Source organism: Saccharopolyspora kobensis, assembly GCF_900108315.1.
GTDB classification, from domain to species: domain Bacteria; phylum Actinomycetota; class Actinomycetes; order Mycobacteriales; family Pseudonocardiaceae; genus Saccharopolyspora; species Saccharopolyspora kobensis.
On the sequence record NZ_FNVB01000003.1, the window covers coordinates 221,404 to 279,074 of the forward strand.

Sequence of the window (57,671 nt, forward strand, 5' to 3'; positions counted from 1 at the left end):
GCCGGTGTGCCCGGCATGACGCACCCCTTCGAGCTGACGATCCAGCGGATGAGCGGTGACGGCTCGATCTACCTCGAGGTCGCCGCCGGTGTCACGACCTTCATCCTCGCCGGGCGGTATTTCGAGGCGCGTTCCAAGCGGCGTGCCGGTGCGGCCCTGCGGGCGCTGCTGGACCTGGGTGCCAAGGACGTCGCCGTCCTGCGCGACGGCCGCGAGGTGCGCATCCCCACCGCCGAACTCGCCGTCGGCGACCGGTTCGTCGTGCGGCCCGGCGAGAAGATCGCCACCGACGGCGTGGTCGAGGAAGGTGTCTCGGCGGTCGACGCGAGCATGCTCACCGGCGAGTCCGTGCCGGTGGAGGTCGGCTCGGGAGACGGTGTCGTGGGCGCGACGGTGAACGCGGGCGGCCGCTTGGTGGTCCGCGCGACCCGGGTCGGCTCGGACACCCAGCTGGCGCAGATGGCCAAGCTGGTCGAGCAGGCCCAGACCGGCAAGGCCGCCGTGCAGCGCCTCGCGGACCGCATCTCGTCGGTGTTCGTACCCGTCGTCATCGCCCTGGCGGTCGCCACCCTGGCCTTCTGGCTGGCCTCGGGTGGTGGGGCTGCGGCGGCGTTCACCGCCGCGGTGGCGGTGCTGATCATCGCCTGCCCGTGCGCGCTGGGACTGGCCACGCCCACCGCGCTGCTGGTGGGCACCGGGCGCGGCGCCCAGCTGGGCATCCTGATCAAGGGACCCGAAGTCCTGGAATCCACCCGCCGCATCGACACCGTCGTGCTGGACAAGACCGGCACCGTCACCACCGGCCAGATGGAACTCATCGACGTCCACACCACCGACGACACCGACCACGACGAGGTCCTGCGCATCGCCGGCGCGCTGGAGAACGCCTCCGAGCACCCGATCGCCCAGGCCATCGCCCGCGGCGCCCAGCAGCGCATCGGCGAGCTGCCCGCCGTCGAAGGCTTCACCAACGTCGAAGGCCTCGGCGTTCAGGGCATCGTCGACGGCCACGCCGTGATCGCCGGCCGGACCGCCCTGCTGGAGCAGTGGAGCCAGCACCTCACCCCGGAACTGGCCGAAGCGAAGGCCGCGGCCGAGCAGCAGGGCAAGACCGCCATCGCGGTGGCGTGGGACGGGCAGGCGCGGGCGGTGCTGGTGGTGGCCGACACCATCAAACCCACCTCCGCCCAAGCCATCACCCAACTCCGCAACCTCGGACTCAACCCCATCCTGCTCACCGGCGACAACACCGCCGTCGCCCGCTCCGTAGCCGACGAAGTCGGCATCACCGACGTCATCGCCGAAGTCCTGCCCAAGGACAAAGCCGACACCATCACCCACCTGCAAAACCAAGGCCACACCGTCGCCATGATCGGCGACGGCATCAACGACGCCGCCGCCCTCGCCCAAGCCGACCTCGGCCTGGCCATGGGCACCGGCACCGACGTCGCCATCGAAGCCAGCGACATCACCCTCGTCCGCGGCGACCTGCGCACCGCAGCAGACGCCATCCGACTCTCCCGCCACACCCTCCGCACCATCAAAGGCAACCTCTTCTGGGCCTTCGCCTACAACATCGCCGCCCTCCCCCTCGCCGCCACCGGACTCCTCAACCCCATGATCGCCGGAGCCGCCATGGCCTTCAGCAGCATCTTCGTCGTCACCAACAGCCTCCGACTCCGCACCTTCCACACCACCGCGGGAACGTCCTGACAGAGCTGAACCGCAACCGGCAACGGGCCACCGCGCGATCGCGGTGGCCCGTTGCGCCGTACCGGCTCCGCAGCGGATGTTCAACGATCGCGCCGACATCTACCCAGAAGTGTCCACTGTAGATGTCGAAGTGCGCCGGGTTCGCCGGATTCGCTATGTTCGCGGTGACCCCCGCACCGCAGTGAGGAGACGCGATGAGCCGGCCTCGGGAACTCCCGATCCACATGCAGCGCAACGCATTCGACCCGCTCCCGGAACTGGGCGAGATCCGCCGGAACGACGGGATCGTGCGCACCACCAGTCCGTTCGGCTTGAACACCTGGCTGGTCACCCGCTACGAGGACGTGCGGTGGGTGCACTCCGACTGGGAGACCTTCAGCAACACCGTGCAGGCCGACGTCTGGGCGGGCCTGGAGAAGGCCAGCGCCGAGGAGAAGGCCAAGCGGCTGGCCGGGAACATGATCGTCGTCGACCCGCCCGATCACACCCGGCTGCGCAGGACGATCGCACCGGAGTTCACCGCCCGCCGGTTGCGCCGGCTGGAACCCCGGGTCGTCGCGCTCTGCGAGGAGCACCTGGACGGCCTGGAGCGCTCCGGGCCTCCCGCCGACCTCCTCCGGCAGTTCGCGATTCCCGTCCCGCTGCTGGTGATCTGCGAGCTCCTCGACGTCCCGTTCGCCGACCGCGACTACTTCCAGCGGCTCACCGCCGGGTTCCTCGACACCTCGCTGAGCAGCGAGGAACGCATGCAGGTGCAGGCCGAATCCCTGGAGTACATCGCGAAGTTCGTCGCCCGCAACCGCGTCGAGCCCGGCGACGGACTGCTGGGCCGCATGATCAGCGAGCACGGCGAGGAGATCAGCGACGCCGAGCTCGTCGGGGTGGCCAACCTGATCCTGCTGGCCGGTCACGAGACGACCGCGAACATGCTGGTGCTGAGCGTGCTCGCCCTGCTCCGGCACCCCGACCAGCTCGACCGGCTGCGGCGGGACCCCGAGCTCGCCGACACCGCGGTGGAGGAACTGCTGCGCTGGCTGTCGATCGTGCACAACACGACGGCGAAGGTCGTCAGGCGACCGGTGCAGATCGCCGGGCAGCAGGTCGAGGCCGGTGACCTGGTGATCTGCTCGCTGCCCGCCGCCAACCGCGACCCGGAGCTCGTGGAACGCCCGGACGAGCTCGACATCTCCCGCCCGGCCCCGCGGCACGTCGCATTCGGCCACGGGCCGCACCACTGCGTCGGCGCGCCGCTGGCCCGCCTCCAGCTCCGGATCGCCCTGCGCCTGCTGTTCGACAGGTTCCCGGGGCTGCGACTGGCCGCCGAGCCCGAGTTCCGCAACGGGTTCCTCACCTACGGCCTGGAATCGCTGCCGGTCGAGTGGTAGCGGGCCCCGGGAGGCCCGTCACGGCATCATCGCGCTGGTGCGCTCGGTTTCACCGGGCCACCGCGCGGTGCCGGGGCCTACCGGGATCACCAGGTGGGTCGGGGCGGGGGCGGTGTCGTCGATGCTCGCGGTGAACTCCTTGCCGTCGTCGCGGCAGACGAACTGCATCACCTGCCTGCCCGCGGCGGCGGCCCGGATGAGGCCGCCCGTGGTCGCCCACACCCCGGACAGGTAGAAGTCGCGCAGCCCCGGCAGCCGCGGTCCGTGCTTCTTGATCACCTTCTCCATCGTCTCGCCGCCGTCGACGAAGGGCTGCCAGCCCAGCACCGTGCCGTTGTAGTTGCCGGTGTAGCGGACCTGGGTGAGCGGGGTGGAGATGTCCCGGACGACGACGGCGTCCTTCAGCCCCGGGTAGCGCTCGTCGAGGAACTCCACGATCACGTCCTTGACCCGGCGCTTGGCGGCGTAGTACTCGGCACCGCGCCGCACCGAGAGGGTGTGCCGGGGCTCGCCCTTGCGGATGCGGGTCGCCTGCTCCGGCCCGGTGGCCAGCTCGCGCCACGGCGCGATGTCGCAGAAGTAGGTGGCGTAGACGATGGTCTTGCCCGCCGGCGCCAGCTCCGGGTAGTGCGAGCTGCGGAACTGGACGTTGATGCTGGGGTGGCGGATGCCGGTCAGCTGCGCGGCCACCTGCTCGTCGAGCAGGTGCGTGGTGCACGGTTCGCCGTCCGGGAACGGCCGGTCCAGGCCCAGGAACAGCGCGAAGTAGCCGGGGAAGATGTTGCCGGGCTCGTCGATCGTGCTGGTGTAGAGCTCGCGGTGGGTGTCGGTGAGGTAGCGGCCGCCGAGCAGCTTCATCGTCGTGGTGTGCCCGTCGCAGGCCGACACCACGATGTCGGCGCGGAACTCGCGCCCGTCGCTGAGCCGCACGCCGACCGCGCGGTCGTCCTCGACCAGCACCTCCTCGACCTTGGCGTTGTAGTCGATCTGGCCGCCGAGCCGCCGGTAGCGGCGCTCGATCGACTCGGCCAGGCCGAGCGAGCCGCCCTCCGGAACCCCGGCGGAGCCGTTCGCGTGCGCGGCCAGCTGGAAGTAGAACGGCAGCACCGGGAACGCCGCGTGCTTCTCGTAGAGGATGAAGTTGAACGCCTCGCGCAGCAGCGGATCGCGGAACCTGGCCGAGTAGTCCGTCATCAGCGTGCCGATCGACTTGCGGATGAGGTTGAAGTACGGCGCGAAGGAGGCCAGCATCCGCCAGCGCTCCAAGGTGCCCATCAGTCCGACCGGCTTGAGGAACGGGTACACCGACAGCAGCTTGCGGAACCTCCGCAGCCCGTTGCAGAAGTCCCGGATCAGCCGGGCGTCGGCCGGCGAGATCTCCAGCAGGTGCGCCTGCAGCCGGTCCGGGTCGGAGTAGAAGTACACCGCCCGGCCGTCCCGGGCGCGCACGATGTTGAACACGTCGAAGTGGCGCATCTCCTTGCCCTGCAGGGCGCCGAGCTCCAGCCAGATCTGGTGCATCTCGTTGCCGGGGCCGTTGCCGAGCAGCCAGCTCACGCAGCAGTCGAAGGTGAAGCTGCCCTTGTCCCAGGCGGTGCAGCAGCCGCCGGGGATCTCGTGCATCTCGAAGATCCGGCTGCGGTAGCCGTTCATCTGGGCGTAGCAGCCGGTGGACAGGCCACCCAGCCCGCCACCGATGATGATCATGCTCTGCCGCGACATGTTCAGGCCTCCTCGGTGAGTTGCATCGGACGGACGTCCAGTTGCGGCAGGTGGCCGAGTATCTCCGGCCGCCAGCGCACGTCGTCGGGGCTTTCCCAGGCCCGGAACGGGATGCCGAGCTCCTCGCACAGGAACTGGACGGCGTACCGGCCGCTGGAAGCCGCCCTGATCAGCCCGCCGCCGACGACCCACTGCCCCGCCATGGAGAACCCGTCCAGCCCGGGCAGCCGCATCCGCTGCCGGTTCACCAGCTGGGTCACCAGGTCCTCGGCCTCGGTGAAGCCCATCCAGGCGAGGATGCTGCCGTTGTGGTTGCCGGTGTAGCGGTGGTTGGTCGTCGGCGTGGCCACGTCGACGACCTCGATTCGCCCGTCGACACCGGGATAGCGCTCCGCCAGGAAGCGCTGGACGAAGTCGGCGACCTTCTTCTTCTGCGCCCAGTACTCCCGCCGGTTGCGGGTGCGCAGCTCGCGCCAGTGGCCGAACTCGCTGAAGTAGGTGCAGTGGAACAGCGACTTGCCCGGCGGCGCGCAGCCCTGCCAGTAGTGCGACCGCAGCTGGACCACGATGCTGTTCTGCGCCACCTCCGGCAGGCTCGACCTGTCCTCTTCGGACAGCAGGAAGGTGGTGCTGTGCGGGGTGTCCGGCGGTAGCTCGCCGTCGACTCCGACGAACGCCGACACCACGCCGGGGTACAGCGCCCCGGACTGGTGCAGCAGCTCGCCGTACAGCTTGTCCAGGGTCGGGCTGGTGTACTCGCCGCCCAGCAGGCGGTAGATGGTGGTGTACCCGTCGCAGGCCGAGATGACGTGGTCGGCGTAGTGGCGGCTGCCGTCCTTGAGCTCGACGCCGACTGCCCGGCCGTCCTCGACCAGGATCCGCCGCGCCCGCGCGCGGTAGCTGATCCGGCCGCCGAGCGCGGCGTAGCGGTCCTCGATGGAGCGCGCCAGCCCCAGCGAACCGCCCTCCGGGAAACCCGCGTTGCCGTGGTGGGCGCAGGCGATGTTGTAGAGGTAGGGCAGCAGCGGGAACCGCTCGTGGTCCTGGAAGAAGACGTTGGGCAGCGCCCGCCCGAGGAACCGGTCGGTGAACTTCGCGCTGAAGTCGGTCATCTGGGTCGCCGAGGTCCGCCAGAACAGCAGCAACGCAGGCAGCACCTCGCGCGCCATCGCCAGCTTCTCGGGAAGCGTCTTCAACGGCGGCGGTTTCAGGAACGGGAAGAGGTCGAGCTTGAGGAACCGCCGCAGGTCCCGGCAGAACGCCTTGATGCGGCGCGCGTCGTCCGGCGAGATGGCCCGCAGGTGCCGTTCCAGCCGGGCCGGGTCGTGGTAGAACCGGACCTCCCGGCCGTCCTCGCCGACGACCCGGTTGAAGGTGTCGAAGTTGGTGATCTCCTTGCCGTCGAGCGCGCCGAGCTCCCGCCAGATCTGGTTGGCCTCGTTGCCCGGCGCGGTCCCGATCAGCCACTCGATGCAGTAGTCGAAGATGTAGCCCTCGCGCGACCACGCGGTGCAGCACCCGCCCGGCAGCACGTGCTTCTCCAGGACGTGGCTGTCCATCCCGCTCATCTGGGCGTAGCAGCCGGCCGCCAGGCCCGCGATGCCGCCGCCGATGATGAGCACGCTCGGCTTGACCTCACGCATCGGTACCAGCGCCCTGCAGGATCCCGCGCACCAGGCCGGCGTTGGCCGGCAGGTGCATCTCGTCGAGCATCTCTGCGTGGCTGCCCGATCCGCGGTGCAGGTCGCTGCGCGTGGCGGAGCTGCCGTGCCAGCTGCCCGGCGCGCCGGTGGCGTACTGCTCGGCCTTGGCCTCGTCGGAGATCACGCTCACCGCGGCCCGGACCGTGCCGGTGTTCGGTGTCCGGCTGCTGTGGTCGAGGTAGTCGCGGGCTTGTTCCCGGGTCTCCGCGGCGACCACCTCGGAACCGGTGTGCCTGCGCAGGTGCTCGGCCAGTTCGCGCTCGAACGCTTCGAGGTGCTCCTCGCCGAGCTCGAAGGACTCGCCGATCCGGTAGGAGTCCATGATGATCACGTCGGAGACCTCCCGGCCGCGCCGCTCCAGCTCGCCGGCCACCTCGAAGGCGAGGTTCCCGCCCAGCGAGTAGCCGAGCAGGGCGCACCGGCCGGTGGGCTGGAGGTCCTCGACCAGGTCCGCGTAGCGGGCCACCTTGTCGTCCCCGGTCAGGTAGTTGAACGCCACCACCCGGTGATCGGGCAGGTGCTCGGCGAAGCGGCGGTAGACCAGGCCGTGCCCGCCTGCGGGCGGGAAGCAGAACAGCGGTGCACCGTGGTCGCTGAAGGTCAGGTACGGCTGGGCGCCGCCGATCCGGCCGGTGATGATGTGCTCCAGCGTGGTCGCCATGCCCTGCAGGGTGGTGACCTTGAACAGCTGGCTGACCGGGATGCTGATGTTGAACTCGTGCTGCAGGTGGTGGATCAGCTCGATCAGCCGGATGGAGTTGCCGCCGACCTCGAAGAAGTCCTCGCGCAGCGTCACCCGGTCCAGGCCGAGGACCGATCTCCAGTGCTCGGCCATGCGCTCCTCGAACAGGGTCACCGGCTGCTCGTCGGCCTCATCCCGGACGACCTCCGGGGCGGGCAGCGCGGTGAGGTCCACCTTGCCGTTGGTGGTCAGCGGCAGGCCGCCGACCTCGATGAGGTGGGCCGGGATCATGAACGTCGGCAGGTACTCCGCCAGGTGCCTGCGCAGCGCCCGCACGTCCAGCACCGCCCCGTCGGCGGGCACGCAGTAGGCGCACAGCGCGGTGTTGCCGTCAGCGCCCGCGCGGGCCGTGACGACCGCCTGGGCGAGTCCCGGCCAGGCCAGGAGCCGGGCTTCGATCTCACCGGTCTCGATGCGGTGACCGTGGACCTTCACCTGCGAGTCCGCGCGGCCGAGCAGGTGCGCGACGCCGTCGGCGTCCCAGCGGGCCAGGTCACCGGTCCGGTACAGCCGCACCGGCTCGCCGCCGAAGGTGCGGGTGACGAAGCGCTGCGCGGTCAGCTCCTCGTCGAGGTAGCCCAGCGACACCCCGGCACCGCCGACCCACAGCTCCCCCGGCACGCCCGGCGGCACCGGCCTGCCGTGCTCGTCGAGGATGTAGAGCGCGCTGTTGGGCAGCGGCCGGCCGATCGGCACCAGCTGGCCCGGTGCCAGGTGATCGGTCGGCCCCTCGAAGTAGGCGCTGTCGATGGTGGCCTCGCTGAGCCCGTAGGAGTTGACCACCCGGGTGTCCGGGCCGCACAGCGCGCGCAGCCGCTGGTACTCCTCGACCTTCCACGCGTCGGAGCCGACGACCAGCAGGCGCATGAAGTCCAGGCGCTGCCCGGCTCGCTCGCAGTGCTCCACCAGGCCGCGGACGACGGCGGGCACGAACTCGGCGCAGTCGACGCGCTCGGCGCGCATCGCGTCGTGCAGCCGGGCGGTGTTGAACAGCAGGTCGCGGTCGACCAGCACGAGGGTTCCGCCGGAGCACAGGGCCCGCACCAGGTCGCCGGTGAACACGTCGAATGCGGGGCTCGCCAGCTGCAGGTGCACGTGGACGTCCTCGCCGAGCCGGTACTCCGCGTGCCAGGAGTGGTAGGCCGAGGACAGGTTGCGGTGGCTGACCCGCACCGCCTTGGGGCGGCCGGTCGAACCCGAGGTGTAGATGACGTAGGCGGGCGATCCGGGATCGACCGGGCGGTCCGCCGCCTCCGGCCCGGCCGTGCTCAGCAGCTCGGCGGGTGTCAGCACCACGCCCACGCCGCCGAGCCGGTCGCGGTGGCTGTCGTCGACGACGGCCAGCACGGCACCGGCGTCGCGCACCATGTCGGAGAGCCGGTCCGCCGGGTAGCCGGGATCGAGCGGCAGGTAGGCGCCGCCCGCGTGCAGGACTGCCAGCAGCGCGACGATCAGATCCGGCGACTTCTCCATGCACAGCGCCACCACCGCGCCGTTGATGACGCCGAGCTCGCGCAGCCGGTGCGCCATCCGCCGGGACTCGCGGTCGAGCTCGCGGTAGCTGAGCCGCCGGGTCTCCCCCGCCTCCGACGGCATCGAAACGGCGATCGCGTCCGGGTTCTCGGCGGCCGCCCGGCCGATCAGGTGGTGCACCGGCACGTCGTCGGCCACCCGCCCGCGCACCCCGCTGAAGCCCTGCAGCAGCCGCTCGGTCTCGGCGGCGTCGAGCATCTGGAGCCGGGTGACGGGTTCGGCGGCGGGCGTCCTGGTCAGCGAGTCGAGCAGGTTGCGGTAGTGCCCGGCGAGCCTGCTGATGGTGCCGGCCCGGAACAGGTCGGAGTTGTACTTGAAGACGCAGTGGAACCGGCCGTCCGCCTCGTCCTCGTAGGCCGACAGCGTCAGGTCGAACTGCCCCTCCTCCTCGGGCAGCTCGATGTAGTCCAGCCGGTAGCCGTACTTCTCGGTGGCCACCTTGTGCACGAGCAGGATGAACATGGCCTGGAACAGCGCCGAGCGGCTCGGGTCGTGCGCCCCGCCGAGCTCGTCCACCAGCAGCACGAACGGGTACTCCTGGTGGTCCAGTCCGTTGAGGACGGTCTCGCGGGTGCGGGCCAGCAGCTCGCCGACCGTCGGGTCGCCGGTCATGTCCACGTACAGCGGCAGCGGGTTGATGAAGTAGCCGTACACCGAGGCGAACTCGTCCTGCGTGCGGCCGCTGACCGGGCTGCCGACGATCACGTCGTCCTGCCCGGAGTACCGGCTGAGCAGCAGCGAGTAGGCGGCGAGCAGCACCACGAACACGGTCACGTCGTGCTCGCGGGCCAGCGCGTGCACCCGGGCGGTGAGCTCCTCGTCGAGGACGAAGAACTCCGAGGCGCCGTTGTTGGTCTGCACCGGCGGGCGCGGGCTGTCGGTGGGCAGGTTCAGCACCGGTGGTTCGGCGGGCAGCGCCTGCCGCCAGTACTCCAGCATCCGGCGCGCGTCGTCGCTTGCCAGGAACCTGTTCTGCCAGTTGAGGAAGTCCAGGTAGGTGGCCGTCACCGGCGGGAGTTCGGCGCGGTGCCCGGCGCGCAGCGCCTCGTAGACCGCGAGCAGCTCCTCGATGAAGGTGAAGGTGGAGATCGCGTCGGAGACAATGTGGTGCACCGCCTTGGTGATCACCCACCGGTCCGGGCCGCGGCGGAACAGCCGGAACCGGACCAGCGGGTCGTTCTCCAGGTCGTAGGGCTTGCGGTACTCGTGGATGATCAGCTGGTAGACGTCCTCCCAGGGCTGGTCCTGGACGTCGAACAGCTCGACGTCGGGTTTGACCTCCTCGGAGATCCGCTGCACCGGCTCGCCGTCGACGAGCACGAAGTTGGCCCGCAGGCTGGGGTGGCGCGCCAGCATCGCGCGGAACGCCTCGAACATCAGGTCCGGGTCGAGCTCGGTGCGCACCTCCACCGCACCGCCGATGTTGTAGGCGAAGCCGTCGGGGTTGAGCTGCTTGAGGAACCACAGCGCCTGCTGGTTCTGCGTGAGCGGGTACTGCCGCTCGTCGCGGAACTCCTCGACCTCCGCCGCCGGTCCGGTGTCGGTCCCGGCCGCGTCGAGCTGTTCGTGCAACCGGCCGACGAGGTCGGCGACCGGTGAGCTGCCCAGCAGCGCCACCACCGGCAGCGCGACGCCGAGTTCGGCGTGGGTGCGGGCGCGGACCTCCATCGCCAGCAGCGAGTCCAGGCCGAGCGCGCCCAGCCCGGCGTTCTCGTCGATCTGGTCCGGCCGCACCCGCAGCACGCCGGCGACCAGTTCGGTGAAGTGCCGGGTCAGCAGTTCGCGCCGCTGTTCCGGTGCGGTGGCGCGGAATTCCTCCAGGAAGCCGCCCGCGGTCCCGCCGTCGTCGGCCGCTTCGGCGGCCAGCTCGGCCACCAGCGGCGGCGGTGTGGTGTACCAGGCGGTGAACAGCGGCCAGTCGACGATGGTGGCCACCAGCAGCTGCGGGTGGCCCTGGTCCATCACCCGCTCCAGCACCGCCATCCCGGCCTCCGGGGACAGCGAGCTCATGCCGCGGTTGTTGCGGTAGTGCTCGACCAGGCCGAGGTCGGCGATCATGCCCGTCGCCCACGGCCCCCAGTCGATGCTCAGCGCCGGGAGCCCGAGCGAGCGCCGGTGGTGGGCCAGCGCGTCGAGGAAGGCGTTGCCCGCCGCGTAGTTCGTCTGCCCGGCCGTGGTGAGCACCGAGGCGATGGAGGCGAAGAGCACGAAGTGGTCGAGCGGGTCGTCGCGCAGCTGCCGGTGCAGCACGGTGGCGCCGACGGTCTTGGGGTCGTGCGCGGCGTCGAAGGCCTGTCGGTCCATATCCGGCAGCAGCGTGTCCTCGACGCTGCCCGCGAGGTGGAAGACGCCGCGGATGGGCGGCAGGTCGTGCCGCCGGTAGCCGGCGAGCCACGCCGCGAACTCGCGCTCGTCGGTGATGTCCAGCGGCACCAGGAGCGACTGCGCGCCGAGCGCCTCCAATTCCTTGACCAGCGCCACCTTCCGGCCGGTGGAGCTGTCCGGGTCGATCTCGCGCCAGTGCTCGCGGGCGGGCAGTTCGGTGCGGCTCACCAGGATCAGCCGCCGGGCACCGCGCCGGGCCAGCGTCCGGCAGACCAGCTGCCCGAGAGCACCGAACGCGCCGGTGACCAGGTAGGCGCAGTCCGGGCGCAGCCGCAGCGGCAGCGGTTTCAGCAGGTCGTCGGGCCTGCGAAGCCGGCTGGTGTGGCGGCGGTCGCCGCGCAGCGCGATCTCCTGCTCGTCGTCGGCGCTGATCTCGCGCAGCAGCGCGGCGGCGTCGGCGGCCACGTCCGTGCCCGCCAGGTCCAGGTCGATCAGCTTGCCGCGGTTGGCGGTGAGCTCCTGCTGCCACAGCACGCGGCCGATGCCCCAGGCCGGGGCGCCCAGCGGTTCGACCTCGGCATCGGCGGTGACCGCCTGCGCGCCGCGGGTGACCACGTGCAGCCGGGCCGGGGACTGCTCGGCGACCAGGGCCTGGGCCAGCGCGATCACCGAGTAGGTGCCGTCGGTGTGCTGGCGTGCGAGCTCGGCGTCATCGGCGGTGCCGAACTCCGGCCGGTCCAGGTTCCACAGGTGCACCACCGCGTCGCACGGCTGCTCGGCGAGCAGCCGCCGCAGGTCCTCGGCGCTGTCCGGTGCCACCACCGATTCGCGTTCGCCGCGCCGGTAGCCGGCGCCCGGCCGCACCAGGTGGCAGCGGCCACCGCGGGCGGTGAGCTGCGCGGCGAGCTCCGCGCCGATGCCCTGCGAATCGGCCAGCACCAGCACATCGCCCGGTGGGTCGGGGTGTTCGGCGAGATCCGGTGCCGGTTCCCACACCGGTGCGAGCAGCCAGTTGTCGATGGTGGCGGTCGCGACGCCCGTTGAGGCCTGCTCGACGTCGGCGGCGCGGAAGCCGTCGATGTGGCCGAGCACCGAACCGTCGTCGGCGTGCACCGTGATGTCGCCGACGAGCTCGTCGCCGTCGCGGCGCACGACCCTGGCGTGCGCCCAGATCGGCTGCGAACCGATCGGCCCGGTCCGCACCTCGGCGATGGACAGCGGCAGCCGGATGCCGGTCTCCGGAGCGGCCTCGCCGATCAGGGGCGTCAGCAGGGTCTGGAAGCAGGAGTCCAGCAGCGCCGGGTGGAAGTGGTGGTCGCCGGTGCCGGTGAGCGCCTCGTTCGGCCGGATGCGGGCGAGCGCTTCGTCCGGCCCGATCCAGACCTGCTCGATGTTCTGGAACGCCGGGCCGTAGTGGTAGCCGAGCTCGGCCAGCGCCGCGTAGCAGGCGGGGCCGTCGAGGTGCTGCCTGCTGCGCGCGCGGATGGCCTCCGCGTCCAGCCTCGTGCTCCGCCCGTTCGGCCGTCCGGCGCGCAGAACGCCGGTGGCGTGCACCGAGCGCTGGTCGGCGCCGTTGACCGTGGCGATCGCGAACTCCGCGTCCGCGGTGCACGACAGCTGCACCCGCCGGGCCTCGTCCTCGGGCAGGAACAGCGCCTTGCGCAGCTCGATTTCTGCCATCGAGACCGTCGTGCCGCCGGTCATCGCGCGCACCGCCTGCGCGGCCATCTCCAGGTATCCGGCGGCGGGGAACACCACGTCGCCCTGGATCCGGTGGTCGCGCAGGTACGGTTCCCGCTCGACGTCGAGCGTCGCTTCCCAGGAGGGCTCGGCGGTGGTCAGGCGGCGGCCCAGCAGCGGGTGGTCGACCTGGCCGAGCCGGATCTGCGCGACCGACGCGGGCTCGACCCAGTAGCGGTCGCGGCGCCACGGGTAGGGCGGCAGCGACACCGCCCGGCCGCGCGGTTCGAGCACCGCCCAGTCGACGTCGACGCCGAGGTTGTGCAGGTCGGCCAGCGAGGCGGTGAACCGCTCGGCCTCGTCCTCCTCGCGGCGGATGGACGGCACCGCGGCGCCCTCGATCTGCTTGTCCAGCAAGCATTCCCGGATCGAGTGGGCCAGCACCGGGTGCGGCCCGATCTCCAGGAACAGCCGGTACCCGTCGTCGGCGATGCGGTCCACCGCCGCGCGGAAGCGGACGCTGTCGCGGACGTTGCGCCACCAGTAGTCCGCGTCCAGCTCCGGGCCGCGCGCGGTGCCCTCCTGGCCGGTCAGGTAGAGCGGCACCTGCGCCGGCCCGGGCCGCAGTCCGTCCAAAGAGGACAGCAGTTCGTCCTTGATCAACTCCATCCGGGGGCTGTGGTAGGGCACCCGGACGCTGAGGAACTTCGCGAACACCTGCTCGGCGGTCAGCTCCTCGGCGAGCGCGGCGAGCGCGTCCTCGTCGCCGGCCAGCGTGCAGGAGGCGGGTGCGTTGATCGCGGCCACCGAGACTCGGTCGGCGAAGCGCCGCACCCGCTGCTGCGCCTGGGCTTCGGACAGGCTCACCGCCAGCATCGTGCCGGTCCCGACGAGCTTCTGCTGGAGCCTGCTGCGGTGCACGATGATCCGCACCGCGTCCGCCAGGCTGTAGACCCCGGCCTCGTAGAACGCCGCGACCTCACCGGTGCTGTGCCCGACGATCGCGTCCGGCCGCACGCCGTGGTGCCGCCACAGCGCGGCCAGCGCGATCTGGACGGCGAAGTTGGCGGGCTGGGCCAGCCACGTCTCGGCCATCTGCGAGTCGGCCTCGTCGGCGGTGAGCTCGTCGAGCAGTGACCAGCCCGCGATCCGGGCGATCTCGCGGTCGCAGCGCTCGATCACCTCGCGGAAGACCGGTTCGCTCGCCAGCAGCTGCCTGCCCATCGCCCACCACTGCGGCCCCATCCCGGTGAACACCCACACCAGCCGGTTCTCCTCGCGCCGCTGACCGGCGCGGGCCAGCGGGTGCGCCTCGCCGCGCGCGCACTCGGCCAGCCGCTGCGCCAGCTCCTCCTGCGAGGAGTACACGATGGACAGCCGGTGGTCGTGGTGCTGGCGGCGGTGCGCCAGGGTGTGGCCGAGGTCGGCCGGGTCGATCTCGCCGAGCCGTTCGGCGATCCGCCCCGCCAGCTCCGGCAGCGCCGCGGGATCCCGTGCGGTGAGCGGGAGGATGCGGTGCGAGCGCTGCGCCGGCCGCCGGTCGGGTTCGGGCCGCGGGGGCGCCTCCTCCAGGACGACGTGGGCGTTGGTGCCGCCGAACCCGAAGGAGTTCACCCCGGCCCGGGCCGGCCCGTCGTGCTCGGGCCAGTCGGTGAGCCGGTCCGGGATCTCGTAGGGCTGGGCGGCCAGGTCGATGTCCGGGTTGATCCGGGACAGGTTGATGTGCGGCGGGATCTTGCGCTCCGCCAGCGACAGCGCGGTCTTGATCAGCCCGGCCATCCCGGCCGCCGACTCGGTGTGCCCGATGTTGGTCTTGACCGAGCCGATGTAGCAGCGCCGCCCGGGTTCGCGGCCGCTCGCCAGCGCCTGACCGAGCGCGTTGGCCTCGATCGGGTCGCCGACGGGCGTGGAGGTCCCGTGCGCTTCGACGTACTGCAGTTCGCCCGGTTCGATGCCCGCTTCCGCGCAGACCTGCTCGATCAGCTCGATCTGCGCCTGCGCGCTGGGCACCGTGATCCCGTTGGTGCGGCCGTCCTGGTTCACGCCGCTCGCGGTGATCACCGCGTGGATGGGGTCGCCGTCGCGCACCGCCTCGTCGAGGAGCTTCAGCGCGACCACCGCGACGCCTTCGGCCCGCACGTAACCGTTCGCGTCGGCGTCGAAGGTCCGGGACCGGCCGTCCGGGGAGAGGAATCCGCCCTTGGTCTCGGCGATCGTGTACTGCGGGGTCATGTGCAGCAGGGTGCCGCCGGCCAGCGCGAGGCTGCTCTCGCCGCGGCGCAGGCTCTGGCAGGCCAGGTGCACCGCCACCAGCGAGGAGCTGCAGGCGGTGTCGATCGAGACGCTCGGTCCGCGCAGGTCCAGGCAGTAGGAGATGCGGTTGGAGGTCATCGTCATCATGGTTCCGGTCGCGGTGTGCGCGGCCAGCGTCTCGAAGCCGAGATCGGCGAACTGGACGATCTTGTAGTCCAGGGTGAACGCGCCGACGAAGACGCCGACGTCGCGGCCGGCCAGCTCGTCCGGCCGCTGCCCGCCGTCCTCCAGCGCCTCCCACGCGACCTCCAGCAGCTTCCGCTGCTGCGGATCCATGTGCTCGGCCTCGCGCGGGCTGATCCCGAAGAAGGCCGGGTCGAACTCGTCGAAGCCGGTGATGTAGCCGCCGCGCCCGCCGACCAGCCGACCCGGTTTGGCCTTGTCCCGGCTGCCCAGCGTCGACACGTCATAGCGGTCGACCGGGGTCGGCACGATGCAGTCCTTGCCGTCGGCCAGGTTCCGCCAGAACGACCGGTGATCAGAGGCACCTCCGGGGAAGCGGCAGCCGATTCCGATGATCGCGACCTTGTTGCCGGAAGCAGGATTCTGCGAGTTCACCATCGTCCATTCCTCGAGTCGGGCGCGGTGGCGCGGACAGCAAAGAGCACTGGAACGTCTTCGTGCTGGGAGGGAGAAATCGAGCGGAGCAGAATGAGAAATGTTTTCACCGAACGGGAACGGACCCGAGAACCCGGACCGCGCGGGAAACCCGGCACCGGAGCGAACCCCGCATCCTCGCCGGACGACTGATCGAAAAACCAATTGCGGCAAGGAAAACCGGATTTCGGCACCGGCCGATCCGCATCGAATCCCCCGTCTCGTTCGGATGATCTCCGCACACATCAATACCGGGGAACCCGATCCCCCACCACTCGACTCCTACTACCAGGTGGCGCACTGGAATATGCCAGCGAAAACGAAGGAATCTTGCGATTTCTCCGGCTCGTCGAATCGCTCGGAGTCGGTACCGTGCCCGATGAGCGAAAGGATGCGAGATGGACGAAACGCCGGGGACCGGCCGCTTCACCGCACCCAACGACCGGGAACTCGTGGTGTTCCTGCTCGGCGCGAGGATCAACAAGCTCACCGCGGTGCGCAGCTGGGCTCCGGTGATCATCGGCTTCCGCCGGATGCTCGCCGAGCTCAGAGCCGATCCGGACAGCGGTCTGCTCGGGTTCCGGATCCTGCCGCGCCCGCCGCGGCTGCTGACGAGCGTGCAGTACTGGGAATCCGCCGAGAAGCTCTACTCCTACGCATCGGATCCCGCGCGCCGGCACCGTCCGGCGTGGACGGACTTCTACCGCCGCCGCGGGGAAGCGGGCGAGCACGTCGGCATCTGGCACGAGACGTACCTCGTTCCGGCTCGCTCGTACGAGAGCATCTACGTGGCCATGCCGGAGTCCGGGCTGGCCCGGGCGTTCGGCAGCGCACCGGTCGGCCGCGGCACCGACCGCGCGGCCGACCGGCTCCGCGGCGTCCGCCGCAGCGGGTGCGGGTAGGCGGTCAGTCCCAGTCGACCGGGAGGCTGCGCACGCTGTAGTTGAGCGAGTCGTCGCGCATCTGGACCTCCGCGGCCGGGATCGCCAGCCGCAGCCCGGGCAATTCCCGCAGCAGCCCGGCGAAACCGGTGCGCAGCACGATGCGCGCCAGCTGCGCACCGAAGCAGTGGTGCACGCCGTGGCCGAACGCCAGGTGCCCGCTGGCCGCGCGGGTGAGATCGAGCCGGTCCGGGTCGGGGAACTGGGCCGGGTCGCGGTTGGCGGCGGCGAGCGACAGCGTCATCAAGTCGCCGTAGCGGAGCGATTCGCCGTGGAACTCGAAGTCCGCCAAGGCGACCCGCGTGGAGCCGAACTGGTTGATCGTCAGGTAGCGCAGCAACTCCTCCACCGCGCTGTCGATCAGCGACGGAGCGGCGCGCAGCGCGTCGAGCTGATCCGGGTTGGCCAGCAACGCGTAGCTGCCCAGCGCGAACACGCTGGTGGTGGCGTCCTGGGCAGCGGTCACCAGGATCACGGCCATCGTCGTGATCTCCTCGGCGGACAGCTCGTCATCGGCGTTGAGCGCGCTGAGCAGATCATCGCCCGGCCGTTCCCGCTTCTCGTGCACGAACTCCGCCAGCACCGCGGACAACTCCGCCCAGCCCTCGCCCATCCGGTCACCGTCGCCGGCGAGCGTGAACATCTTCTCGGTGGACCGGCGGAACGCCTCCTCGTCGGCGATCCGGATGCCCAGCAGCTCGCCGATCACCTGGTGGGTGACCGGCTCCGCGAAGGCGGTCACCAGGTCGGCCGGACCACCGGCCCGCCGCATCGCGGTGAGCCGGTCGGCCACGATCCGCTCGATCAGGGACGTCATCGCCCGCATCCGGCGCGGGCCGAACCCGGCCGAGAGCTTGCGCCGGTACCAGGTGTGCTCCGGCGGGTCGAGCACGCTGAACAGTCCCGGCGGGGCGGGCTGCTCGGAGTCGGCGACGGTGATCGGGAACTTGAGCATCTCGTAGCTCGAGCCGAAGCGCGGATCGGTCAGCACCTCCCGGACGAGCGCGTGGCTGGTCACCAGCCAGCCGCGGCGCCCGCCGTCGCAGCGCATCGGAGCCAGCGGCCGTTCCTCGCGCAGCTCCCGCAGTCCGTCGTGCGGGTCGAACGGGCAGCTGCGGGTGGTCGGATGCACCACCGGTTCCGGTTGGGCCTTGGTCATCTCACGCTCCTGGAGCTCCGCCGGACTGGCCGGTTGGCATGATTCGCCAACCGGCTTCCGGCGGCACCGCGAGTCACCCGTTCCAGGTGCGCCCGGAGGCGTGAACTCCCCCGCGCTGCGGGAACGCCGACGTCGGTCTCAGCTCATCGCCGTCCTCCTCACCTCCGCCGCCGACGTCACGCGCAGCCTGCCGTCGAGCAGCATCCACCGGGTGATGCCGATCGATTCGAGGAACGGCACGTCGTGGCTGGCCACGATCAGCGCACCGGCGTAGGAGTCGAGTGCCGAGACCAGCTGGCGGACGCTGGCCATGTCCAGGTTGTTCGTCGGCTCGTCCAGCATGAGCAGCTGCGGCGCGGGTTCGGCGAGCACGAGCGCGGCCAGCGTCGCGCGGAATCGCTCACCTCCGGACAGCGTCGCCGCCGGCCGGTCGGCCCGGTCACCGGTGAACAGGAAGCGGGCGAGCCCGGCCCGGATCTGGTTGTTCGTCGATCCGGGCGCGAACCGCGCCACGTTCTCGGCGATGCTCGCGTTCTCCGCGAGGACGTCGAGGCGCTGGGGCAGGAAGCGCAGCGGAACGTGCCCGACGACCTCCCCGGCGAGCGGCGCCAGCTCACCGGCGATGGTGCGCAGCAACGTCGTCTTGCCGGAGCCGTTGCGCCCGACCAGCGCGATCCGCTCCGGCCCGTGCACGTCGAAATCGCCCGGCACTCGGGCTCCGTGGCGCAGGTGCAGGCCACGCGCCGTCAGCACGGTGCGTTCCGGCGGCACCGCGGTGCGCGGGAGGTCGACGCGGATCTCGTCGTCGTCGCGCACCGCATCGGATGCCTCGGCCAGCCGCTGCCGGGCTTCGGCGAGCTTCGTCTCGTGCATGATGCGGTGCTTGCCCGCCGACACCTGGGCCGCGCGCTTGCGCTGGGCCATCACCGCCTTGGGCTCGCGCTTGGTGTCCCACATCTTCTGGCCGTAGCGCTTGCGCCGGGCGAGCTTGACGTGGGCATCGGCGAGTTCCCGCTTCTGCTTGCGCAGATCGGTCTCCGCGACGCGCACCATCCGCTGCGCCGCCTCCTGCTCGACCGCGAGGGCTTCCTCGTAGGCGGCGAGGTTGCCGCCGTACCAGCTGATCTCGCCGTCGTGCAGGTCGGCGATCCGGTCCACCCGGGCCAGCAGCTCGCGGTCGTGGCTGACCACGACCAGCACTCCGGGCCACGCCTCGACCGCCGAGCACAGCCGCTGCCTGGCGGGCAGGTCGAGGTTGTTGGTGGGCTCGTCGAGCAGCAGGACGTCGGGCCGCTCCAGCAGCAGCGCCGCCAGCCGCAGCAGCACCGATTCGCCGCCGGAGACCTCGCCGATCGTCCGGTCCAGGCCGATGTGCCCCAGCCCGAGCTCTTCGAGCACCGCGACGGCCCGCTCCTCGACGTCCCAGTCCTCGCCGACCGCCGCGAAGTGCTCCTCGCGCACGTCACCGGCGTGGATGGCGCGCAGCGCGGCGCGGATCCCGGCGATGCCCAGCGCTTCGTCGACGCGCAGTCCGGTGTCGAGCGAGACGTTCTGCGGCAGGTAGCCGACCTCGCCGCAGACGCGGACCTCGCCACCGGTGGCCGTCAGCTCACCGGCCAGCAGCTTGAGCAACGTGGACTTGCCCGACCCGTTGAGCCCGATCAGCCCGGTGCGGCCGGGGCCGAACGACGCCTGCAGGCCGTCGAAGACGCGGCCGCCGTCGGGCCATTCGAAGCTGAGCTCGACGCAGCCGGCACTGGTGATGGTGGACGGGGATGCGGAAGATGACATGGAGGACTCCCGAGGTCCGGATCGAACGGTGTGCGCAACACGTTCGAGACGCCGCGAGCGACGAGCGGTGCAGGAGGTCCATGCCCGGACACGGGGAGGAGGACGGTTCGCATCGCAGAGGTCGCACACCGGATCGGGCTCAGCACGAGCCACGACACAACGGCATCTCAGACCTCAGATGACCAACGTCCTACTCCAAACCGGCGGCAACAGAAGCACGGTCAAGCTACCTCCGCGCCGGAACCGGCGTCAACGGAATTAACGCCGGACGATCTCGCGCGGTGGCTGGGCGCGGGAGGTCACGCCGCGCATTCCGGGGCGGAGTAGATGGAGCAGAGCTGCTGCCGCAAGGCTTGGACGGACACCGGGATCTGGATGGAGCTGTTCGATTCCACCAAGCCCGCGCGGTAGAGGGAAACGATCAGCGCCTCGCCGACGCGGCGGGCGGCGACGCGCTCGACATCGTCGGCACCCGCGTCCCGGAGCGGGTTGAAGTCGGAGGCGACCAGCCGACCGGTTTCCGCGTCGAACAGCTCGAACCCTCCCCCGGCACCGACCGCCAGGACCAGCGTCCCGCCGTCCACCGGTTGCGCGGTCACCAGCCGGGGCAGCCTGGTGACCAGCAGCAGCGTCCGGTTCCAGCGCTCGCCGGCGCGCCGGTGCAGCGACAGCGAGCGGGCGCCCGGGACGTAGGTCACCGCCGACTGCCCGCTCTCGTCGAAGGTCGTGGTGGCCTGGGGCGCCGGAAGACCCGGTCCGTCCACTGTGGTCGTTTCGGTTCCGGTGCCGCGGGACCAGGTGGTCAGCGTGATCCGGTCGCCCGAGCGCGCGACGATCCGCCCGGCGCCTGCACCGATGTCGTAGGACAGGATCTCCTGCCCCGGGACGCGGGGGACGGCCTGCCCGTCCCGGCAGTCGATGAGCTGCCCGCCATCGGTGCGGGCCACCGGGAGCTGCGCTTCGGCGTCAGCTCGTGAGCTGGTGAAAGCCGGGCCCGGCAGGTAAGTCACGTCGCGACCGGCGCAGGCGGCTGACGGCACCACCGCCGAACCGTCGACGAGCCACACCGGCCGCGCTGCGCCGGGTCCGACGTCACGCACGGCCGCCCCGGTGCCGTCGGGTTTCGCGGCCAGCAGGTCGGTGATCTCCGGCAGCGGCACCCGTGTCGTTCCACCGCTGCCGCCTACGATCAGAAGATCTTCATTGCGGGCGAATACCTCCCGCTCGCCCAGCGCGGTCACGGCGCCGCGCTGCTCGCCGCTGACGTCCCACGGCTTGAGGAGCGCATCACCGGATTCGGTGGAGAGGATCTCGATGGCGAATCCCGGCGTCAGCAACGCCACCCGCGTCGTTCCCGTGGCGGGCACGGCGGAGCCCGGCACGACGTGGTCGGTGACGAGCGTTTCCCGCAGGGTGATCGGCTCGCGGCCGAGATCCGGGAGCACCGTCAGCGAGCGACCGACCGCGAAGGCATCGCACGAGGCGCTGAACAGCCCCTGCCCGTCGACCGGCCAGGGCTCGGCATCGCTGCCGACCACCTGCGCCTCGCCCGGGAAGTCGGCGTCGAGCATGACCGCGCTGCGATCCCGGCAGCGGGCGACGACCGGATCGGAGCCCGCCGCCGGCGACCGGCCGATCTCACCCGGCAGCTCCTTGCCGCTCCACGCGACCTCCGCGTCCGGGAGCGCTGAGCCGAACGCCGGTCGGCCCGGCCCTGGCGGTCGCACCACGGTGGCGGTGACGCCGAGCACTGCGACGAAGTGCCCGCCCGCCAGCGGTTCCAGCCCGGTCCGGTACGGCGTCCGGTTGAGGTTCCGCCCGTGGGTGTCGGCGATCCTGGTCCGCCGGTCGTCCTGCGTCCAGCCGATGGTGCCGTCGGCGGTGATCCACGCGAGAACACCGGTCATCCGGTCGAAACCGTCCAGCAGCGGGGCGACGTCGGCGGCGTCGGCGGGAACGGTCAGCGTCCGCACCGCCGGGATGCCGCCGGGCAGCGTGAGCACGCCCCGTTCCGGCCCGCCGCCGCCGAGCAGGAAACCGCCCTGACCGTCGGCGAACCGCACCGCCCAACCCGGCGGGGCCGGAACCGGCAGCCGCCGCCCACCAGCGATCGCGGCAATGCCCGAAGTCCCGGAGACGGCGGCCGCTCTGGCCGAGGGATGCGCGGCGACGGTGTCGACGCCCTCCAAGACCACCGGTTCTCCGCTGCTGCCAACGAAACGCGCCACGCCCTGCGACCTGTCGAGCAGGATCACGCCCTCCGCGAACGGATGGACCTCGCACGACGCACCGCTGCTCAGCCGCGCGGTCTTCGCCTCGCCGATCCCGGTCATCACCGGCCCGGCCGCGCTGCACCCCACGAGGCGGTTGCCGACGAAGACGACGTCCCGGAGTTCGGCGGCATCCGCGGTGATCGACGCCACGAGCCGGCCGGTGGTGAGCTCCCACACCCGCAGTGCGGAGGTGCCCGGCACCCGGTCCGCGCCCCAGGCCGCCAGCATGGTGTTGTCGTCGGAGAAGACCGCTCCGCTGGCCGGGTGCCCGGTCTCGGCTTCCGGGTACACCAGCGCCCGCACCAGCCGACGCGCGGACTCCGACACCGCGAGCATCGCCGAGCGGACGGTCGAGCTGTCGCTGCGGTTCGCGGCAGCCAGTGCGCGTTGGATGGCCAGCGTCGGCGAACTCTGCGCGGTCAGCAGCGCTTCGGAGGCGTCGGCCTGCGCTTTGGCCAGCTCGGCCGCGCGCACCGCCGCGCGCTGACCGCTGACCGCCGCGACCGCACCGACGGCCGCGACGGCGAACAGCAGCACCATCACCGCCGCGACAGCGGTGATGGTGCGCCTCCGGCCGCGCTGGTAGCGCGCCTCCTCCAGCAGGTACTCGTTGGCGTCGATGTCCATCAGCGCCGCGCACAAACCGGCCAGGGCCTCGTGGTCCCGGCGCTGCGCCGGGCCGGTGAGGTCGATCCACTTCTGCTCGTCCGGGAACAGCTCGCGCAGCGGCTCGGGCAGCGCTTCGGCGTCGGCGAAGGTGCCGCGGTCGGCGTCCCAGGCCAGGTTCAGCTCCGGGTCCAGCCGGACCAGGAACAACCGCTGCGGGTGACCGCCACCGGCCAGCCACAGCTCGATCTCCTGCGCCACCCAGGAGGATCGGGCGGTCGTGCGGTCCAGCAGCACGATCAGGCACCGGGATTGCGCGAGCGCACTGCGGATCTCGCCGCCGAGCGAACCCGGCCGCAGATCGGAGGTGTCGAGGTAGACGGCGAAATCCGCGCCCGCGTCGTGCCGTTTGGCGATCGCGTGCAGAACGTGCTTGAGGCGCTTGGCCTCTCGCCGCGCGGGACTGTGGTAGCTGATGAACGCGTGGTAGCGGTGCCCGGTCATGACCCCGCACAAGCCGCCGAAGCGGGCGTTCCGAGGCTGATCCGGCTGTAATCGCCGAGGACGTGCCCGGATCCCCTGCGGAGCACGATGTCACCGTCGGGACTGCTGCCCTCCGGGTTGCTGGGGTTCACGGTCTGCACCACGTCGTCGCAGTCCGGGCCGACCTGGCGCGTCGAAATCGCCTGGTGCCCACCGGAATCCACCGGTGCTCCCGTCTCGGGGTCGATGGTGCGCTGCCAGACCTCCGGTTCCGGGTCGCAGACCTCGCCGGGATTGCGGACGACGTGCAGCTCGCCGGTGGCGAGCAGCGCCTCGCCCGCCCAGACCAGGTCCGTCAGCTCGAACCATGGGTCCGGGTCGTCGGGGCTGGTGCCCGGCACGGCGGGTTCGACCTCACGAACGCCCAGCGTCGATAGGTCGACGACCACCGGTTCGTACGGGTTGACGCAATAGCCGCCGGAACCACCGACTCCGACCGCGAGCAGCCGACCGTCCGGGGAGACCGCGGAGCGGCCGAGCAGCCCGTCGACCTTCGTGCTGCCCAGCAGCTCGCCGGCGTAGTCGTACTGCGCGATCACCGAGGGACCGCGCCGGTTGCCGCCGTCGCGGGCCAGGTAGCCCACCGTGATCTTGTCCTCGTCGGCGGCCAGCGTCACCGGGGACTCGGTGTTGTCCGCCAGGCCGGTGCTCGCGCGTTCCTGCAGCCGTTGCGCGGGGACGACGCGCTCCGCGGCCAGCTCGTGGTCGTAGAGCACCAGGTCGAACCCGTTGTCCGGGGCGTGGTTCGTCCTGGCCGTCACGATGTCGGTATCGGTGACCGCCACTCCGCTGCACTCCGCGCAGTCCCGCACGACCGGCTCCGAGCCGCGCGCCACCACGACCACGCGGTCGGCGTAGACCACGACGGCCCGTGCCGAGTCCAGCGGCGCCGCGATCTCGGCATCGCTGTTGTTGGGCGAGAAGAGCGAATTCTCGGCCGGGCCGAACCCGGGCACCTGCTGGGTCCAGTCGGCGCCCACCAGGGTGAGCCCGTCCGCACCGGTGGCCACCGCGAAGTCCGGTGCGGAACCGGCAGAACCGCAGGAAGCCAGCAGGGCGGCGCTCGAGATCAGACCGCCGACGACGCGTTTCCGGCCCATCGCAACCCGCGCTCCCGTCCGCCACCGGCGCGGGCCACCCGATCGGCTACCCCCGCGAGGCTGATCGAGATTACCGTGCGGAGGCGCCCCGGAACAGCAAGTCACGAACGACGACCGGCTGCGCGCTGCGCTGGTCGCCTCCCATCCCGGAGGCTGAAGCCGTTCGCGAGCCACGGGCCCGCGGACGGCCCGACGGGCACTGCTCCGCACACCGCAGCGCGGGTCTGCTGTTCAGACTAATCGCACCAGGTCGGGAGCCGACCGGTTACCGTGGGCGACATGCATCAGAACTCCCGGGACGCGGAGTTGGCGGCCAGGGTCTCGCACGCGGACCTGGACAACCCCAACATCGCACGCATGTACGACTACCTGCTCGGCGGATCGGCCAACTTCGCGATCGACCGGGAAACCGCGGAGCGGGCCCTGGAGTTCGCCCCGACCGAACGCGACTACTGCTACATCAACCGCGGCTTCCTCGGCCGCACGGTGCGCTTCCTGACCACCGAAGCCGGCATCGACCAGTTCATCGACCTGGGCTCCGGCGTGCCGACGGTCGGCAACGTGCACGAGATCGCCCACGCGCACAACCCGGAAGCGCGGGTCGCCTACGTGGACTGGGAGGCCGTCGCCTGCCACCACGCGCGGCACCTGCTCGGCGGTGACGAGCGGGTCACGGTCACCGAGGCCGACGTCTGCGATCCGGACTCGGTGCTCAACGCCCCGGGCGTGGCCGGCCTGCTGGACTTCTCCCGCCCGGTGGCCGTCCTGGCCTTCGGCATCCTCGACATCATTCCCAGCCCCGACGGCGCGTCGCTGGTGGCGCGCTACCGGGACGCCTGCGTGCCGGGCAGCGCGCTGGCGGTGTCCAACAACGCCCAGCTGAGCCGCACCGACGAGGAGATCGCCGAACTGCGCGCGCTGCTGGCCGAGACCTCGACCCCGCAGATGCACATCCGCAACGCCGACGAGGTCGCCGCGCTCTTCCCCGGCTACACCCTCGTCGAGCCCGGCGTGGTGCCCGCCGCCTACTGGCGTCCCGACCAGCCGGTGGACGACGCGGCGGCGCGCCGCGGCAACGTCCTGGGCGCCGTCGGCTTCCTCGACGCGAAGCCCACCGCCTGACCCCGCCCGGCGGGCCGGGCGAGCGACAAGGGGCCTCGTCGCTCGCCCGGTGCCTCAGCCCCGCTTCGCCAGCCCGCGCTCGACGGCGGCGATGATGTCCGGGCGCAGCCGCTCCGGCTGGACGATCGCGTCCACCGACCCGACCTCCACCGCGCGCTGGATGCTGTGCACCGAGTCGAACTCCGCGGCCACCGCGCCGAGCTTCTCGGCCCGCACCGACGAGCGCAGTTCCGCCAGCTCGGTGGCCAGCGTGGCGCGCTCGACGTCGGTGGCAGCGGCCACCCGGGCCTCCAGCTCCTGCACCCGCGGGTCCTTCGCGGTGCGCGCGTCGACCTCGCCCGCGAAGACCACGGCCGCCGCCGGCGCCCCGCCGATGACCGAGGCGAACGAGCCGTCCACGGCCAGCACCGTCATGTTCGGGTTGAGCGCCTTGGAGAACACCACGAACGCCCCGCCGTGGTAGCGCGAGATCACGCAGAACACGATCGGGCCCTCGAAGTTCACCACCGCGCGGCCGATCTCGGCGCCGTACTCCAGCTGCAGCGCGCGCATCGACTCCGGCGAGCCGTCGAAGCCGGACAGGTTGGCCAGCACCACCAGCGGCCGGTTCCCGCTCGCCGCGTTGATCGCCCGGGCGACCTTCTTCGACGAGCGCGGGAACAGCGTGCCGGAGGTGTAGGTGTCCGGGCCGTCGGTGGGCGGGAAGCCGCGGCGCGGCACCGACCGCGACTCGATCCCGACCAGGCAGACCGGCAGCCCGCCCAGGTGCGCGTCCTGGACCACCGCGGTCTCCGCGTCCGCCATGCCCGCCCAGCGCTCCAGCACCGGGTGGTCCTGGTCGGCGATGGCCCGCATCACCGTGCGGATGTCGAAGGGCTTCTTGCGGTCCGGGTTGGTCGCCGCGGAGAAGATCTCGCCCACCGTGGTGAAGTCGCTGCCGACCACCGCGTGCGGGAAGCCCGAGACGTCCCGGTCGACCGGGTCGGCCGTCCGCGCGCGGCGCGGCGCGGTCTCGCCGGGAACCACGTAGGTGTGGTCGTAGTGCGCCATCAGCACGCGCCGGGCGCCGGCGAGGTCGGCCGCCCAGTACTGGGCCTGGCCGTTCGGGCCCATCACGCGGTCGTAGCCGCCGATGCCGAAGTTGTCCTCCGCCGAGACGCCGCCGGAGAAGTCCAGCGACTGCTTGCCGGTGAGCACCATCGCCGAATCCGGTGTCATCACCAGGATTCCCTTGGTGTGCATCAGCATCGTGGCCTCGGCGTTCCAGTACGGCTGGGCGCCCACGTTGATGCCGGCCACCACGACGTTGATCTCACCGCCGTCCTGGGTGAAGTGCACGATCCGCTTCAGCGCGGCGGCCACCCAGTCCATGTTCTCGGTGCCGGAGTCCATCGAGATCCGGGCACCCGCCGACAGCGCGTACCACTCCACCGGAACGCCCTCGCGCTCGGCGAGGTCCAGGGCGGCGATCACCCGCGAGCACTCCGGTTCGGAGAGCGCGCCGAGCGCCTTGGTCGGGTCGCCCAGCAGCACCACGCGCTTGACGCCCTCCGGGTGGCGTTCGGTCGGCGAGCTGGCCACCCCGGCCACGATGCCCGACTTGTTGAGGCCCTTGGGCCGGTCGACCGGGACGAGCGCGCCGGTGTCGTCCAGGTCGTGCTCGACGAACGTCCCGTCGGCGCCTGCCACCACGTCGATCAGCTCGTAGGGGTAGACGTTCCCGCGACGCCGGGCGCGCAGGACCTTCTGGCCGTAGTCGTCCAGCGGCTGGATCGGCTCGGTCGGCGGCTCCGTCAGCTCGATGGTCAGCCCGGCGCCCGCCCCGTAGGCCAGCCGCAGCGCGACCTCGTCGAGCTCACCGGTGACCGGGTCCTGCTGCCTGCCGAGGTAGAGGACCTCCTCCAGCCCGGCGCCCGCGGTGCGCGGTGCGACCCGCGCGGCCACCGCGGTGAGGGCCTGCTCGTCGATGTCGCTCGACGGCCACACGTAGAGCACGATCCGGTTGGCGTCGAGCCGCTTCTTGGCCGGCCGCTGGGCCTGGACCCGGCGGATCGCGTCCAGGCAGGCGTCCAGCACCGCCTCGGCGGCGGGCAGCGCCACGACCCGGCCGTCGGAGTCGCGCAGCGGCGTCAGGTCGCGGATCTGGGCCATCGCGACGAGGCGCTCGTCGGCCGGGTTCTCCGGCGCGACGCAGCGGAGCAGGTGGACGTCCTCGTCGGCCGACGGCAGCCGGGTGATGTCGAAGTTCTCCAGCCGGTGCAGCTGCAGCCGCTGGGCGACGAGCGGGTGCAGGCCGCGGATGATGCGCTCCTCGACCAGCCCGTCCTCGCCCGGGCGGAAGGTGAAGTGGTGGTGCATCGTGGTGCCGCGCCGGCCCGCCACCGTGGTCGTCACCCGCCGCAGCCGCTGCGGCAGCGGCAGCCCGGCCAGCGCCTCGCGCAGCGCGGCGGCGGCCTCGTCCGGGTCCGCGGGCTGGTCGTTCCAGGCCAGGTAGATGTCGGCGACCAGCTCGGCCGACGGGGTGGCCGTCTCGGCGACCGCCCGCACGGCGTCGGCGAGGCCGGTGAACTCGGCGGCCGTGGCCACCAGCTGCAGGCGCTGGCCGTCCAGGTCGTACTCGGCGGTGATCAGCGAGCGGTCACCGGAGCGCAGGCACTGGAGGTCCTCCAGCGACCGGTCCCGGTAGTAGCGCCTGCTGAGCACCTCCAGCAGCGGCCCGTGGTCGAATCCGTCGCGGTCCATCCGCTGGCCGAGCAGCCGCACCAGCGGTTCCGGGCTGGCCACCATGGCGGCGATGCGCTCCGCGCGGTCCGGCGCGGCGGGGTTCTCGTCGAGGTGGCGCAGGTGCCTGCGCACGTCGGTGTAGACCTCGGCGCGGGTGCGCCGCAGCATCGGCTGGGCGAACCAGCGGAACACCAGGCTGCGCGCGAGGTCGCCGACGACCGGGAACCGCACCTGGGTGGCCACGATCAGGTGTTCCAGGGCGTGGCCCACGGTCTCGCGCACCGAGGCGGGCGGCACCGGTTCGGTGAGCCACTGCTTCAGCAGCGTGGTGACCACGGCAACGTCGGAGGCGGCGCGCTGCTGGGCCAGGAAGATGCGGAAGACCGCTTCCTCCAGGGCCGGCGTGCGGTCCAGGCCGTCGACGCCGTAGTGCCCGACGACGCGGGTGAGCCGGTTCTGGAAGGACTCCGGGAGCCCGGCGCGCTCGACGTCGAGGCTCTGCAGGTAGCTGTGGAAGTACTCGCGCGGGCTGTGCACCTGCACGTCGGCGGTGGAGTCCTGCGCGGCGGGCTTGTTCCGGCTGAGCTCCGAGAGGTCGGCGAAGACCCACAGCAGGTCGACCTCGCCGGTCAGCGGGCGGTCGCCGTCGGCGGTGACCTCGGCGCGGGCGGCCAGGTAGTCGGCCAGCACGCGCTGCTGGTCGTGCGGGTCGGCGTCGAAGCCGAGCAGGCGGCTGCGCAGGTCCTGCAGCCCGCGCTGCACCCGGTCCTGCGCCGAGACGCCGGTGGGCTCGTCGGGCAGCGCGACGTCGGCGGCCTGGCCGGAACCGGCCGCGGATTCCTCGCCGTCCTCCTCGACCGGTTCCAGGCGCAGCAGCGGAGCGCCGGTCTCCACCTGGCTGCCGATCGAGACCAGGCATTCGCGCACCTTGGCGCGGAACGGTGCGCGCAGCACCGTCTCCATCTTCATGGCCTCCAGGACGAGCACCGGTGCCCCGGCCTCGACCTCGTCGCCGACCTCCAGCGGCGTGGCGACCACCAGCGCGGGCGACTGCGAGCGGAGCACGCCGCCCTCGTCGCGGCTGATCCGGTGCGTCACGCCGTCCACCTCGACCAGGTGGATCGGGCCGTGCGTGCTGGTGACCAGCCGGAACCGCTGCCCGTTGACCACCAGCTGGCCGGTGGCGGCGTCGTAGCGCTCGAGCTCGGCGTCGACCATGCGCACGTCGTCGCCGTTGGCGAAGCCGACGCGGTAGCGCTGCGGGCCCACCTGGGCGACCAGCACCCGGTAGCTCGCGCCGCGCAGCTTGAGGTCGATCGCGCGGCCGCCCTCGTGCTGGACCTGCGGGCGTCCGCCGTGCGCGGTGGACAGCAGCCGCTGCAGCTCGACCTGCGCCTCGTCCTCGTAGGCCTCGATCGCGGCGGCGGCCAGCGCGACCCCGGAGCCGCTGTCGCACACCAGGCGGCCCTGTTCGCGGACCCGGTCGATCCAGCCGGTGTCGGCGCTGCCGTCGATCACCTCGGGTTCGCCGAGCAGGTCGAGCAGGAAGCTCTTGTTGGTGGTGCCGCCCTCGATGATCACCGTCGTCTGGGACAGCGCGCGGCGCAGCCTGCCCAGCGCCTCGTCCCGGTCGCGGCCGTAGGCGATGATCTTGGCGATCATCGAGTCGAAGTCGGCGGGGATGGTGTCGCCCTCGCTCACCCCGGTGTCGACGCGGATGCCGGGGCCCGCGGGCAGGTCGAGCAGCGCGATGCGGCCGGGTGCGGGCGCGAAGTCGCGGTCCGGGTCCTCGGCGTTGAGGCGGGCCTCGACCGCGTGGCCGATCTCGGCCGGGACCTCGCCCTCGAGCTTGCCGCCCGCGGCGACGTGCAGCTGGGCCTTGACCAGGTCCACGCCGGTGGTCGCCTCGGTGATCGGGTGCTCCACCTGCAGCCGGGTGTTGACCTCCAGGAAGGCGAACAGCTGCTCGGCGGGCTGGTAGAGGAACTCGACGGTCCCGGCGCCGCGGTAGTCCGCGGCCAGCGCCAGCCGCTCGGCGGCGGCCTTGAGCTCGCGCACCTGCTCGGCGCCGAGCACCGGCGACGCCGACTCCTCGATGACCTTCTGGTTGCGGCGCTGCACCGAGCAGTCCCGGACGCCGAGCGCCCAGGCCGTGCCCTGGCCGTCGGCGATCACCTGGACCTCGACGTGGCGGGCACCGGTGACCAGCCGCTCCAGGAACAGCACTCCGCTGCCGAAGGCGCGCTCGGCTTCGAGGCTGGTGCGTTCGTAGGCCTCCGCCAACTCGTCCTCGGAGTGGATGACGCGGATACCGCGCCCGCCGCCGCCCGCGGTGGCCTTGAGCATCAGCGGGTAGCCGATCTCCTTCGCGGCGCGCAGCGCGCCGTCGAGGTCGGCCACCGCGCCGCGGCTCCAGGGCGCCACCGGCACGCCCGCTTCCTCGGCGAGGAGCTTCGCGCCGATCTTGTCACCGAGCCTGCGCATGGCCTCGGGGCTCGGACCGATGAAGGTCACGCCGAGCTTCTCGCAGAGCTCGGCGAACGCCGGGTCCTCGGCCACGAAGCCCCAGCCGACCCACACCGCGTCGGCGCCGGTCTCGCGCAGGGCGCGCTCCAGCACGTCCAGGTCCAGGTAGGGGCGCGCGGACGCCGGGCCCAGCAGGTAGCCGATGTCCGCCTCTCGGACGAAGGTGGAGGTGGCGTCCACATCGGTGTGGAGCGCGATCGTCCGGATCGACGCCGTGCCCTCGGCGTTGACCTCCCGGACGGCGTGGATCAGCCGCACGGCGGCCTCTCCCCTGTTCACGATGGCGATACGACTGAACACCGAGCCTCACATCTTCGACAACACGAGAAAGGCGACGACCCGGAGCGGAACGTCGCCGAACTTGACCTCAACCCTGCCTGATGCCGACCCGATGCGAGAGGAGCAACGCGCCAGCATTCGCGACCAAGATTTGTAGGTTCCCGCCAAAAGCCCCGGCCCCGGGCCTGCCGCCGGCGGCGGCAGCACGAGCAGATCACTCGATCAAGCACCGGCTGCGAGCACCCGGCGACGCACCGCGCACGCGGGGGTGCGGGCACTCCTAAACTCGGCGGGGTGCTGCCCGACCTCGGCGAGATCACTTCGGACGAGTCCTATGCCGACCGCCGCAACGACCTCGGGTTCTGGGAGCCCTGGGTGCGGCGCGGCCTGGACTCGCTCGGCTTCCCGCAGCCGGGTGGGCTGCGGAGTCCGGGCGAGAGCACCAACCCGGTGTTCATCGGCGACAACGGACTCGTGGTGAAGCTCTACGGGGAGTTCTGGTGCGGGCCGAGCAGCCTCGAATGCGAGGCCGAAGCCTACCGGTTGCTCGCCGGGCACGAGCTGCCCGTTCCCGCGCTGCTCGGCCGCGGTGAGCTCCGGCCGGACGCCACCGGGTGGAGCTGGCCGTTCCTGGTGCTCTCGGCGGCCGACGGGCGGCCCTGGAGTCGCGCGACCGCCGGGATCGACCGGGACGCCGAACTGGCGCTGGCCTTCCGGGTGGGTGAACTGCTGGGACGGCTGCGGCGAATCCCGCTCACCGGCAGCGGGGTCCTGCGCCCGGCCGCGTTCGCCGACCTGCTGCGGGAGCGCGCGGCGGCGACCGCGGCCGATCACCGCGAGTGGAAGTACCTGTCCCCAGCGCTCGTCGACGCCATCGACGACTTCCTGCCCGAGGTGGCCGAGCTGCTGGGTGCGAGCGCCGAGTTCGTCCACGGCGACCTGCACGCGGGCAACCTCTTCGTCGCCCCGGAGCGCGGTGCGGTCACCGGGCTGATCGACTTCAACGACGTCCACGCCGGGGACTTCCGCTACGGACTCGTGCAGCTGCACCTCAACGCCTTCCGCGCCGATCGGGAGCTGCTCGCGGCGGCGCTGCGCGGCGCGGACTGGCCGGTCACGCCGGCCTTTCCGCAGGAGATGCTGGCCTTCACGTTCCTGCACGACTTCGACGTGTTCGAGCGGACGCCGCTCGACCTGACCGGCGTCACCGGCCTGACCGAGCTCGCCGAGCTGCTGTGGGGCGTCGACCGGTGAGCGCGCCGCCGGTCACGGGAGGCGCTGCTCCCGGTACCACGCGCCCCACTCCTCCAGCCGTTTGAGGATGTCCTCCAGGCTCTTGCCGATCGCGGTCAGGCTGTACTCGACCTTCGGCGGGACCTGCGCGTACACCGTGCGGAGCACGATGCCGTCGGCTTCGAGCTCGCGCAGCTGCCGGGTCAGCATCCGCTGGGTGATCGACGGCAGCGCCCGCTTGAGCTCGCCGAACCGCCGCGGTCCTTCGGTGAGGTAGTTGAGGATGGCCATCTTCCACTTGCCGCCGACCACCTCCATCGCCGCCTCGACGGTGCAGTACTCGGGCATCTCCGAAACGTTCTCCCGCACGAGCTCCGCTCCTCTTCGCCGTCTTCTTCCCGGTCGCCGACCGCAGCGCCACGCGGAACGAGCCTGGAACTCCATTAGTATACAAAATGACACTACGGCACTTAAAAGACCGTACTTGCCCTAGCGCATGCGTGGAGCACAGGATCATTCCGCGTCGCCGAGCACGGCCGCTGTTCACCGAAACGAGGAATGAGATGTCGATCCACCCTGCCCTGACCCCGGTTCGCCTCGGCGGGACCGAGCTGCCCAACCGCGCCGTCGTCGCCCCGATGTCCCGCGTCAGCACCGCCGGAGACGGGGTGCCCACCGAGCGGATGACCGACTACTACCGGGAGTTCGCGCTCGGCGGGTTCGGGCTGATCACCACCGAGGGCACCTACACCGACGAGCGGCACAGCCAGGCCTACCCGGACCAGCCGGGCCTGACGTCCGAAGCGCACGCGGCGGGCTGGCGCGAGGTCGTGCGCGCCGTGCACGACGCCGGAGGCCGGATCGCGCTGCAGCTCATGCACGCGGGAGCCCTCTCGCAGCTCGACCGGCCGACGATCGCGCCTTCGGCGGTCGCGCCCAAGGGCGCGAAGATGCCCGCGTACGGCGGCGGCGCCGGGCCGTTCCGGACTCCGGCGGAGGCCACCGAGGCTGAGATCGCCCAGGCCATCGCGGGCTTCGCCGCGACGGCGGCCCGGGCGCGCGAGGCCGGCTTCGACGCGGTGGAGGTGCACGGTGCGAACGGCTATCTCGTCGACCAGTTCATCACCGACTACACCAACCTCCGCTCCGACCGGTACGGCGGCTCGGTGGCGAACCGGGCGCACTTCGCCGCCGAGGTGCTCCGCGCGGTGCGCGCCGCCGTGGGCCCGGACTTCCCGGTGGGCATCCGGCTTTCGCAGACCAAGGTCAACGACTTCGAGCACCGCTGGCCGGGTGGCGTCGGCGAAGCGGAGGTGATCTTCGGCTCCGTCGCCGCCGCGGGCGCCGACTACCTCCACCTGGCCAGCGAGGGCCGGGACTGGGCCGAGAGCGCTCAGCTCGCCCCGGGCGTGACGATCACCCGGCTGGCCAAGGAGATCACCGGCCTGCCCGTGATCGCCAACGGCGGGATGCACGAGCCCGCGCGAGCGGAATCCCTGCTCTCCGGTGGCGAAGCCGACCTGGTCGCGCTGGGCCGCGGTGCGCTGGCCAACCCCGACTGGCCCCGGCTGCTGGCCGGTGGTGGCCCGCTCCGCGAGTTCGACCGCGCGATGCTCACCCCGGACGTCAAGCTCGGCGGTCAGCCAGCCCTGCGCTGATCACCGAATGGTCCGCCTCCCCGATCGCCGGGGAGGCGGACCATTCGCGCTACCGGTCGCGCAGCACGAACCAGGACGCCACGGCCACCACCAGCAACATCGCGCCGCCCAGGAGGGCAGCAGCGGTGAAGCCGTCGCCGAATGCCGTCACCGCCGCTGTTCGCAGCGCCGCGCCCACCTGCTCGTCCAGGCCGCCCGCGATCTGCACCGCCGCCCCGAGCGAGTTCTGCGCCTCCGCGTGCTGCGCGGAGGCCACGCCCGCGACCGGCTCCAGGGTGTTGCGGTAGATCACGCTCAACGTCGTGCCGAGCACGACGATGCCCAGGCCGGAGCCCAGTTCGAACGACGTCTCCTGGATGGCGCCCGCCGCACCGGCCCGGCTCGGGTCCGCCGCCGACATGATCACGTCCGAACCGAGCGTCGTCACCACGCCGACCCCCAGTCCGCTGCCCGCCAGCAGCGCGACGACGACGCCGTACCCGCTGCCGGGTCCGAGCAGGGCGAGGCCGAGCATCGAACCCGCGAAGAGCAGCAGGGCCAGGGTGATGGCGAGGCGATCGCTCAGCACCGCCACCACCTTGGGCGCGAAGACCGCACCGACGGCGTTCGCGGCGGCCATCGGCAGCAGCGCCGCGCCGGCCAGCAGCGGCGAGTAGCCCGAGACGAGCTGGAAGTGCTGCGTGGCGAAGAACATCAGCGCGATGTAGCCCGCGAAGGAGGCGAGGATCGCCCCGGTGGCGACCGAGAACTTCCGGTCGGCGAACAGCGACAGATCCAGCAGCGGCTCCGCGATCCGGCGCTGCCGCACGACGAACGCGATGAGCAGCGCCACCGCCACCACGCCGATCACGAGGTTCGGCGGGGAAACCGCGCTGTGCTCGCCGATCTGCTTCAGCGCGTACACCAGCCCGCCCAGCCCGAGGACGGACAGCACGGCGCTGAGCGCATCCCACCGGCGCCGCACCTCGTCCTTGGACTCCGGCACGACGACCGCGCCGACGACCAGCGCGACGAGCACGACCGGCACGTTGACCAGGAACACCGATCCCCACCAGTAGTGCTCCAGCAGGAATCCGGCCGCGATCGGCCCGACGGCCGCGCCCGCGCTGTGGCACGCCGACCACACGCCGATCGCGAACGCGCGCTCCCGGGCGTCGGGGAAGGTGATGCGGATGATGGCCACCGTGGCGGCCGCGATCATGGCCGCGCCGAACCCGAGCGCGGCGCGGAAGCAGATCAGCACCACCGGAGCGGTGGCGAAGGCCGCCCCTGCCGATGCCAGCCCGAACACCGCGAACCCGCCGAGCAGCACCTTCTTCCGCCCGATGCGATCGCTCAGCGTGCCGCAGGTGACGAGGAAGGCCGCGACCGTCAGCGGATAGCTGTCGACCATCCACAGCAGTTGCGATGCGCTGGGCAGGAGTTGCTGCGACAGCGTGGGAACCGCCACGTGCAGGATCGTGAGGTCCATGCCGACCAGCAGCAGGGTGGTGCACAGGATTCCGAGCACCAGCCACCTGCGCTGGGACACCTCGTTCCGGAGCGCCGATCCGGCGCCCGCGTCGTCATTCATCACTTCTTACCGCGAATTCCGTTCGAGTGGCGGAAAGGAGTCCGGTCACCGGCGTCCAGCAGCGTTGGAAACCGCGTCGACCCGGATCTCACCGGACGAGCGGCCTTCGAAGACCACCGGAGAAATCGTCGTCCGGATGATCAGGCCGCACAAGTACGGAATTCCTTGTGCCATAGGAACACCCCGTATACCGACGACGCGTTTTCCACCGTGGGCTCAATTCGCCACCTCGGCGCCGATGACGCAGTAGTCTGACGCGAACCGGGCCGCAGGGGCCCGCGAACGCACCGTGCTCGACGGGCGAGGGGAACCCCATGGGCGAGCGGCAGCCGAAGAACCGGGACGGTGAGCCCAGAATCGTCAACATCATCGAGGGAGTCGTGCTCGGTGATGTGGTGCAGGCCGGGCACATCGACGGCGACGTGCACATGAACCGCACCGGCGTAGGGCCGGTTCCCGTCGTGGCACCGGTCCTGCCGCCGGAGCAGGCAGCGCCGGAGGTGTTCGTGGGCCGGGCCGCCCAGGTCGAGCGCCTCCACGCGCAGTGGCGCCCGGAGGCCGGACGACCGGCGAACGTGGTGGTCGTGACCGGGATGGGCGGGATCGGGAAGACCGCGCTGGTGCGCAATGCCAGTGCTCTCGCGGTGCGGCACGGGTGGTTCTCCGGCGGCGCGGTCACCGTCGACATGCACGGCTACGAGCCCGCGGGCGACCGGATCGAGGAATCCGCGGTGTTCGCCCCGCTGCTGCGGGCGCTGGGCACCGATCCGGAGCAGATCCCGGACGCGCCGGCTGAGCAGGCGACCGGCTACCACCAGCTGCTCGGCCTGCTGGCCCGGCAGCAGCGGCGGGTGTTGCTGGTGCTCGACAACGTCTCGTCCGTCGACCAGGTCCGCGGTCTGCTGCCCCGCAACGCCGAGCACCACGTGGTCATCACCGGCCGGGACACCTTGCCGCTGCCCGGCGCGCTCGCCCTGGAACTCGACGTCCTGCCCGCTGCCGAAGCCCGTGATCTCCTGCGGAGCACGCTCGAGGACTCGCGCGTGAGCGACCCGGCCGCCGAACGCATCGTGGCGCTGTGCGGCGGGTTGCCGCTGGCGGTGACCATCGCCGCGGCCGTGCTGGCCGAGGACCCCGCGCTGACCGCGGCGGCGCTGGCCGCCGAACTCGAGGACGCCGAGACCCGGCTGACCACGCTGGAGCAGGGCGCGGCTGCGGTCGGCGCCGCGTTCGACGTCTCCTGGCGTCGGCTGACCAATCGCGATCCGCCCACCGCGCGGCTGTTGAAGCTGCTGACGCTCAACCCGGGCTCCGACATCAGCACCGAGGCGGCCGCCGCCCTGCTCGGCCAGCCGCTCGAAGCCACCCGCCCGCGGCTGCGGAACCTGCGCCGCACTCACCTTCTCCAGCTCTCGGATGGCCACTGGCAGCTGCACGACCTGATCCGGCTCTTCGTCCGCGACCGGCGGGCACCGCAGCACGGCGACGAGGTCGAAGATCCCGCGGTACCGATGAACCGCCTGCTGGAGCACTACCTCCGCGTCGCGCAGAACCACGCCCCGGGCACCGATCCGGGTTGGTTCGGGCGCGAGTACCCGAACCTGCTGGCGGCGGTCCCGCTCGCCACCGCGCTCGGTCGGCCCGACATCACCGTCGACCTCGTCTACGCCCTCGCCGAGTTGCCCGAGCTGAGGCGGCACGCCTCCGGGAACGCGTTCCTCGCCTTCATCCGGCAGGCCGTCGCCGCGGTCGAAGAGCTAGACGATCCGCCACGGCACGCCAAAACCCTTCGCTGGCTCGCATTTCAGCTCCATCTCAGGGGACGTTCCCCCGAAGCCGTCGAAGTCGCCCGCAAGGCCTGCGCCGTCGCCCGGTCGACGCAGGATCACCAGGTGCAGGTCGATGCCCTGCTCACGCTCGGCAAAGCGCTCCTCCAGGACCAGCAGCACGAGGCAGCGGCTTGCGCGTACCAGCAGGCGCTGGACCTGAGCCGGGCGGCAACCGATGCGAAAGCCGAATTCCTCGTCGTCGGCTACCTGAGCGACGTGCTGTCGTCGCGATTGCGCCGGCACCGCGAGTCGATCTCGGTGGTGAGACAGGCCGTCGTCAAGGCGCGCGAACTCGGCGATCGCGAAGAGGAAGGCATCCTCCTCACCCACCTCGGGGCGACGTTGGCGACCGCGGGCGATGCCGCGCAGGCGTTCGCGACGCTCGGATCGGCCGCCGCGCTCTGCCACGCCACCGGCAACCGGGAGCACGAGGCGCGAGCTCAGGCGAACCTCGCGCTCCTGTACGCCCAGATCGGCAAGCACGGCGAGATGAACGCCGCGCACCGCAGGGCGGCCGAGATCTGGCGGGAGGACGGCGAGCACACCAGGGAAACCGAACTCCTGGTGAACATCGGCGTGGTCCTCACCCAGATGAGCGGGCTCGACGAAGGTACTGCCGCGCTCCAGAGGGCGGTGGAGATGTGCCGGTCGGCCGGGGACGAGAACGCCGAAGGCGAGGCCCTCTTCCGGCTGGGGTCCTTCCTCGCCGACAGACTCCAGTTCAGCGCCGCGTGCACAGCGCACCAGCAGGCCGTCGAGATCTGGCGCGACATCGGCAACCGGCACCGGGAGGGCGTCGAACTGCAAGCGCTGGCCGAAGCGCTGCTGGCCGCGGGACGCCGGGCAGCAGCGCTCCGGTCGGCGGCGGAAGCGATCGAAGCGCTGCAGGACAGCGGCGACCCGGTGCGCGCCGCCAAGGTCCAGGAGTGGTCCGAGCGGGTGCCGGTGCCGCCTTCGGACGCGCCCGAGCCCGACGGGCCGACGTCCACCGTCGTGACCAAGCTGAGGGGGCCGGGGTTCGGCGGGCTCTACACCCCGCTGAGCATCGCGGTGATCGCGCTGCACCACTACTTCGGATGGCCGTGGTGGGTACTGGTGTGCTGGGCGGTGTGCATCCCTCTCCTGCAGGACAAGCTGAAGATCCACTTCACCTACGAGATCAACGTGAACGAAGCCCGCTTCACCGAAGAGGCCGCGCGCGTGGTCGAGGCCATCAACCGAGGGGTCAAAGGACTCGTGTTCGTCGTGGTCGGCACCGCTGCCGCGGTGGCGTTCCACTCCGGCGAGCTCTGGTGGGCGCTGGCCCTCTGCACCTTCCTCGCCGTCCTGCGCTTGCGAGGTCTGCCCAGGCTGCTGGTGTACCTGGCGATCGGCGCCACGACCGCCCACTACCTGTGGGGCACCTGGTGGGCGCTGCTCGCGTTCGCCGTTCTCGTCCTCGGCGTGGTCGTTCCCCGGGAGGACAGAACCGAGCGGAAGCCGGTCGAAATCGGCTGAGCCACCGCGGTTTTCAATCGATCTGGGCCACGTGGCCCTTGTTCTCGTCGAGGCGGCGGAGCTCGCGGACGCTGTCGGCGAGGGTGCGGTCGCCCAGCGAGGCGAGCACCGCTCGTTCGGCCTCCGCGGTGAGCGCGGCGAAGTACTCGCTCGCGTTCGCCGTCACCAGGCACACGTGCGCACCGCCCGGCGAGCACGCCCACAGGGGCTTGTCGCCGATCGCGCAGCGGTAGATCTCCGCGAGGGTGATCTCCTCCGCCGGGCGTCCCAGCCTCGCGCCGCCCGCGCGACCCTTCGCGCACACGACCAGTCCGGCGTCCACCAGCGGGACCAGGAGCTTGCGGACCAGGCTCGGGTTGGTGTCGAGGGTTTCGGCCAGCTGGGCCGAGCTCAGCGCTTCCGTGCCGCGCTCACCGGCGACCGCGAGGAACAGCATCATCGTGAGCGCGCGGGAGAACCGGATGTCCAGCATGGTCCCCACCCCCGTCCGCGGATCGGCGCCGATGCTACCCGACCCCATAATAGCAACTCTCACAGTTGCACTTATCCGCCGAAAATGTAATCTTGATTCGTACACTTTCAGTCCGGCACGTCCGACAGGAGACCGCCACCGTGAGCACCCGCGCAGCTCAGCTACTGTCCCGCCCGTTCGCGCTGGGATCGGCAACGCTGCCGAACCGGATCGTCATGGCTCCCATGACCCGCCAGTTCTCCCCCGGTGGCATCCCGGGCGACGACGTGGCCGTGTACTACGCGCGCCGCGCCGCGGCCGGGACCGGCCTGATCATCACCGAGGGCACCAGCGTCGATCACCCCTCCGCCGGGTTCAGCGCCGACGTCCCCCGCTTCCACGGCGAGGAGCCGCTGGCCGGCTGGGCCCGCGTGGTGGAGGCCGTGCACGCCCAGGGCGGCAAGATCATGCCGCAGCTCTGGCACGTGGGCATCCAGCGACCCGCAGGCGCGCCGCCGTTCCCCGATGCACCGCCCGTCGGCCCCTCCGGGATCGGCATCGACGGAACTCCCGCGGGAACGGCGCTGACCCTCGGCGACATCGACGACGTCATCCGCGCATTCGCCGACGCCGCGCAGGAGGCCGAGCGCATCGGCTTCGACGGCATCGAGCTGCACGGCGCGCACGGCTACCTCATCGACCAGTTCCTGTGGGAGCGCACCAACCAGCGCACCGACGCCTACGGCGGCGATCCGCTCTCCCGCACCAAGTTCGCCGCGGACCTCGTGACCGCGATCCGCGAGCGCGTCGCCCCCGACTTCCCCGTCGTGCTGCGCTTCTCCCAGTGGAAGTCGGAGAACTACGGCGTCCGGCTCGCCGAGAACCCCGGCGAGCTGGAGGCCCTGCTCACGCCGCTCGCCGACGCCGGGGTCGACGCCTTCCACGCCTCCGGCCGCCGCTACTGGCAGCCGGAGTTCCCGGATTCCGGCTCCGAGCTCAACATCGCGGGCTGGACGAAGAAGGTCACCGGCAAGCCCGTCATCACCGTCGGCTCGGTCGGCCTGAACAAGGAGTTCGAGCCCGGATCGCTGAACGGGGCGACCGCGGCGGTGGAGAGCATCGAACGACTCCTCGACCGCCTGGAGCAGGACGAGTTCGACCTCGTCGCGGTAGGCCGGGCCCTCCTCGCCGATCCCCGGTGGGCGGAGAAGGTCCTCGACGACCGGATCCCCGACCTCGTCCCGTTCAGCAAGGCAGCGGTCGAAACCCTCCACTGAGCGGATCGCGAGCGCGCGGTACGCGCTACTCGTCGTCGTCCCACTCCGCGTCCTGGGCGTCCGCTTGGCGGGTTCGCTCGGCTGCGATCTCCAGGGCGCGGCGGGCCGTCTCCTCGTCCGGGTAGGGGCCGAGCAGGTCGTCGGCCCTTCCCCGGTCGTGGTGCTGCACCTGGTGGGTTCGCAGGTTGAAGTACCAGCCCTGGTCGGGGTTCGGGTCCTCGGTCATGGTGCGCTCCTCGCGGTCAGCTCCCGGCGGGGGCCAGTTCGACGGCCGCCTCCGGCGTGTGCAGCTGGAAGGCGAAGGACTCCTCCAGGTACAGCTCGATCGACGTCGCGTCGTGGCCGAGGTAGCCGATCGACAGGTCGCGGCCCAGCACCAGTTCGCTGTCGCCGCCGCGGGTCGACACCAGCAGGCCGCCGTCGAGCGCCGGTGACCGCAGGACGTCACCGCCCACCACCCGCGACAGCTCCTCGATCGCGAGCCGTCCGCCGATCACCGAGCCGCTGACCGCGGTGTGCGCGGCCGGGCTCAGCAGCAGTGCGCACGGACCGCCGACTCCCGACGCGACCAGCGCGCTTCGCGCCTGCGCCACCGCTTCCGGGATCGCCGAGACGTCCTCGGGCAGCGCGATCGCTTCGTGCGACGAGCCGCTGCGCAGGCCGTCCGAGGCGGCCGCTGCGAGTCCGTCGAACACCGCGCTGTCCTCGGCCATCGCCATCTGCTGGGCCGCGGCGACCGCGGGCGACCAGTCGGCGTCCTGGGCGCCGCGCTCGACCGAGTCCACCGCCTCGCGCGTCACGCGGAAGGGCATCCGGAGCTCGGCCACCGGGCTGGCCCGGCGCACCCGCACCTGCACACCCGCCGCCGCGGTGCCGGTCTCGCCGAGGTGGCCGGTGCCCACCGCGGCCAGTTCCGGTCCTCGCGGCTCCGGCACGTCCACCACCCGGCGGGCACCCGCGTTGAGCGTGAACGCGTCGCGGACCTGGGATTCCAGGTCCTGCCAGGCCGCCGCCGAGATCGGGGCCAGCTCGCGGTGCAGGTTGTTCATGGCTGTCGTCCCTTCAGGCTGCCGATGCGCAACGACGCGTCGGCCTCGGGCGCCCGGCCCGGCTCCGGTGGGGGTGGCTGGTCGTCGAGGAAGTCCGCCGTGGGCACCACGAACAGCGTTCCGGTCACCGCGGTCGAGAAGTCCAGGATCCGGTCGTGGGTGGCATCGGCGGTACCGAGGAACATCCGCTCCAGCATCAGCTCGATCACCGCCGGGTCGGCGGCGTAGCCGATGAAGTAGGTGCCGACCTCACCGTCGCCGAGTCTGCCGAACGGCATGTTGTCGCGCACGATCTGCCGCTCGGTGCCGTCCGGGTCGACGATCGTGTTGACCGCGACGTGCGAGTCGGCCGGTTTGACCGCGTCGTCCATCTCGATGTCGTCGAGCTTCGTGCGCCCGATCACCCGTTCCTGCTCCTCGACCGGCAGCGCGTTCCAGGACGCCATGTCGTGCAGGTACTTCTGCACCACCACGTAGCTGGCGCCCTCGAACGGGGCATCCGCCTCGGCCGAGACGTTCACCGCCGTGCGCGCCGCGGGGCCGCTGGGGTTCTCCGTGCCGTCGACGAATCCGAGCAGGTCCCGCTGGTCCCAGTACTTGAAGCCGTGCACCTCGTCGACCACCGAGACCGCGCCGCCCAGGCGCCTCAGCGCCTGCGCGGCCAGTTCGTAGCACAGGAACATCTGCCGGGCGCGGATGTGCAGCAGTACGTCGCCCGGGGTGGAAACCGCCCGGTGGCGAGGCCCGGCGAACTCGGGCAGCACGTGCAGACCGGCCGGGCGAGGCCCGGAGTACAACCGGTCCCAGGCCGCCGAGCCGATGCCCGCCACGCAGGCCAGGCCGCCGTCCGGGTAGCGGAACCCCACCGCTCGCTGCAGGCCGGCCAGATCGCCGAGCAGGTCGCGCACGGCCGGTTCACCACCGCCGTTGATCGTCAGCACCAGGAAGATCGCCGAACCCGTCAGCGGGGTCAGCACCGGCTGCGGCACCGGCGGTGCAGCGGACGGGTCCGCGCTCGACATCTCCACGCAGGTCCTCCAGAACGCTCTCGCACCGCGCTGTGGTCGCGATTCGCGGGAAGCATGCAGCACCCGTTGTCCTCCGGCAACATCACGACGCGCGAGTCGATTCTGCTGCGCGAGCGCGCGCACGGTCCAAGACGCGGTTCCGACCGCCCGATAGGCCGCGCCGATTTCAGCTGGTCGTGGTATCCGAGCCGTGGTCGAGCGGTTCGGTGGCGCGGACCGTCCGCGCGACCTGCACCAGGGCCCTGGTGAGCACCGATCCGGGCTCCACCGCGCTGGTGACGAGTGCGATCTCGGCGGTGACCGACGGGTCGCGCAGCTTCAGCACGCGCGCACCGGCCGGCGGGCGCAGGGTGCGGATCCAGGTGTGCGGCACGATGCTCGCCCAGCGGCCGGTGCCGACGTGGGCGAGCAGCGCCACCACGGAGTCGGCCTCGAGCCGCGGCACCACCGTCAGCCCCCTGGCGGCCAGCGCGTCGTCGATCAGCTGGCGCCCGCGCATCCCCTGGGTGAGCAGGCACATCGGCAGTTCCAGCGCGTCCGGCCACCCGATGGCGTCGGGTTGCCCGGCGAGCAGCTCGCCGCTGGCGATGAGCACGTGCTGCTCCTCGTAGAGCGGGGTGACCACGAGGTCGGCGGTGTTGAGCCCGTGCGGGTAGATCACCCCGGCGTCCAGCTCGAAGCGGCGGATCCGGTCGATGATCTCGGAGGAGCGCAGGCTCGTCTCCAGCTGCACGCGCACCAGCGGGTGCTCGGCGCAGAAGGGGTCGGTGAGCAGCGCGACGGTGCTCGCCGCCGCCGGGATCACGCCCATCCGAAGCTCGCCGGTGAGCCCGGTCTGCAGCGCCGTGACCTCCTGCTTGAGCGAGTCGTGGTCGGCCAGGATGCGCCGCGCCCACAGCACCAGCCGCTCCCCCTCCGGGGTGAGGCCTTCGAAGCTGCGCCCGCGCCGGACCAGCGGCACCTTCAGCTCCTGCTCCAGCTTGCGGATCGCCTCCGACAGCGCCGGCTGGGAGACGTGGCAGGCGGCAGCGGCGCGGGCGAAGTGGCGCTCGCGGGCGAGCGCGACGAAGTATTCGAGCTGGCGGAAGAGCATGCCCCATTCGACCACGCGAGCGGGCCATCTCGGCTGATAGGCGCGGTCTATCGGTGCCTCGGAACTTCCGCTTGGACGCGGCCGCCGGAGGTCGGCCAGACTCGACGGCCAGGAGCAGGGCCGAGGTGGGCCGCCGCCGCGGCATCGCCGCCTTCCGACCGTGGCACCCGCCGCGGACGACGATCGGAGGGTTCCCTTGCCCGCCCAGGTGCTGATCCGCCCCGCCGCTGATGACCACCGGCACGCGTTCCGGGTCGCCGCCGGGCTGTTCGTCCCCGGGCTCGCCCTGCTCGCCGCCGGGCGTCCCGATCTGATCATCTACGCCGTCTTCGGCTCGTTCACCGGCATGTACGGCCGGGCGGAATCCGACCGGCTCCGCATCGTGCACCAGGCCCAGGCCGGTGCGGTGCTGCTCAGCGGGGTGAGCGCGGGCGTTGTGCTCGCCGGCGCGCACGCTCCCGCGTGGGTGCTGGTGGTGACCGTGGCCGGGTGCGCTTCGCTGTGGTCGCTGCTGGCCGACCGACTCGGGCTCCGGCCCGCCGGGCCGTTCTTCGGAATCTTCGCGCTGGGTGCCACCGCGACCGTTCCCGCGGGCCGGGTCGCGCCGTGGGCGGCGATCTCCATCTGCGCCGCGACCGCGCTGTTCTGCCTGCTGGTCAGCCTCGTCAGCGCGCTGCGCTCCCGCGAGCCCGCCAGCCGCCGCCAGGTGGAGCGCGGGCCGGGCGCGCTGGTCCACGCGGCCCGCTACGCGGTGGCCGTCTCGGCCGCGGGTGCGGTCGGCCTGCTGCTCGGCATCGACCACGCCAACTGGGCGATGGCCTCCGCGGCCGTCCCGCTGGCGGTCGTCGGCGTGCGCGACCGGTGGGCTCCCGGGATCGGCGGCATCGTGCACCGCGGGATCCACCGCGTGCTGGGAACCTTCGCCGGGCTCGCGATCACCGCTGTGGTGCTGCTGCCGGATCCGCCCGGCGCGGCGCTGGCCGTCATCGTGATGGCCCTGCTGTTCCCCACCGAGCTGTTCATGGCCCGCCACTACGGGCTGGCGCTGGGCTTCTTCACCCCGCTGATCATGCTGATGACCGACCTGGCCGCGCCCGCCGATCCGCTGACGATGCTCCGGGACCGCGCGGTCGACACGCTGATCGGCGTCACCGCCGGGATCGCGGCGGCGGTCGTCATCCGGCGTCGAGCGGGGGCTGGCCCGCGTCGTAGATGAGCACGCCCCGCTCCGGGAGCAGGCGGGCTTCCGGGCTGGGGCGGTGCGGCCGGATCTTGCCGTCGTGCATCAGGTGACCGACCGGCACCCCGCGCACCAGCGTCAGGTAGTCGGCGATCATCTTGCGGTGGCAGCGCCACCACAGCGATTCGGCGCACATCACCGCGTTCAGCTCGGTGGCCGAGTCGGTGAGCAGGTCGTCGACGGCGGCCCGGAAGTCGGCGGTGCGCATGTGCTCGGCGTACCCGGCGAACGAGCGGTTGCGCAGCGCGGTGTCCGGGCCGTCCGGGTGCGCCCGGCGCCAGCCGCCGAGCCGCGATTCCCAGCGGTAGCCGATGCCCTCCTCGGGAACCCAGTGCGACATCGCCGCCCGGGCGGCGTCGGGATTGCGCCGGCTGCCGGGTGCGGTGCGCACGTCGACCAGCTCGCGGACACCGGCGCCGCGCAGCAGTCCGGTCATGGTCGCCGCGTCGGCGGTGCCGTGGCCGAAGGTCAGCACCTCCGGCTCCTCCGGTGCCGACAAGGCTCAGTCGCCGGGGAAGTTCAGCGAGACGACGCGGGCCCGCACCTCGCCCGCCGGTGTCGAGTAGCTGATGGTGTCGCCCTCGCGGCGCCCGGCGAGCGCCCGTCCCAGCGGGCTGTCGGTGGTCACGGTCATGCCCTGCTGTCCGGACGCGATCTCCTCGGGGATCGCCACCGCGCACACCTCCTGCTCGGTGCCGTCGTCGAAGCGCAGGGTGGCCCGGGTGCCGTCCGGAACCCGGCCCGGTGCCCGCTCCGGGCCGCCGGCGAGCAGCTCGGTCACCGTTGCGATCCGCTCGTCGACCGCGATCAGGTCGTCGCCGCTCTCCAGTGCGTTGGCCTCGTCACCGCGGTCCCCGACATCGCTCTCCTGCTCCTGCATCGCGGCGGCCAGCGAGCGGCGGCGCTCCCGCAGCGTCGTCAGTTCCGCCTCCAGCTGGGCGCGGGCCCGCTCCGGCAGTTGCTCGGCCATCTCCGTCCTCCTCCGTGGTCGCGCTCCTCATCGTGCGCGGAAGCCCCGGCGGAGCGCAGCGCGTGGGCCGCTGCTCGCTTTGCCGAGGCGCGGCCGCGGTGGTGGGATACGGAGGTCGGGCGGCCGTACGGCAGGAGCGTGTGATGAGCGAGCGGGCCAGCCAGGAGCAGCCGGAGTTCCGGCCCTACCACCACCCCGCCGCGGGCTGGGGCGCAGCCAGGAGCGTGACCGAGTTCCTGGTCCGCGAGCGCGAGCTGGTCGACGGGCCGCGGGCGATCATGCGGATGAACCACGAGAACGGCGGTTTCGACTGCCCGGGCTGCGCGTGGCCGGACGACACCAAGGGCCTGCACCTGGACATCTGCGAGAACGGCATCAAGCACGTGACCTGGGAGATGACCCGCAAGCGGGTCGGCGCGGAGTTCTTCGCCGCGCACACCGTCGCGGAGCTCTCGGAGTGGAGCGACTTCGAGCTGGAGGACCAGGGCCGGCTGACCGAGCCGCTGCGCTACGACCCGGAGACCGACCGCTACGTCCCGGTTTCCTGGCCGGAGGCCTTCGCGATCTTCGGCCGCGCGATGGCCGAGCTCGACAGCCCCGACCAGGCGTCGTTCTACACCTCCGGGCGGCTCGGCAACGAGGCGACGTTCCTGTACCAGCTGATGGCGCGGGAGCTCGGCACGAACAACCTGCCGGACTGCTCGAACATGTGCCACGAGGCCAGCGGCCGGGCCCTGCAGGCGGCCTTGGGCACCGGCAAGGGCACGGTCGACCTCAAGGACTGGGAGATGACCGACGCCCTGTTCATCATGGGCGTCAACGCCGCCTCCAACGCGCCCAGAATGCTCACCTCGCTCGCCGAGGCCTACCGCAGGGGCGCGCAGATCGTGCACATCAACCCGCTGGTGGAGGCCGCGGCCACGCGCACGATCATCCCGCACGACTTCGCCCGGATGGCCACGTTCAAGGCCACCCGCACCAGCACGCTGAACGTCCAGCCGCGCATCGGCGGTGACATGGCGCTGCTGCGCGGCATGGCGAAGGCCGTGTTCGAGGAGGCCGAGCACGACCCGAAGGCCGTCGACGCGGAGTTCGTCGAGCGCTACACCACCGGCTTCGACGCCTACCGGGCGCTGTGCGAGGCCACGCCCTGGGCGGAGATCGAGCGCCAGTCCGGTGTCAGCCGCGCGGTGATCACCGCCGCCGCCCGCGTCTACAGCGAGGCCGACCGGAGCATCTTCAGCTGGTGCCTGGGCATCACGCAGCACGAGCACGGCGTCGACACCGTCCGCGAGATCGTGAACCTGCTGCTGCTGCGCGGGAACCTGGGCCGGGAAGGCGCCGGCCCGTCACCGGTGCGCGGGCACAGCAACGTGCAGGGCAACCGGACCTGCGGCATCGACCACCGCCCGGACGAGGCGTTCCTGGACCGGCTGGCCGAGGTCTGCGGGATCGAGCCGCCGCGGGCCCACGGGCTGGACACGATCGGCACCATCGAGGCGATGCACCGCGGCGAGGTGAAGGTGTTCGTCGGCATGGGCGGCAACTTCGCGCTCGCCGCGCCGGACACGCCGCACACCTTCGCCGCGCTGCGCGAGTGCGAGCTGACCGTGCAGGTCAGCACCAAGCTCAACCGCAGCCACCTGGTGCACGGCAAGCAGGCGCTGATCCTGCCCTGCCTGGGGCGCACCGAGAAGGACCACCAGCGCGGCGGGCTGCAGGCCACGTCGGTGGAGGACTCGATGAGCATGGTCCACCTCTCGCGCGGCATGAAGCGCCCCGCTTCACCGCACCTGCTCTCGGAACCGGCCATCATCGCCGGGCTGGCCGCGGCGGCGCTGCCGGGCAGCCGCACGCCGTGGCAGCACTACGTCGAGGACTACGACCGGATCCGCGACACCATGGCGCAGGTCCTCGACGGGTTCGAGGACTTCAACCGGCGGGTCCGCCTGCCGCTGGGCTTCCGCATCCGGCAACCCGCCCGCGAGCTGGTCTTCCACACCCCGTCCGGGCGCGCGGAGTTCTCCACCGCCGCGCTGCCCGACGTCGTCCCGGCCGCCGGGGTGCTGGCGCTGGGCACGATGCGCTCGCACGACCAGTGGAACACCACGATCTACTCCGACGACGACCGCTACCGCGGCATCAAGAACCTGCGCACGCTGATCTTCATGAACGCCGAGGACATGCGCGAGCGGGGTATCGGCGAGTTCGACCGCGTCGACATCACCAGCACGGCCCGGGACGGCAGCACCCGCACGCTGAACCGCTACCAGGCGATCCCGTACGACATCCCGCGCGGCTGCGCCGCGGGCTACATGCCCGAGATGAACGCCCTGTGCGCCATCGGCGACTACAGCACGCAGAGCGATCAGCCGATCATGAAGCACGTCTCGGTGACGGTCGAACCGTCGGCCTGATCACCACGGGCGCGGTGTTCCGAGCACCTCGACGGCCGATCCGGCCGCGAGACCACCGGGCGGCACGACGGCGAGGCCGTCGGAGAGCGCCAGCCCGCGCAGCATCGCGGGCCCGCCGAAGGGCAGCGCGGTGGCGGTGTTCGCGCCGAGCTCGACCGGCAGCAGCTTGGTGTCGCGCGGGTGCCCCGGCAGCTCCGCGGCGGCGGTGAACCTGCGCGGCTCGGCCTCCGCACGGCCGTTGAGGCGGTTCAGCAGCGGCTGGACCAGCGTCGCGGTACCGGCGACGGCCGCCAGCGGGTTGCCCGGCAGCCCGGCCAGCCACCGGGCGCGCCCGTCCGGCGCGGGCGGGAGCTCGGCGAGCAGCATCGGGTGGCCGGGGCGGACGGCCACCGAGTCGACCAGGAACCGGGCGCCGAGCTCGGTGAGGGCCCGGTGCAGGAAGTCGGCCGGACCGGCCGCCGTGCCGCCGGTGGTGACCACCACGTCGGCCGGGGAACCGGCGATCGCGGTGCGCAGCAGGTCGAATTCGTCCGGGATCCGGCGGCTGCCGGTCAGCTCGCCGCCGCACCGCAGCCAGGGCACCAGCAGCGGGCTCAACGCGTCGCGCACCCGGCCGTCGCGGGGCGGGCCGGAATCGAGCAGCTCATCGCCCAGCACCAGCAGTTCCACCACCGGGCGGCGGTGGACCGCGATCCTGTCGTGCCCGGCCGCCGCGGCCAGTCCCAGCACCGCGGGCGTGACCGCGGTGCCGGGCGGGAGCAGGACCTGCCCCGCCCGGCACTCCTGGCCGCGCGGCCGGATGTCGCGTCCGGGGGCGGGTGTGCGGCCGGACAGGGTGGTGCCGGGCGGATCGACCTGGCCGTCCTCGCGGCGCAGCACGGCCGTCGTGCCCGGTGGGAGCTCGGCGCCGGTGGCGATGCCCAGCGCGGTGCCGTCGGCGAGCGGCTCGGCTCGGGCACCGGCCAGCACTCGTCCGTCCCGGAGCCGCCACGGGCCCGGCCCCGCCACCGCCCAACCGTCCATTGCGGACGTGTCGAACGCCGGGAGATCGGTCCGGGCCGTGAGCGGTTCGGCCAGCACGTGGCCGAGGGCTTCGGCGAGGTCCCGGGCGACGGCGGGCAGTGCCCGGGCGGCGGTTCGGGCGGTTTCCCGCGCCTGGGCCCACGTGGGCGTCGGCAGGGCTCCCACCTGGGGCGGCGTGCCGCTGGTGGGTGTTGCCAGGTCCATCGGAGTCCTCGCGCCGGGTCGTCGGTCGTGGTGCCGCCACCCATTGTCCACTGAGGACATATCGGTGCCGCGGCAGGCCCACTCGACCACCAGCCTCCACCCATCCGGACGGATGGTCAAACGGCAGGTTCTACCAGGTGATAGGTGGCGCTTCTCAGGCCTCCGGAGAGCGCTTCGGAACGTTCGCGGTAGCCGGACGCCGGGCCCGCCGGAACTGGCGGGTCAGGCGATCACCAAGCCTCTTCGGCCCTCCGGTGGAGCGGTTCGGTGATCTCGGTGGTGAACTGCGGGCCCACGAGGTACCGGGTGCACCCCTCCTGCTCACCGGGCGGGCACGAGTTCCCGTCGCTGTCGAGGTAAGCGCTCTGGCTGTTGTCGCCGACGACCGTGCCGATCCCGGTCGTCGTGTTCAGTTCGGAGAACCGAGGACCGCCGCTGGCGCCGCCGCCCATGGTGCAGGGGATCCCCCACTGGTTCGCAGCGGCGGGGTGCTCGGGAGTGCCGGGGTTCTCCTTCGCCGTTCCCCGGCAGTAGGCGAGCCGCTCGCCGATGTACTCGGGCAGGCCCTCGCGCGCCGGATCCGAAGTGGCGCGCGGATATCCGAACGAGGTCGCGGTGCCCGCGCCTGGTTCGCCGAAGCCGATGCGCTGGGCGGCACCGACCACGTCCTGGGCGCGCTGCCCGCGCTCGTCCGGATTGAGCACCACGAAGGCCTGGTCGTAGGCGTCGTAGACCTCGCCGTGCTGCTGGTCGTTGTGCAGCCAGGTCTCGTCGACGATCGCGATCCGGCCGGTGAACCGGCCGAGCGGCGCCTGCCCGTCGTGATAGCCGGGGATGAACAGCACGTTCTGCGACCACTGGTTGTTCTCGCCGAGCAGGTCGGTGTTGTTGACGCAGTGGCCGGCGGTGACGATCGTGCTGCGGTTGGCCGCCTCGACCACGGTGGCGGTGCAGCTGGCGTCCTCGCCGTGGTCGGTGAAGAACAGCCGGCCCACGGTCTTGGCCAGCGCGTTCGGCGTCGTCCACGGGGCGCCGTCCGGCCCGGCTTTAGGCGGGTTGTCCGACGAGGGCTCGGTGAGCGCGGCGATGCGCTCAGGGGTCCAGTAGTCCTGCACCGCCTGCTGTTCCGCCTCGCTGGTGGCCAGGCGGTGCTCACCGGCGGACCCGGCTGCGGCGGGCGGGGCGGTCAGCGATCCCGCGGCCAGGGCCGCGCACCCGACGACCAGGCTCTTCGACTTCGTGCTCATCATGCGGTCAAGCTAGGGAACCGAGATCAAGAACTTGTCAGCTTCCTGTGGTCGGCTCGTGAGAGCCGCCGCTGTTCCGGTCGTGATGCCGGACACCTTCTCCGGGTGGTCGCGGCGCGGATTTCGTCGTGAGATAGTCGGCGCCTATCAGGTGATCGACGTCGCTTCTTTGACTTCCTCGCGCGGGCGGCATTGGCTGTACCAGCGCAGACGCGAACGACGAGGGAGCGCGGGGATGAGCGGCATCGACGGTTCCAGCGAGGACGAGCTCTCGGTCACACCGCCCAAGACCTGGGCCGCCGGGGTGCCCGCCGTGGCGCACGCGCTGGAGTACTCGCTGGCCCAGACCTCGCCGCGGCGGACGATGCTGACGCTGCTCAACGTCAACCAGGCGAAGGGCATCGACTGCCCCGGCTGCGCCTGGCCGGAGCCCGGGCCGAAGCAGCGGCACCTCAACGAGTACTGCGAGAACGGCGCCAAGCACATCAACGACGAGGCGACCACTCGCCGGATCACCGCCGACTTCTTCCGCGAGCACCCCATCTCCGAGCTCGCGGGCCGGACCGACCAGTGGCTCAACCACCAGGGCAGGCTCACCGAGCCCGTGGTGAAGCGCCCGGGATCGGACCACTACGAGCCGATCGGCTGGGACGCCGCCTTCGACCTGCTCGCCACCGAGCTGCAGGCCCTGGACTCCCCCGACGAAGCGCTGTTCTACACCTCGGGGCGGCTCAACAACGAGGCCGCGTTCCTGCTCCAGCTGTTCGCGCGGGCCTTCGGCACCAACAACCTGCCCGACTGCAGCAACATGTGCCACGAGTCGAGCGGCTCGGCGATGCAGGAGACGCTCGGCGTGGGCAAGGGCACCGTGAGCCTCGACGACATCCACCAGGCCGACCTGGTCTTCGTCGTCGGCCAGAACCCCGGCACCAACCACCCGCGGATGCTCTCCGCACTGGAGGAGACCAAGCGCAACGGCGGGCAGGTGGTGGCGGTGAACCCGCTGCCGGAAGCCGGGCTGTTCCGCTTCAAGAACCCGCAGAAGGTCCGCGGGGTCATCGGCCGCGGCACCGCCATCGCCGACCAGTTCCTGCAGATCCGCCCCGGTGGCGACCTCGCGCTGTTCAAGGCGCTGAACCTGCTGCTGCTCGAGGCTGAGGACGCCGCTCCCGGAACCGTGCTCGACCACGACTACATCCGCGAGAACACCAGCGGTTTCGCCGAGTTCGCCGAGCAGGCGCGCGAGCTGTCCTGGGAGCAGGTGCGCGCCGCCACCGGGCTGACCCGCGAGGAGATCGAGCAGGTCCGCGACCGGGTGCTGGCCAGCAAGAGCGTCATCGTCTGCTGGGCGATGGGCCTGACGCAGCAGAAGCACGGCGTGCCCACCATCCGCGAGGTCGTCAACTTCCTGCTGCTGCGCGGCAACTTCGGCAAGCCCGGTGCGGGCGCGTGCCCGGTGCGCGGGCACAGCAACGTGCAGGGCGACCGCACGATGGGCGTCTGGGAACGGATGCCGCAGTCCTTCCTGGACGCGCTGGAGCGCGAGTTCGGCTTCACCCCGCCGAGCAAGCACGGCTGGGACTCGGTGGACTCCATCCGCGCCATGCTCGACGGCCGCGCGAAGTTCTTCCTCGGCGTGGCCGGGAACTTCGTGCGCGCCGCACCGGACAGCGAGCTCACCGAGCGGGCGATGCGCCGCTGCCGGCTGACCGCGCACATCTCCACCAAGCTCAACCGCTCGCACACCGTCTGCGGCGAGACGGCGCTGATCCTGCCGACGCTCGGGCGCAGCGACCGGGACGTCCAGGCCGGCGGTGAGCAGTTCATCACCGTCGAGGACTCGATGAGCGCCGTGCACGCCTCCCGCGGCCGACTGGAGCCCGCCTCCGAGGCGCTGCTCAGCGAGGTCGCCATCATCGGCCGCCTGGCGCGCCGGACGCTGGGCGCGAACCCCGAGATCCCGTGGGAGGAGTACGAGGCGGACTACAGCACGATCCGGGACCGGATCTCGCGGGTCGTGCCGGGTTTCGAGGACTTCAACGCGCGGGTGGCCGAACCGGGTGGTTTCGTGCTGCCGAACCCGGTGAACAGCGGGAACTTCCGCACCGCGACCGGCAAGGCGATGTTCACCGCCAACGGCTTCGAGATGCTGACCGCGCCCCCGGGCCACCTGGTGCTGCAGTCGCTGCGCTCGCACGACCAGTGGAACACCATCCCCTACGCCCCGAACGACCGGTACCGGGGGATCCACAACGCCCGCCGGGTGGTGCTGGTCAACCCCGACGACCTCGCCGAGCTCGGGTTCGCCGACCGCGCCGAGGTCGACCTGGTGAGCGTGTGGCACGACGGCGTGGAGCGCCGGGCGCGCAACTTCCGCGTGGTCGGCTACCCGACGACGCGCGGTTCCGCGGCCGCGTACTACCCGGAGACCAACGTGCTGGTGCCGCTGGACAGCGTGGCCGACATCAGCAACACGCCCACTTCGAAGGGGATCGTGGTCCGGCTGGAGCCGACCGGGTCCTGAGAGGACGAGTTGTGGGACGAGTTACCGCGCGACGGCGCGTGCTGCGCATCCGCGACGGGGTTCCGTCGCACCGCCCGGACACCCTCGCGGCCGAGGAACCGATGGAGATCCGGGTCGGCGGACGCCCGCTGACCATCACCATGCGCACCCCCGGGCACGACTTCGACCTGGCGGCCGGGTTCCTGGTCGGCGAAGGCGTCGTCCGCTCGGCCGCGGACGTGGTCGGGATCCGCTACTGCGCTGGTGCCACCGCCGACGGCGGTAACACCTACAACGTCGTCGACGTCGCCCTGGCTCCCGGTGTGGCGCTGCCCGGTGCTTCGCTGGAGCGCAACTTCTACACGACGTCCTCGTGCGGGTTGTGCGGCAAGGCGAGCCTGGACGCGGTGCGCACCAAGACGACCTGGCCCGTGGACGAGTCCTCGCCGAGCATCGGATTGGGCACGCTGACCACGCTCCCCGACCGGTTGCGCAAGGCCCAGCGGGTGTTCGACAGCACCGGCGGGCTGCACGCCGCCGGGCTGTTCACCGCCGACGGTGATCTCAGCTGCGTGCGCGAGGACGTGGGCAGGCACAACGCGGTGGACAAGGTGATCGGTGATGCCCTGCGCTCGGGCCGGCTGCCGCTGCGGGACTCGGTCCTGATGGTCAGCGGCCGGGCCTCCTTCGAGCTGGTGCAGAAGGCCGCGATGGCGGGCATCCCGGTGCTGGCGGCGGTGTCCGCCCCGTCCTCGCTGGCGGTCGACCTGGCCGCGGACACCGGGCTGACGCTGATCGGCTTCCTCCGCGGCAACTCCATGAACATCTACACCGGCGCCGAACGCGTCCGAACCGGCCTCGCCGCGGATCTGGCCCGCTAGTTCCACCGAGCGAGGTCCGGGTGCGCTCTCCGGCCGGAGCAGCTCGGCCAACGCAGGTTCATGTCCTAAGTGGACTGTTGTCGCCGGGGCGACGGGCCGGTTGATAGGCGCGGGTTATCGGGCGAACGGGAACATCTCTTTGCCACGATCCGTCGTGGCGGCGGAGAATTCGGCCCAGTTGCACATCCTGCGCTGCGCGCGGAGTCCGTCCGCCGGGAACCGGGCTCCTGCGGGCACCGCGGCGCGGGCGGACGCGGGAGGTGGGCCATGCCTGCTTGGCGGGTGCGCGATTTCCACGACGACGACCTGGACCAGGCGATCCGCATCTGGGACCAGAGCAGGGAGACCGGTGAGCCGGTCTTCTCCGCCGCCGAAGTGGTGTCCATCGCGCGGGCCGGGCACCCGGCCCTGGTCGCGGTGGTCGAGCGAGAGGTCGTCGGCATGGCCGCGGCCAAGGTGGAGGGCGAGCGGGCCTGGCTGGCGCTGTTCGCGCTCGACGCCCGGTGGCGCAACCGCGGCATCGGCAGCGCGCTGCTGGCCGAGCTGGAGAAGAAGCTGCGCGGCCTCGGCGTGCACCGCATCACCAGCCTGGTTCCCGAGGGGGCCGCGGGTTTCCGGGCGATGGTGAACTCCGGTTACCGGCCGCGCACCGACCTGACCTACTTCGAGAAGGTCGAGGAGCTGGATCCGGCCGACTTCGACGTGCTCGAGCACCTCGGCGGCATGCTCCTGCCGCCCGGGAGGTGGGCTGCGCTGGCCGGCATGCGGCGGGAGAAGGACGTCATCGAACGCCGCGTCGTGCTGCCGATCTCCCACCCGGACCGGGCCGAGCGGCACGGCGTGCTGCCGCCGAAGGCGATCGTGCTGTTCGGCCCGCCGGGCACCGGCAAGACGAGCTTCGCCAAGGCGATCGCCTCGCGGCTGAACTGGCCGTTCGTGGAGCTGTTCCCGTCCCGGCTGGCCGCGGCCTCCCCGGAGGGCCTGGCCACCTCGCTGCGGGAGGTGTTCACCGAGCTGGAGGAGCTCGACGACCTGGTCCTGTTCATCGACGAGGTCGAGGAGATCGCGGGCACCCGCACGACGCCGGCGGCAGGTCCGGCGCACGGCGTGACCAACGAGCTGCTCAAGTTGATCCCCGGTTTCCGGGAGCACGACCACCGCCTGCTGGTCTGCGCCACCAACTCGGTCAGCTCCCTGGACCCGGCCTTCCTGCGCCCGGGCCGGTTCGACTACATCATCCCGGTCGGCCCGCCGGATCCGCCCGCCCGGCGCGCGATCTGGTCGCGCTACCTCGGCCCGGCCCGGGACAACGTCGACCTGGACCTGCTGGTGGAGCGAACGGAGCTGTTCACTCCCGCCGACATCGAGTTCGCCGCCCGCCAGGGAGCGCAGGCCGCCTTCGAGCGCGACGTCCTGCGCGAGGACCGGGATCTGGCGACCACGGCGGAATACCTGAAGGCGATCGACGACACCCGGCCCACGCTCACCGCCGAAGCCATCGCCGACTTCGAGCAGGACATCGAAACCTGCACCCGGCTGTAGTCCGCGCGGTGCGTGGAGCCGGTGGGCGGCTCCCGGGCCGCTGACCGCGCATCGGCCGGCGGCCCGGTCGCCCGCTCAGCCGGCGAAGAGCAGGGCGGGCACCACCATGGTGAGGATGGTCAGCGCCGGTCCGATGATCATCATCGCGAATCCCCAGGCCGTGAGGTGCCTGGTGAGCAGCGGGCGCCGCTCCTCCGGCGCCGAGGCGATGATGGTCGCGCCCGTGGTCGAGTACGGTGCGCAGTCCACGAGCGACGCCGAGATCGCCAGCGCGTAGAGGAAACCCGTCATCTCCAGTCCGCCACCGGGGACCAGCAGCGGCACGGCCAGCGGGATGAGCGCGCCGAGGATGCCGATCGTCGAGGCGAACGCGGAGACCACGGCGGCGATCACGCAGATCACGATCGCCGCGATCAGCGGCACGTTCACCGACCGGGCCAGCTCGCCGAGCTGGTCGATGGCTCCCAGCCGGGTCAGCACCCCCACGTAGGTGAGGATGCCGCCGAGCAGCAGGATCGTTCCCCAGTCGACCTTCGAGATCGCGCGGCGGCCCACGTCCGGCACCAGGATCGACAGCGCGACCGCGAGGGTCAGCGCGACGACGCCGAGGTTGACGTCCACGTCGAGCGCGGTCAGCACGACGAACCCGGCGATCAGCAGGAACAGGGTGCACAGGACCGTCACCTGCAGGCGCGTGATGGGTTGCGCGGGTGCGGTCCCGGTCGCCACCGCCGCGCCGCCCCGCGCGGATTCCCGGAGCGCCGCGGCGTCCCGGCGCGATCGGCGGATCAGTTCCGGGCCGCCGAACATCAGGAACGCGACCAGGACGACCAGCGCGTTCACCCCGACCGAGAGGGCGAACATCAGCGCGGCGCTGTAGGGCAGGTTCGCGCCCTCGGCGATGGTGGCGACCGTGATGCCGTTGATGCTCGTCGGGGCCAGCGCGCCGCCGACGATCGCGGAGCTCATGGCGATGCCCATGAGCGTGGGGCTGATGCGGTGCGTCGTGGCCAGGGACATCGCGATCGGCACCACGGCGAACGCGGCGTGCGAGGTGCCGAGGCAGGCGACCCCGGTGCCGATGAGCCACATCGCCCACGGCAGCAGCGCGACCCGCGGGCCGACGAGCCGCACCGAGCGGTCCACGAGCCAGTCGATGGTGCCGGTCTCCCGCGCCATGCCGAACAGGTAGGTGATGCCGAGCAGGATCAGCAGGGCGTCGACCGGGAAGTCAGCGAGGACGTCGTCGAGGCCTTCGCCGACGATGCCGACCCCGACGATGAAGGCGGCGACCAGGGCCAGCGCGCCCATGTGCACGTTGCGGATCGCGGAGATGGCGAACACCGCCGCGAAGACGATCAGCGCGATGATCTCGGCGTTCATTCTCCGGCTCCCGGGGTCGGCCCGCGCCGCACCGACGGTGCGGAGGTGCCGGCGGTGTAGGCGGCCAGCGGTTCCGGTGCGAGGTGCTCGAGGTCGTCGAGGCGCACGAGCTCGCCCGCCCCGACGCTCCGGCGCAGCTGCGCGTCGCCGAGCAGGTAGTAGGGCGCGATGGCGGCGTCGGGCGCCACCATGACCGGGCTGACGCCGTCGATCTCGTGGTGGTGGCCGGTCACCCGGAAGGGCGTGCCGGGTTCGAGCGCGGTGACCGCTCGGGCCGCCAGCAGCGTTGTCGGCCGCGGGCGCGGTGACGATCCGGTGCCGCTGGCGGCGGCGTGGATGGTGAGCGGCGTTTCGACGCCCATCGCGTGGTAGGGCCAGTACAGGCAGGCGTACTTGCCGTCGCGGCTGATGACGTGCCCCTTGGCCCGCAACATCTCCCAGGTCACCGGATCACCGGTGCGCACCACCGCGAACACACCGCCCGCGAAGCTCGCTTCGCCGGGCAGGCGGAGCGCGGAGAAGACGTCGACGACGCCGTCGCGGCGCAGGATCCCGCCGTCCTCGTGCGCCGCGTAGACGTCGGCGAGCTCGGCGATGCGAGCGACCGGGTAGTGCAGGCCCTCCGCGTCCGGTGCGGCGCCGGTGCGCATCGCCACGACGGTCATCTCGCAGAGGTCCGCCGCGGCCGCGCGCTTGAGCCCGGCGACGAGCTCGGCGCGACGGCTCAGCGTGCTCCGCGGTTCGGCGCCCAGGTCGAGCAGCTCGGCGAGCCCGGGCGCTTCGATCGTCACCCCGG

The 57,671-nt window shown here is 71.8% G+C and carries 34 protein-coding genes (1 of these 34 running past the window's edge); 13 read left to right on the top strand and 21 right to left on the bottom strand.

What is annotated here, in order from left to right; all coding sequences use genetic code 11:
- A partial coding sequence (locus tag C4T78_RS09670; RefSeq protein ID WP_103908105.1) for a copper-translocating P-type ATPase occupies positions 1–1,713 on the top strand: 1,713 nt, incomplete at its 5' end.
- A gap of 194 nt (positions 1,714–1,907) precedes the next feature.
- Entirely contained in the window at positions 1,908–3,098 is a 1,191-nt protein-coding gene (locus C4T78_RS09675) for a cytochrome P450 (protein WP_093355325.1), read from the top strand.
- Between the two features lie 18 nt (positions 3,099–3,116).
- On the opposite strand, the gene C4T78_RS09680 is transcribed toward C4T78_RS09675, so the two are convergent.
- From C4T78_RS09680 to C4T78_RS09690, 3 genes are read right to left on the bottom strand one after another with little or no spacing between them, the layout of a single operon-like run.
- Positions 3,117–4,820, bottom strand: coding sequence for a phytoene desaturase family protein (locus C4T78_RS09680; RefSeq protein ID WP_218161644.1), 1,704 nt, complete (start codon positions 4,818–4,820; stop codon positions 3,117–3,119).
- 2 nt (positions 4,821–4,822) lie between these two features.
- Positions 4,823–6,463, bottom strand: coding sequence for a phytoene desaturase family protein (locus C4T78_RS09685; RefSeq protein WP_093355328.1), 1,641 nt, complete (start codon positions 6,461–6,463; stop codon positions 4,823–4,825).
- Positions 6,456–15,677, bottom strand: coding sequence for a non-ribosomal peptide synthetase/type I polyketide synthase (locus C4T78_RS09690; protein ID WP_093355332.1), 9,222 nt, complete (start codon positions 15,675–15,677; stop codon positions 6,456–6,458). Before C4T78_RS09690 ends, C4T78_RS09685 begins: the two co-directional genes overlap by 8 nt.
- Positions 15,678–16,111: 434 nt before the next feature.
- Here C4T78_RS09690 and C4T78_RS09695 point away from each other — a divergent pair, with 434 nt between their 5' ends.
- Positions 16,112–16,615, top strand: coding sequence for a DUF4188 domain-containing protein (locus tag C4T78_RS09695; protein WP_093355334.1), 504 nt, complete (start codon positions 16,112–16,114; stop codon positions 16,613–16,615).
- A 4-nt stretch (positions 16,616–16,619) separates the two neighbouring features.
- Here C4T78_RS09695 and C4T78_RS09700 read toward each other — a convergent pair whose 3' ends face one another.
- The 4 genes from C4T78_RS09700 to C4T78_RS09715 all read right to left on the bottom strand — a co-directional run bounded on the left by C4T78_RS09700 (position 16,620) and on the right by C4T78_RS09715 (position 24,126).
- Positions 16,620–17,813: a cytochrome P450 gene (locus C4T78_RS09700; protein ID WP_093355337.1), complete on the bottom strand. Its 1,194-nt coding sequence runs from the start codon at positions 17,811–17,813 to the stop codon at positions 16,620–16,622.
- A gap of 138 nt (positions 17,814–17,951) precedes the next feature.
- Positions 17,952–19,604, bottom strand: a complete 1,653-nt coding sequence (locus C4T78_RS09705; protein WP_093355339.1) for an ABC-F family ATP-binding cassette domain-containing protein — start codon at positions 19,602–19,604, stop codon at positions 17,952–17,954.
- Between the two features lie 299 nt (positions 19,605–19,903).
- Complete coding sequence (locus tag C4T78_RS09710) at positions 19,904–22,987, bottom strand: toll/interleukin-1 receptor domain-containing protein (RefSeq protein ID WP_093355342.1); 3,084 nt, start codon at positions 22,985–22,987, stop codon at positions 19,904–19,906.
- Entirely contained in the window at positions 22,984–24,126 is a 1,143-nt protein-coding gene (locus tag C4T78_RS09715; protein ID WP_093355344.1) for a hypothetical protein, read from the bottom strand. Before C4T78_RS09715 ends, C4T78_RS09710 begins: the two co-directional genes overlap by 4 nt.
- A 279-nt stretch (positions 24,127–24,405) precedes the next feature.
- Here C4T78_RS09715 and C4T78_RS09720 point away from each other — a divergent pair, with 279 nt between their 5' ends.
- Complete coding sequence (locus C4T78_RS09720) at positions 24,406–25,248, top strand: SAM-dependent methyltransferase (RefSeq protein WP_093355815.1); 843 nt, start codon at positions 24,406–24,408, stop codon at positions 25,246–25,248.
- Between the two features lie 54 nt (positions 25,249–25,302).
- On the opposite strand, the gene C4T78_RS09725 is transcribed toward C4T78_RS09720, so the two are convergent.
- Positions 25,303–30,798, bottom strand: a complete 5,496-nt coding sequence (locus tag C4T78_RS09725) for an ATP-binding protein (protein WP_093355347.1) — start codon at positions 30,796–30,798, stop codon at positions 25,303–25,305.
- A gap of 273 nt (positions 30,799–31,071) precedes the next feature.
- On the opposite strand from C4T78_RS09725, the gene C4T78_RS09730 reads away from it, so the two are divergent.
- Positions 31,072–32,031, top strand: coding sequence for a phosphotransferase family protein (locus C4T78_RS09730; RefSeq protein ID WP_093355349.1), 960 nt, complete (start codon positions 31,072–31,074; stop codon positions 32,029–32,031).
- Between the two features lie 12 nt (positions 32,032–32,043).
- On the opposite strand, the gene C4T78_RS09735 is transcribed toward C4T78_RS09730, so the two are convergent.
- On the bottom strand, positions 32,044–32,358 hold the full coding sequence (locus tag C4T78_RS09735; protein ID WP_177247698.1) for a winged helix-turn-helix transcriptional regulator: 315 nt from the start codon (positions 32,356–32,358) through the stop codon (positions 32,044–32,046).
- A 215-nt stretch (positions 32,359–32,573) separates the two neighbouring features.
- Between C4T78_RS09735 and C4T78_RS09740 the strand changes: the two genes are divergently transcribed.
- A complete protein-coding gene (locus C4T78_RS09740) occupies positions 32,574–33,668 on the top strand; it encodes an oxidoreductase (RefSeq protein WP_093355355.1) in 1,095 nt (364 codons plus the stop codon).
- A 49-nt stretch (positions 33,669–33,717) separates the two neighbouring features.
- On the opposite strand, the gene C4T78_RS09745 is transcribed toward C4T78_RS09740, so the two are convergent.
- A complete protein-coding gene (locus C4T78_RS09745) occupies positions 33,718–35,241 on the bottom strand; it encodes an MFS transporter (protein ID WP_093355357.1) in 1,524 nt (507 codons plus the stop codon).
- Between the two features lie 314 nt (positions 35,242–35,555).
- Between C4T78_RS09745 and C4T78_RS09750 the strand changes: the two genes are divergently transcribed.
- Complete coding sequence (locus C4T78_RS09750; RefSeq protein WP_093355360.1) at positions 35,556–38,567, top strand: tetratricopeptide repeat protein; 3,012 nt, start codon at positions 35,556–35,558, stop codon at positions 38,565–38,567.
- Positions 38,568–38,580: 13 nt separating this feature from the next.
- On the opposite strand, the gene C4T78_RS09755 is transcribed toward C4T78_RS09750, so the two are convergent.
- A complete protein-coding gene (locus tag C4T78_RS09755; RefSeq protein ID WP_093355362.1) occupies positions 38,581–39,039 on the bottom strand; it encodes an RrF2 family transcriptional regulator in 459 nt (152 codons plus the stop codon).
- Positions 39,040–39,179: 140 nt separating this feature from the next.
- Here C4T78_RS09755 and C4T78_RS09760 point away from each other — a divergent pair, with 140 nt between their 5' ends.
- A complete protein-coding gene (locus C4T78_RS09760; RefSeq protein WP_093355365.1) occupies positions 39,180–40,295 on the top strand; it encodes an NADH:flavin oxidoreductase in 1,116 nt (371 codons plus the stop codon).
- 25 nt (positions 40,296–40,320) lie between these two features.
- Here the strand turns inward: C4T78_RS09760 and C4T78_RS09765 are convergent, their stop codons facing one another.
- The 4 genes from C4T78_RS09765 to C4T78_RS09780 form a co-directional block, all read right to left on the bottom strand.
- On the bottom strand, positions 40,321–40,521 hold the full coding sequence (locus C4T78_RS09765) for a hypothetical protein (RefSeq protein WP_093355367.1): 201 nt from the start codon (positions 40,519–40,521) through the stop codon (positions 40,321–40,323).
- 16 nt (positions 40,522–40,537) lie between these two features.
- Complete coding sequence (locus C4T78_RS09770) at positions 40,538–41,344, bottom strand: family 1 encapsulin nanocompartment shell protein (protein ID WP_093355370.1); 807 nt, start codon at positions 41,342–41,344, stop codon at positions 40,538–40,540.
- Positions 41,341–42,366, bottom strand: a complete 1,026-nt coding sequence (locus C4T78_RS09775; protein ID WP_093355817.1) for a Dyp-type peroxidase — start codon at positions 42,364–42,366, stop codon at positions 41,341–41,343. The genes C4T78_RS09770 and C4T78_RS09775 overlap by 4 nt, the downstream gene beginning before the upstream one ends.
- A gap of 172 nt (positions 42,367–42,538) precedes the next feature.
- Positions 42,539–43,480 (bottom strand): LysR family transcriptional regulator, encoded by a 942-nt coding sequence (locus tag C4T78_RS09780; protein ID WP_235863674.1) that lies wholly within the window; start codon positions 43,478–43,480, stop codon positions 42,539–42,541.
- Between the two features lie 181 nt (positions 43,481–43,661).
- On the opposite strand from C4T78_RS09780, the gene C4T78_RS09785 reads away from it, so the two are divergent.
- Complete coding sequence (locus tag C4T78_RS09785) at positions 43,662–44,681, top strand: FUSC family protein (protein WP_093355375.1); 1,020 nt, start codon at positions 43,662–43,664, stop codon at positions 44,679–44,681.
- Here C4T78_RS09785 and C4T78_RS09790 read toward each other — a convergent pair.
- On the bottom strand, positions 44,641–45,180 hold the full coding sequence (locus tag C4T78_RS09790) for a DUF488 domain-containing protein (RefSeq protein WP_235863675.1): 540 nt from the start codon (positions 45,178–45,180) through the stop codon (positions 44,641–44,643). The two genes, C4T78_RS09785 and C4T78_RS09790, sit on opposite strands and share 41 nt — an antisense overlap.
- A 27-nt stretch (positions 45,181–45,207) precedes the next feature.
- Positions 45,208–45,675, bottom strand: a complete 468-nt coding sequence (locus C4T78_RS09795; protein ID WP_093355378.1) for a GreA/GreB family elongation factor — start codon at positions 45,673–45,675, stop codon at positions 45,208–45,210.
- A 143-nt stretch (positions 45,676–45,818) separates the two neighbouring features.
- Here C4T78_RS09795 and C4T78_RS09800 point away from each other — a divergent pair, with 143 nt between their 5' ends.
- Positions 45,819–48,092, top strand: a complete 2,274-nt coding sequence (locus C4T78_RS09800) for an FdhF/YdeP family oxidoreductase (protein WP_093355381.1) — start codon at positions 45,819–45,821, stop codon at positions 48,090–48,092.
- Here the strand turns inward: C4T78_RS09800 and C4T78_RS09805 are convergent, their stop codons facing one another.
- Positions 48,093–49,319, bottom strand: coding sequence for a molybdopterin molybdotransferase MoeA (locus C4T78_RS09805; RefSeq protein ID WP_093355384.1), 1,227 nt, complete (start codon positions 49,317–49,319; stop codon positions 48,093–48,095).
- 230 nt (positions 49,320–49,549) lie between these two features.
- The gene (locus tag C4T78_RS09810) at positions 49,550–50,569 is read right to left on the bottom strand and encodes a trypsin-like serine peptidase (RefSeq protein ID WP_093355387.1); all 1,020 of its coding nucleotides are present in this window, start codon (positions 50,567–50,569) and stop codon (positions 49,550–49,552) included.
- 232 nt (positions 50,570–50,801) lie between these two features.
- Between C4T78_RS09810 and C4T78_RS09815 the strand changes: the two genes are divergently transcribed.
- From C4T78_RS09815 to C4T78_RS09825, 3 genes are all read left to right on the top strand, one after another.
- Positions 50,802–53,090, top strand: a complete 2,289-nt coding sequence (locus tag C4T78_RS09815) for an FdhF/YdeP family oxidoreductase (RefSeq protein ID WP_093355389.1) — start codon at positions 50,802–50,804, stop codon at positions 53,088–53,090.
- Between the two features lie 11 nt (positions 53,091–53,101).
- Positions 53,102–53,950, top strand: a complete 849-nt coding sequence (gene fdhD, locus C4T78_RS09820; RefSeq protein ID WP_093355392.1) for a formate dehydrogenase accessory sulfurtransferase FdhD — start codon at positions 53,102–53,104, stop codon at positions 53,948–53,950.
- Positions 53,951–54,217: 267 nt separating this feature from the next.
- Positions 54,218–55,492, top strand: a complete 1,275-nt coding sequence (locus C4T78_RS09825) for an ATP-binding protein (RefSeq protein ID WP_093355394.1) — start codon at positions 54,218–54,220, stop codon at positions 55,490–55,492.
- Between the two features lie 75 nt (positions 55,493–55,567).
- Here C4T78_RS09825 and C4T78_RS09830 read toward each other — a convergent pair whose 3' ends face one another.
- Entirely contained in the window at positions 55,568–56,875 is a 1,308-nt protein-coding gene (locus C4T78_RS09830) for an SLC13 family permease (RefSeq protein WP_093355397.1), read from the bottom strand.
- Positions 56,872–57,671 carry the 3' portion of a homoserine dehydrogenase gene (locus C4T78_RS09835; RefSeq protein ID WP_235863676.1) on the bottom strand. Its footprint extends 571 nt past the window's final position, so the window shows 800 of its 1,371 coding nt (coding positions 572–1,371); its start codon lies beyond the right edge, outside the window — the gene reads right to left on this strand; the stop codon is at positions 56,872–56,874. Before C4T78_RS09835 ends, C4T78_RS09830 begins: the two co-directional genes overlap by 4 nt.

Excerpts from the sequence above, each read along its gene's own strand:
- C4T78_RS09750 (WP_093355360.1), top strand. The coding sequence starts at position 35,556 with ATGGGCGAGCGGCAGCCGAAGAACCGGGACGGTGAGCCCAGAATCGTC.
- C4T78_RS09825 (WP_093355394.1), top strand. The coding sequence starts at position 54,218 with ATGCCTGCTTGGCGGGTGCGCGATTTCCACGACGACGACCTGGACCAG.
- C4T78_RS09805 (WP_093355384.1), bottom strand. The coding sequence starts at position 49,319 with ATGGACCTGGCAACACCCACCAGCGGCACGCCGCCCCAGGTGGGAGCC.
- C4T78_RS09830 (WP_093355397.1), bottom strand. The coding sequence starts at position 56,875 with ATGAACGCCGAGATCATCGCGCTGATCGTCTTCGCGGCGGTGTTCGCC.
- C4T78_RS09685 (WP_093355328.1), bottom strand. The coding sequence starts at position 6,463 with ATGCGTGAGGTCAAGCCGAGCGTGCTCATCATCGGCGGCGGCATCGCG.
- C4T78_RS09700 (WP_093355337.1), bottom strand. The coding sequence starts at position 17,813 with ATGACCAAGGCCCAACCGGAACCGGTGGTGCATCCGACCACCCGCAGC.
- C4T78_RS09715 (WP_093355344.1), bottom strand. The coding sequence starts at position 24,126 with ATGGGCCGGAAACGCGTCGTCGGCGGTCTGATCTCGAGCGCCGCCCTG.
- C4T78_RS09680 (WP_218161644.1), bottom strand. The coding sequence starts at position 4,820 with ATGTCGCGGCAGAGCATGATCATCATCGGTGGCGGGCTGGGTGGCCTG.
- C4T78_RS09705 (WP_093355339.1), bottom strand. The coding sequence starts at position 19,604 with ATGTCATCTTCCGCATCCCCGTCCACCATCACCAGTGCCGGCTGCGTC.
- C4T78_RS09710 (WP_093355342.1), bottom strand. The coding sequence starts at position 22,987 with ATGACCGGGCACCGCTACCACGCGTTCATCAGCTACCACAGTCCCGCG.
- C4T78_RS09775 (WP_093355817.1), bottom strand. The coding sequence starts at position 42,366 with ATGTCGAGCGCGGACCCGTCCGCTGCACCGCCGGTGCCGCAGCCGGTG.
- C4T78_RS09720 (WP_093355815.1), top strand. The coding sequence starts at position 24,406 with ATGCATCAGAACTCCCGGGACGCGGAGTTGGCGGCCAGGGTCTCGCAC.
- C4T78_RS09815 (WP_093355389.1), top strand. The coding sequence starts at position 50,802 with ATGAGCGGCATCGACGGTTCCAGCGAGGACGAGCTCTCGGTCACACCG.
- C4T78_RS09745 (WP_093355357.1), bottom strand. The coding sequence starts at position 35,241 with ATGAATGACGACGCGGGCGCCGGATCGGCGCTCCGGAACGAGGTGTCC.
- C4T78_RS09795 (WP_093355378.1), bottom strand. The coding sequence starts at position 45,675 with ATGGCCGAGCAACTGCCGGAGCGGGCCCGCGCCCAGCTGGAGGCGGAA.
- C4T78_RS09765 (WP_093355367.1), bottom strand. The coding sequence starts at position 40,521 with ATGACCGAGGACCCGAACCCCGACCAGGGCTGGTACTTCAACCTGCGA.
- C4T78_RS09810 (WP_093355387.1), bottom strand. The coding sequence starts at position 50,569 with ATGATGAGCACGAAGTCGAAGAGCCTGGTCGTCGGGTGCGCGGCCCTG.
- C4T78_RS09675 (WP_093355325.1), top strand. The coding sequence starts at position 1,908 with ATGAGCCGGCCTCGGGAACTCCCGATCCACATGCAGCGCAACGCATTC.
- C4T78_RS09695 (WP_093355334.1), top strand. The coding sequence starts at position 16,112 with ATGGACGAAACGCCGGGGACCGGCCGCTTCACCGCACCCAACGACCGG.
- C4T78_RS09740 (WP_093355355.1), top strand. The coding sequence starts at position 32,574 with ATGTCGATCCACCCTGCCCTGACCCCGGTTCGCCTCGGCGGGACCGAG.
- C4T78_RS09690 (WP_093355332.1), bottom strand. The coding sequence starts at position 15,677 with ATGGTGAACTCGCAGAATCCTGCTTCCGGCAACAAGGTCGCGATCATC.
- C4T78_RS09735 (WP_177247698.1), bottom strand. The coding sequence starts at position 32,358 with ATGCCCGAGTACTGCACCGTCGAGGCGGCGATGGAGGTGGTCGGCGGC.
- C4T78_RS09755 (WP_093355362.1), bottom strand. The coding sequence starts at position 39,039 with ATGCTGGACATCCGGTTCTCCCGCGCGCTCACGATGATGCTGTTCCTC.
- C4T78_RS09770 (WP_093355370.1), bottom strand. The coding sequence starts at position 41,344 with ATGAACAACCTGCACCGCGAGCTGGCCCCGATCTCGGCGGCGGCCTGG.
- C4T78_RS09800 (WP_093355381.1), top strand. The coding sequence starts at position 45,819 with ATGAGCGAGCGGGCCAGCCAGGAGCAGCCGGAGTTCCGGCCCTACCAC.